The organism is Flammeovirgaceae bacterium (genome assembly GCA_015180985.1).
In the GTDB taxonomy this organism is placed as follows: Bacteria; Bacteroidota; Bacteroidia; order Cytophagales; family Cyclobacteriaceae; genus UBA2336.
On sequence record CP054185.1, the window covers coordinates 3,312,424 to 3,370,094 of the forward strand.

Consider the following 57,671-nt stretch of genomic DNA (forward strand, 5'->3'; position numbering starts at 1 on the left):
GCCGGGCTCTAAAATGGTAATGATATCTCCACTGCGTTTCTCGTGGTACCCGCGGATGACCATGCCTTTGATACCTCCTTCGTTGAAATCACCCTGTCGGATTACATTACGCGTAAAAGCCTGGGCAATTCCCTCCTGCTGCAACAGAAAATTGCTAATCAGTTCAAGCGATACCATTAACTCCACCCCGCCTGATTTCGGATCGCCTTCAAAGAGTTCATGATCCAGGTAAATCTGTTCTTCCGAGATTTCCTCAATAACCTTTTTACCCTGAAAGTACTGCATAAACAGGGTGCCGAACCTGGCATTCAGATTATTGGCATTGAGGTACCCGGCCGGCACGTTACTATCGGTGAGGTATTGCGGAACATCAGCCACACCATGATCGGCTGTAAGGAAAACGATATAATTGCCATTGCCGGCCACCTGATCAAGTTTTTTCAGCAGGTCGGCAATGTTTCTATCGAGCCGCAAATAAACATCCTGGAGTTCAACCGCGTTCGGGCCAACCTGGTGCCCGATTTTATCAGGCGCAGAATAGGAAAGGCAGAGGAAATCCGTAACCTCATCGGCACCCAGTTTCTCACCTTCAATCGCTGCAAAAGCGGCTTCTGTCAGGTAGTCGTTTGAAAACGGGGTGTACGGAAGCAATTCATAATTGCCGTTGGTTTTGCGAAGTGCCTTTAAATCATACGGAAACGTATTCTTTGTTTCTCCACGATACCTGCTTTCGTACGGGCTGTTATCGCTGCCGCTTTCGGTGTACTTTTCAATTGGAAGCAGCGTGTTCCATACGCCATCAAGGTATTTATCGGCCAGTTTAAGCATATTAAACTTTTCGGCCCAGAGGGGTAGTTTACTCATGTAATACGAGCTGGATATGAGTTTGCCTGTTTTTTCATCGTACCAATAAGCGCCATCGGCCATGTGCCCACCCGGCAGAGCGGCACCGCGATCTTTATCAGCAATGGCTATTACTTTGCTCCGCTTTTGTGTTGCCAGTTTCAGTTCATCAGTTATGGTGGTTGTGAGCATGCGGTGCGGAGATACTCTACCATTGGCTGCAGTTTCACTGCCCACCGGAGTTCGGGTTTCATCGCTGGCGCAGTACACCACCTTCTTCAGGTTTTTATCATACCAATTGTTTCCAATAATGCCGTGGTAGGCGGGGGTTGTTCCGGTATACACCGAGGCGTGACCAGGCCCGGTATAGGTGGGCACATAGTTATAGTGTGCATTGCTTAGCATAAAGCCGCCATCAACCAACCGCTTAAATCCGCCTTCTCCGAATTTATCGTAGTAACGGTAAACGTACTCCTGGCGCATCTGGTCAACCATGATACCCACCACCAGTTTGGGCCGGTCAGCCGATTGGGTATAGCCGGAAATAAGCCAGCCTGAAAAAAGTATGACAACTAAAATTCGCATCCGCTAGAATAATTTATGGGTGAAATATACGTACAACCTAATCGGAGAAATCAAGACTCTTGTTACAAATTAATTACGGGAACAATAAATTTTATCATAGTCGTCAGCCTCAAATACCTGCCTGCGTAATAGTTTTCCGTTGCTGTCATAATAGATAACAACATAAATCGAAGCCTCTTCAACATACTTTTCGGTAAAATACAACGGCTGTGTTACCGAACCAAGATTAATTATATCGGTGTAGGTGGCCGGCAGGATGTACCCTTTTCGGTTGTGGATTACCCCATAGTAATTATCCTGGCGGATGATAAGAATTTTTTCGGCCTCGGTATCGCGTATCCAGGTAAAGTCGCGTATCCGGTCAATAAGGTTTTTCTTTTCAATGAAGTTATACAACATCCATTGAAAATTCTTTTTGAGCAGCGCGGTAGAGTCGTTCCAATACCGGATCTCTTCATACTCAAACGGTAGCACAGGTTTGTTATCCCACCCAATTAAGCCGGACAAATTGCCTTTTGTGGCGATCAGGTACTGCGCGTTATACCGCATGAGGTTCTTTTCATATTCCGGCTTAATCTGCCTGCGCTGGTTCAGTTCAGCCATGCCAAACTTCTTATCTTTTAAAACCGGCATAGTGCCTTGCAATACATTGCCCACTCCGTCAAACTCGGCAGGCAAAACGAGTTTACCCTGCGCTGAGAGGACGCCCCGCTTATCGCCTTTTATAACCGTAAAATAATTTTCACCGGCATAGGTTAACCGATCGAAATCGGTGCTGAACAACTTATGACCAGCGGAATTATACACTGTTTTTGCCGAGGCCGATTCAACCAGAATATAAAACACTGAATCTCTGCCGGGAAGGAAAGTAGCTTTGGCCAGGCGGGATAATTCAATAAAGTTATAGGGCTCAAAATACACCACCAGGCTATCGGCATAATAACCGGCCCATACCGGTCCGATAAAATAAACACTGTCGTAGCCCCTGCCCCCGGCCGAGGCGCTTACCCTGTCAAAAGAAAACCACTTCCCTTGCTGCTCAACGGCTATCCAGGGTTCGTTTACTTTTACCTTTGTGAATGCCTGTGAAAGCGGCTTTCCATGCTGCCAGACTTTTGTACCTGCATGGGTTGAAACCATCGCCCCGAAAAAAGCCGGAGAAATTTCATGTGGTTGAAGCGGTACAACTTCGCGAAGACTAAAATCCAGTAATCCCTGTTGATCGCCCCTTCGTATCCAGATCGCATCCTTCCACCGTTTAAGTTCATCGAAGTTGCGGCTAAAACCCGGCATTACCTGGTCGGCTGCTTTGCTGAGTTCATCAACCCGGCATAACCTGAATGTATTGCCGGATTTGACAGCCAGCACTTCATCAAAATCCAATACATCATCGGCACCGGTAACCAGCACCCGCCCGGTTAATGTAGTTATTCTCCAGGTTGTATTCTCTTTGAGGGCCAGCAACCGGCCATCACCCATTACTTCGGCACCGGTAAGGCAACCGGATGGAATGGTAAACCCCGATTTATGGATAATGGTAATGCAACCTGAATGTTTAACGGCTAAAAATCCCCACCCCAGGTCCTCGGCTTCTTCTATCTTGCCTTCTAACAAAATGTGGTTGTTGCGAGTAACCAGTTTAGTGTCACTAATCAGTACATCTTCCGTTACATTGCCACACAGGTAGTCCTTACTCAATTCATCGGTAAACGGTGCAACAACCTCCCGGCCCTGTGCATCCATAAAACCAAGTTTACCCTCGCGGTAAAACGGCACCAGGTAGCCGGCTTCCAGTTTTCGTACCTGGCGAATAGAGTCTGTAAGCAACCACGAAGGAATTGCTTCTTCTTTTTCACGGTACAGGTGATACAGTATATTTCTTGCCTTCATGGCATAAGCACTGCGCGGGTACTTGATCAAAAAATCTTCGAACGACTTTTTACTCCCGGAAGCCGTGGTAATTTCAAATACCTGAAGTTCAACCTCCCTCCGATACGGGGTTTCCGGGTACTCGCGCAAAAATTTTTCGTACGAAGCCAGTTTTTTGTCGCGGGTTTCTGCCTCATAAAGCAATTTCTGATACCGGGCATTGGCTTCAGTAGCCCGTGCGGAGGCCGGGTATTTACGGAGGTACTCACGAAAAGCCATGTACGTATTTTCTTTCAGCGCATCGAGGTAGGCTACCTCATCGCGCAATTCGGCAGCAAGCGCCCGCTGAGCAGCAAACGAAAACCGGTTTAGGAAGTCAATGTAACTCTGTTCAGTATTGAGTGCCTTGGCCCGCTGAAAAGCGGCACTGTCAATTTTTTCACGGTGCCGGATGATGATGCTGCTGTCAACCGGAAACCGCTTCATCCGTTCGCGTTGCCTGGGCGATTCAAAGTGAAAGTCAGACAGGCTAAGCAGGGCATGGTGATAGGCTGAATCAATATTAAAATCGGGATTGCCTCCTTTAAAATAGAACACTGAATAAACATAATGCGCCAGGGCAGTTACCGAATCCTTGCGCATGGCTTTTTGAAGTTGTGCCCTGGCTTTGGCCCATTTTCCCTTTTGCAGGTTGGTATAGGCCAGTCGTTCCGGAATTGGTTGCGCCCATGCTAAGGATATACCTGCAAGGCAAAAACTGATAATAAGAATAAGTTGCTTCACAAACCAGGTCCAATCACTGTTAAAACTACAAACTTTATGCTGAAGCCAATTTAGGCTGTTCGATATTGACCGTTATACCGCATAAAAGAGGCTGTGTTCATTTATCGGCATTGTGCGGTCTGATAATTTTTGTAAATTTTCAGACCCTAAACCCGTTCAATGGCCAAGCTTAAAAACATCATCAAACAATTATCCGAAAAAGATTTCAAGGCAATACACGATTCACTGATTGAAAGCAATGCCGACAAATCCGCTCACCTGCTCAAATCGCTGCGCGAGCGCCAGCTTTCCGACAATAAAATAATGACCGAGCTGGACGTAAACGCCAACGCCTATTACACGCTGCGCTCCAGGCTTAACCTTAAAATTGAAGAGTACCTGATGCAGCAACTGGAAAGCCCGCGCACCGATGTGCTGCGCAAGGTGGCTAACATAAACGAAGTGCTGTTTACCAAAAAACGCACCATTGCCATTGCTACGCTTAAAAAACTGGAAAAGGAGCTGATTGATTACGACCTGGCCAATGAACTGACGATTATTTACAAATCGTTAAAGAAGTTAAATGTTAATTCACCCGATTATTTTCAATACTCCCAGCTTTACAACCGGCACGTAGCCTATATGCTGGCGCTCGACAAGGCTGAAGATCTGCTGGCCGATTATTTTAAGAAATACGGAAGCTATCTGTTTAGTGGTGATGAGATGGAAAAACTTGGTCTTTCGCTGCTGATGAAGGAAATGCAAAATGTGGCCAATCTGTACGAGTCGCACCGCTTATATGTGTACCGCAGTTGCATGCATGTTTTCCACCGGTTGTTTGTAGAACCCGATGAAACCCTGGAGCCCGATGCGGAAGGGATTGAGGATATATTTGATAAGGTTCAGAAAATTTTCGACAGCTATAACCTCGATGCCATATATTATCACCTGAACCTGGTGTTTGAGTTTTTAAAACTGGAGTACTACAACCATTACAAAGTATACCGGCAAGCCGAGAAATTTTATGAAGAGGTTAATGATGCTGTGGGTAATCTGCTGTCAAACTATTCAACATATACATTCCCCGCACAATTTCTTATTTCAAAACTGGAGCGAAGCCTGCGGCTGGGCACCGAAGCCGAGTTATATGCTGAAAGCGAAACCGGCCTTATGGATTATGAAGTGGATATTCAGGATGTACCCCGGCATGTAATATTTGTTGTTTACAAAGCGCTGGCCGCTTACTATGCAGGTAAGTACGATGAGGCTGCACGCCTGATCAACAACCTGCTTAACGAAGTGAGTATGAAGAAGCATCCGTTTGCCCTGCTGGAGGTAAAATCCATCCTGGCGTTGCAATACGTGCTGATGCGCGACTATGAATTATTCAATCAGTTATCCAACAGCATCCAGCGGCAAATCCGAACCTACGGCAAAGAAAGTTGTGAGAACATCCTTTTGTTTTTAAAGATTCTGAAAATATCAACCAGCGAGGCCAAGCGTGAGAAAGTAAAAAAGATCAATGCCGTAATTCCGAAACTCAGGCAGCAGTCCGTGCCTTATTTTGCTCCCACCCTGCTGATTAAACTCGATGAAAAACTAATTAAAAACCTGACGGAGTTTGAGTAGCCTTACAAATCAAGTTTGATGATGTTTTCGTGTGTGAGGGGTTTGTTGAGGTACAACTTTACGTTTTCGTATTTTTTTGAGCGGCTGAAGTCCTGCGGGTTGATGGAAGAGGTGAGCATCACAATCTTACATTTCTTTTTTGCCGTATTACTCAGTTTTTCGAACTCCTCCAGAAACTGAAAGCCATCCATCAATGGCATGTCAATATCCAGAAAAATAATATCGGGGAGCACTTTATCAGCAACATCCAGGCGTTCCATATTGCGCAAGAATTCAATGGCGCTTTTAGCCCCGGTGTGGGTATAAATGTTTTCGGTGATGGACGCTGCCTCAATCATTTTCTGGTTGATGAGGTTATCAATCTCATTGTCGTCAATCAGCATTACGGTTCGGTATTTTTTACCAGCCATGGGGTTTAAGAATTAGGTATTAAAAATAGGTGTTAATGGTTAATTTACAAGGCGCTACACCCCAAATTTAATACCTTGTGCCAGCGGCAACGTGTTGCCGTAATTAATGGTGTTGGTTTGCCTGCGCATGTACACCTTCCAGGCATCCGAACCGGACTCTCTTCCGCCACCGGTTTCTTTTTCACCGCCAAAAGCCCCGCCAATTTCAGCACCTGATGTTCCGATATTCACGTTGGCAATGCCACAGTCAGAACCTGTGTGTGATAAAAACTGCTCCATCTCCTGCATGTGGGTGGTCATGATGGCCGAGGATAGTCCCTGCTTCACACCGTTCTGGTAAGCAATGGCTTCATCAAGTGTTTTATACTTAATGAGGTATAAAACAGGCGCAAAGGTTTCTTGCTGCACAATGGAGAAATGATTTTTTACTTCGGCAATGGCAGGCTTAACGTAACAACCCGATTCGTAACCTTTGCCGGTAAGTACACCGCCTTCAACCAGAAACTTTCCGCCTTCCTTTACAATTTTTTTCAACGCCTCCTGGTACAAGGCTACAGCCTGTTTATCGATAAGCGGCCCAACATGATTGGATGAATCCAACGGGTTACCAATTTTTAATTGCGAATAGGCCTTGCGAAGTTTTTCTTTAACCGCAGGGTACACTTTTTCATGAACAATAAGCCTGCGGGTGGTGGTGCATCGCTGGCCGGCTGTACCCACCGCGCCAAACAACGCACCGCGAATGGCCATATCCAGATTGGCATGCTGTGAGATAATAATGGCGTTGTTGCCCCCCAGTTCGAGCAAGGCACGCCCCAGGCGTTCGCTCACGGTTTTACCAACCGCTTTGCCCATGCGTACCGAACCGGTGGCTGATATGAGCGGGATCCGTTCATCTTGCGCCAGCAGCTGGCCAACCGTTGCATCGCCATTAACAATGCAGGATACACCTTCGGGCACATTATTTTTTGTAAATACTTCTGCAACAATATGCTGGCAGGCAATACTGCAAAGCGGTGTTTTTTCCGAGGGTTTCCAGATGCACGTGTCACCACACACCCAGGCAATCATGGCATTCCACGACCATACAGCCACCGGAAAATTAAATGCCGAGATGATACCCACCACGCCCAGCGGATGATACTGTTCATACATCCGGTGGTGCGGGCGTTCGCTGTGCATGGTAAAACCGTGCAACTGCCGCGAAAGGCCTACGGCAAAATCGCAGATGTCAATCATCTCCTGCACTTCGCCCAGCCCTTCCTGGTACGACTTGCCCATCTCGTACGAAACCAGTTTCCCCAGGGGCTCCTTGTACTTGCGCAACGCTTCACCAACCTGGCGCACAATTTCACCACGCCTGGGTGCCGGCCATTGGCGCCACTCCAAAAAGGCCCTGTGTGCCTGCTTAACTACTGCCTCAACCGATTTTTCATCGGCAGAAAAAACAGAACCAATCAACTTGCCATCAACCGGTGAAACGGATTTGAGCGGCCTGCTTGTTTTGTATGATTTCTTTCCGGTTGAAACACCGGGATTGGTTTTATTTACGCCCAACGTACTGAGGGCGTCCTGAATTCCGAATGCATCCATGATATCGGCTTATTTTGCCGCCACAAAACTACATTTTTACCACTCGATTCCGTATGATTTTTTTTCACCATTTAAATAATACCCTTCCAGCAAAATGCCTCCCTTTTTGTACTGCAGCATTCGGTTAAAATCCTGCACATTGTCTACCGGCACTTTATCCAAAAAACCGATAACAAATCCTCTCTGTACACCCGCTTCCCTCCACTTTCCCTCGGCAGCCGTCACCAATACCCCGCCTTCCAGGTTAAGCCGGGCTAACTCGTTCAGGGGTACATCTTCCAACATGAGTCCCTCGGCAGTATCTGGAATGTCCTTAACCTGCACTCCTTCCTTACCAGAGTTGTCCTTAAGGCGCGCAGAGACCTGAGCCGTTTTACCACTGCGAATAAACGTTACCGTTACCGCTTTACCGGGACGCTTGCGTGCAACCCACTCCTGCAATTCAGAAACCGAGTTTACCTGGTGATCATCAATTGCTGTAATCACATCACCCTCGATAATGCCCGACTCTTCGGCCGCACTGCCCCGGTTAACGCGCCTTACCAATACGCCCTGGCTGGTGCCAAGATTCAACTGTTCGGCTATTGTCGCATCTACATTTTCGATTTGGACACCCAGCAAACCGCGTTGCACCTGGCCGTACTCTAGCAAATCATCCATTACCTTTTTAACCAGGCTAACCGGAATAGCAAACGAATATCCGGCATACTGCCCTGTTGAGGTTGCAATAGCCGTATTAATGCCAATAAGGTCACCATTTAAATTAACCAGTGCACCACCGCTGTTGCCGGGGTTCACGGCTGCATCGGTTTGAATGAACGATTCGATTTGCAGGTTGTTCCTGTCGCGGAGCACACCGATGTTTCGTGCCTTAGCGCTGACAATACCAGCTGTTACCGTAGAGGTCAGGTCGAAAGGATTGCCAATAGCCAGCACCCATTCGCCCGGGCGCACGTTATCGGAATTACCATACCGGATAAACGGTAAATTTTTAGCCCGTACTTTTAGCAAGGCCAAATCGGTACTTGGATCCGTGCCCACAACCTTGGCGTAAAAACGTTGGTTATTATTCAACACCACCTCGATGTTGGTGGCATCTTCAACTACGTGATTGTTGGTAACAATATATCCGTCATCTGTAATAATTACCCCCGAACCTGACGAGCGCATGGGCGAGCGGTAATAATACTCCAGCGGATTCAGGCTGAAAGCCCCCGGACCATATGATGTACGGATATGCACCACCCCGGCAATCACCTTATCGGAAGCAGTTAAAAAATTTAATTCTTTCGGAACGCGATAACCCGAATCGGTTGCCAGGCCGGTTAAAGCAATCTGCCGTTGTTCAATAGACTGGTAAGAAGGTTCATCTTTACTAAAATATAAATTGGTTAACAAGGAGCCAACCACACCACCCACTACAGCCGCCACCAGCACAAATAAATACACACGCTTCATACCTGCACCGTTTACAATTTTCAAAAAGAAAGTTAGCAGAAATTATCCGGAATAAACGCTGGATTTACCCGAAGTTAAATAAAAAAGCCCGGCCGGCTGGCAACGGACGGGCTGCAAAAACTAACCTATGGTTGATTAGTCAATCTTAATGCTGGTCTTCAGGGTTTTCTTCTCATCCTTGGGCACGGTAATCTCCAAAATGCCATTTACATACTTCGCGCTGATTTTAGCGCTGTTGATGTTTTCGGGTAATGAGAAGGAACGGCTGAAGGTTCCATACTGGGTTTCGATTGAATGAAAATTGTTTTCATTCTTTTCCTGTGTGAACTTGCGTTCACCGCTGATGGTCATGTAATTTTCATTCAGGTCGATTTTAAAATCTTCCTTGTTCATGCCCGGCACGGCAACATGGATTTGGTAAGCCTTGTCGTTTTCCATGATGTCCACACGGGGCACAAACGAGTAAGACGATCCGCCTGAGCGGGTGAGCGTGTCGTTAAAAAAGCGGTCAATCAGGTTGCTGAAGGAAGTCGGTACGAAATCGTTCAGCGTGGTGTTATAGCGTATCAGGTTCATAGTTGTAAAGTTTATGGTTCAACATTCATTTTATTCGTACTCAACCCCACTCAGAAAAAGTATGCCGATAGAATTTTCAGGTCATAATGGCATAAAATGAGTACTTATCGGGTAACTAATAGGTCATTATGTCTTAAAACCCCTTCAGGCCAGGTGAGTTCATAAGCCTTACCAACCGCTAAAATCTCTGCAAAACATTATGATCAATGCTTATCTTTCAGTTTAAAGTATAGCTATCCGCCTATGAACCTGTCCACTTTAGATGCGCTTGTTTTCATTTCATACTGTGCTTTAATCCTGGGCATCGGCCTGTATGTTTCGCGCGACAAAAAGGGTCACCAAAAAAATGCTGAAGATTACTTTTTGGCCGGCAAATCATTACCGTGGTGGGCCATAGGCGCTTCGCTGATTGCAGCCAATATTTCGGCCGAGCAGTTTATCGGCATGTCGGGTTCCGGGTTCGCTATCGGCCTGGCCATAGCCTCGTACGAATGGATGGCTGCTATTACTTTACTCATTGTAGGAAAATATTTCCTGCCGATTTTCATCAGCAAAGGGATCTACACCATTCCGGAGTTTGTGGAAAAACGCTTTAGCACCAACCTGAAAACAATACTGGCGGTTTTCTGGATTGCGTTGTTTGTCTTTGTAAACCTGACCTCAGTAATGTACCTGGGTGCCCGGGCGATGGACACCGTGATGGGAAGCGGTGACGGCAGCCTGATGGTATATGCTATTGTTGGCCTGGGCCTGTTTGCAGCCGCTTACTCACTTTACGGGGGCCTTTCGGCCGTTGCATGGACGGATGTGGTACAGGTAGTTTTACTGATTGCTGGCGGATTGATCACTACCTTCCTCGCTCTGCAACATGTATCGCCTACAGGCAACATCTGGGATGGATTTGCGCACATTTATCAGGTGGTACCCGAAAAATTTTCGATGATACTATCCAAGGGAGAAATTATTACCCCCGATGGCAAAGATGCCTGGTGGGATTTACCCGGCCTGTCCGTGTTGCTTGGCGGAATGTGGGTGGCCAACATTTACTACTGGGGTTTTAACCAATACATCATTCAGCGGACATTAGCCGCCAAAAGCATTGATGAATCGCAGAAAGGAATTGTATTTGCTGCTTTCCTGAAACTTATTATTCCGCTGATCGTGGTTATTCCCGGCATCATTGCATATGTTCTGAATGCTGATGCAGGCGGAACGTTAAATGCCGGAACCGTTGATCCCAGCTTCCTGACTAAAGAAGGCGCCATTGCCAATGACAATGCCGCACCGTGGCTGATAAAAAGTTTTGTTCCGGTTGGGTTAAAGGGGCTGGTGCTGGCTGCACTGGCTGCCGCCATTGTTTCCTCGCTGGCATCCATGCTCAATTCAACAGCCACCATTTTCACCATGGATATTTACCGGCCGTATGTCAATAAAAATGCGTCCGACAAACAAACCGTTCGGGTTGGCAGGATAACAGCAGCCGTAGCCCTTGTAATTGCCATGCTCATTGCCCCGATGTTGGGTAACCTGGGGCAGGCGTTTCAGTTTATTCAGGAATATACCGGAGTAGTCAGCCCGGGTATTCTGGCGGTATTTCTGGCCGGGTTATTCTTTAAAAAAGCTACCAACAACGGGGCCATTTGGGGCGTAGTGGCCTCCATACCCATTGCCTTGTACTTTAAAGTGGCACCCAACGGGTGGTCAGACGCGGCTGTTTTTGTAAACATTCCTTTTCTGGATCAGATGTTTGCCACGGCCTTACTTTCACTTGCCATTATTGTCGCGATAAGCCTGGCAGAAGGTAAGGGCAAAGCAAATGAAAAAGGGATTCACTTAACAGCCGGCCTGTTTAAAACCAGCCCGGCTTTTACCATTGGGGCAACCATTGTGCTGCTAATCTGCGCAGTATTGTACGCGGTTTTTTGGTAAAAAGTAAAAACTACAATAGTTCAAATTCTGCCTGGAGCACATCGCGCGAATTACCGCCAACAAATACATGAAATGTACCGGGTTCGGCACCATAGGTTAAGTCGGCACGGTAAAATGAAAGCTCCTTTTCGGTAATAATAAAACTTACCGTCTGCTTTTCGCCTGGCTTGAGTACAATTTTCTGAAAGCCCTTAAGCTCTTTTACGGGCCGGGTAACTGAACCAACCAAATCGCGGATATACAATTGCACAACTTCGGCACCTTCGCGTGTGCCGCTATTGGTTATTTCAACCGTTACCCGGATAGAATCCTGAGGCTTCATTTCTTTGCTGCTCAGAGTAAGATTACTATAAGAGAATGTAGTATAGCTAAGACCATAGCCAAATGGATAAACAGGATCATTGGAAACATCCAGGTAATTAGACCGAAACTTCTGGAACCACTGTCCGTTAGCAAGCGGTCGGCCGGTATTTTTTTGCGCGTAATACATGGGTACTTGTCCGACATGCTGCGGAAACGTGGTGGTTAGTTTACCCGAGGGATTAACATCGCCAAACAACACATCAGCAATAGCATCGCCTGCTTCACTCCCGCCAAACCACACATTTACTATAGCCGGGATATTTTCATTCTCCCAGGTTAATGTTAAAGGTCTTCCGGTAAACAACACAAGCACAACCGGTTTACCGGTATTTACTAATGCTTTAAGTAAATCTCGCTGGGTTTGAGGGATATCGATGTTTACCCGGCTGGAGGATTCTCCGCTCATCTCGGCCGATTCGCCAACAGCAGCCACAATTACATCAGCCGATTGGGCAATCCGTACGGCCTCTGCCCGCATCATCTCAGGAGAACGTGGATCGCGGTTGAGTGACTTGCCAAACATGGTTGCCCGTTCTTCCACCAGTGGATCTTCATGCAGGTTTGAGCCTTTAGCATAGATAATTCTTGCTTTATCGCCAACTGCTTTTTGCAATCCTTGTAAAACAGATACCGATTCTGAGAACCGGGCAGCAACGCTCCAGGTTCCTGTCATATTGGTTGGCGCATTTGCCAACGGGCCCACCAATGCAATGGTTCCCTTCTTTTGCAGGGGTAATACGTTATTATTTTTCAGCAAAACAAAACTCTGGGCTGCCGCACTTCGTGCAAACTTTCTGTTATGCTCACTAAAAATTTCTGTTTTGGCCCGATTCTCATCGCAATACCGGTATGGGTCATCAAATAAACCAAGTTTAAACTTAGCAGTAAGAATTCGCTTGCAGGCAGCATTTATTTGCTGCTCGGTTATTTTCCCTTCCTTTAATGAATTGACCAATGTGGTAAGCAGGCCTTCACTGACCATATCCATATCCAGACCGGCCGCCAGCGCTTTGGCTGATACCGACTGTAAATCGCCATAGCCATGATCGATCATCTCGCTCACACTGGTATAATCTGACACGATAAACCCGTTAAAGTTCCATTGGCTTCGCAACACGTCCGTTAGCAGCCATTTATTAGCGGTAGCCGGAATGCCATCAACCTCATTGAATGATGTCATTACACTTCCTGCTCCGGATTCAACAGCTGCCTTGTAAGGAATGAAGTACTCATTGTACATTCGCTGATGACTCATATCAACGGTATTGTAATCACGACCTGCTTCGGCCGCTCCATATAGTGCAAAATGTTTTACGCAAGCCAGAATAGTATTGTTTGCAGCCAGGTCATTGCCCTGATAGCCTCGTACCATGGCCTTGGCAATTTCAGCACTCAAAAATGGATCTTCTCCGTTACCTTCGGATATTCTGCCCCAGCGTGGATCACGACAAAGGTCAACCATGGGCGAGAATGTCCAGTTTATGCCGTCTGCGCTTGCTTCCTGAGCTGCTATGCGCGCGGTTTGTTCTATTAGCGCCAGATCCCAACTGCAGCTCAAACCCAGTGGGATTGGAAAAACCGATTCATACCCATGAATTACGTCCATACCAAACAATAACGGGATCCCCAGGCGACTCTTCTCAACGGCTATCTGCTGCATTTCTCTGATTGCCTTTACTGATTTAATATTGAACAGCCCTCCTACCATTCCTCGTTCAATTTTTTTTGCAATTTCTGAGTTTGCAGCCTGGCCGGTTGTAAACTGCCCGGCCGATGGAAGATTAAGCTGGCCTATTTTTTCTTCCAGTGTCATGCGCTGCATCAGGGAGTCGACCTTCCGGTCAAGTTCAGTATGGGTTAATTTTTCCTTTGTCATACAGGAGAAACCAAGGAAAAAAACTGCGATCCGTAAAAGATTTTTCATAGTTTCATTGATGATAAGTGAACCCTAACTTTCGAAGTCCTTCCTGAACCTCGGGAGCTTCCATAAAAAGTTTCCAGAGAAGGCCCGTACGATAATTCTCAATCATTACCGGTATAGGGCCCTGATCAATAGCCAGGTAGTGTGGCAATAACCAGTTGTATTGAAAGCTGAACGCATCGTAAGGGCCATAGGGCCCGATGAGAGAATCCCTTTCAGGAGCATACAGAAATTTCAAAAATTTCATGCTTTCTTCAGGGGTATAAGGAAAGGACGATAACGCTGCTGTTGGTGAGATCACGCCCAGATCATTTGTAGGCTGATGTGCAGCATAGCCTATCATGGAGTAACTGGAGGTAAGACCCCAGCACGACTCGCCATAGCCTTTAAAGTTTTTTGGATTTTCAACACAGTAGCGGTAATGAATTAGTGCATGGTTTCGGTTTACGTGCCAATAGTTGGCGTACTGATCAGTAAGTTTACGCGGGTCAAGCCCTAAATAAGAATAATGTGCCCAGAACAAAGGCCCTACCGGGTCATCGCTGTGCTCATAGTGATCAAGTATAGTTGGTAAATCGTAAAATACACGAGCTGACTTTATTGCTCCATTTCGTGCCCAACCGTTGTGATAAACCTCCGGTTTTACCGGATGTGTGGGTGATGCAGCCGCCAGCACATACGCAATTAAACATTCGTTATACCCCCCGATAGGAAAATTCATCTCCCAGCCGTAGGTAGGAGACCAATGCCAATAGAGTACATTCTTTCCGTTGGTGTACCAGTTCCAATCTACCTGCCGCCAAAGCGTATCAATTTTATTAGCCAACTCTTTTTCTTCAGGATTCCCATTTTTAAAATATTCACGCACAGTAAGCAGTCCCTGTACAAGGAATGCGGTTTCAACAATATCTCCACCATCATCTTTTTTACTGAATGGTTTTACTTTTCCTGTTTCACCAAATAGCCAGTGTGGCCATGCCCCATGGAATCGATCGGCCGTATCCAGGTAATTTACAATGTGTTTATAGAATGCCAGGGCTTCTGCCCGGCTAACAAAGCCGCGCTCGATGCCTACCAACACCGCCATTAAACCAAACCCCGTACCTCCGGTTGTTACAACATTTTTATCGTTTTGCGGATAGTTATTATCCATGTGCGTTCGTTCACGCGCCATCCGCGAAACAGGCTCGGCATTATCCCAGAAGTAATTGAAGGTCTGGCGTTGCACCAGTGTGAGCAGAGAATCTTCATCGGTCGAATTGATACTTTCATAATCCTGCTTAACCGAACAGTTCAGTACCAGTACAGAAAAAATAATTAAGTACGTTAATTGACGCATTTGGTAGCTTTAATAAGTAAATCCCAGAGTTGACAATCCGGCCTGCACTTCGGGAGCGGACATGAACAGATCCCACAGTAACCCGGTCCGGTAGTTTTCAATCATGATTACAATCGGTCCCTGGTCAATGGCCAGAAAAGAATTTGCCGTCCAGCCCTCGGTAATGTTAAACGCATCATAAAAACCGTAAGCACCCCATAACCTGTCGCCCAGTGTGTAATAAAAAAACTTAAGTGCTTTCATTGATTCCACCGGTGTAAACGGAAATGAAGACAAGGCAGCCGTTGGGGTTATCACTCCTAAATCATTTGTAGGTGAATGTGCTGCATAGCCCAGGTGGTTATCACTGGCCGTGAGCCCCCAGCATTCTTCGCTATAGCCTACAAAATTTTTCGGGTTACGCACGCAATAGGCATGGTTGATACGTGAGTGATTTTGATTTTGCAAAAGATAATCAGCGCAATAAAAGTCGCTTAATCCGTGCGGATCGATACCTAAAAATGAATAATGCGCAAAGAAGAGCGGTCCGCCATATGCCGGGCCAAGCGGTAATATAATCCCCTCATAGGCATTACCATTCTTCATTCCTCCGTTACTTGCCCAACCATTGTCATACACAATTTTTGGAATACCGTGGGTTGGTGATGAGGCAGCCAATACATAAATAACCAGGCCTTCATTCCAACCTTTAACCTGCATATTCATTATCCATTGTTTATCAGGCGACCAATGCCAGTAAAGGGTGTTCTGATTACTACGCCTGTACCAGTCCCATTCAACACTGTGCCATAGAACATTGATTCGGTTTATTAAGGCGTTCTCTTCAGGAACAGCGTTGTTAAGATATTGTCTGAAAGTAAGTAGCCCCTGAATCAGAAAAGCTGTTTCCACCAGGTCGCCTCCGTTATCGTTCGTACTAAAAGGAATGACCTTACCCGTATTGCCGTCAATCCAATGTGACCAGGCTCCGTGAAACCGGTCGGCTGATTCAAGAAATGTGAGGATTTTATCCATTCGCGCCAATCCTTCAGCACGGGTAATAAATCCGCGTTCAATACCTACAATAATTGCCATAATGCCGAACCCGGAACCGCCACTGGTTACCAGGTTACCACTGGTATTACGTTCGCGCGCCATACCGCTGGCCGGATGGGCAAAGTCCCAGAAATACTTAAAAGTTTGTTGTTGCACTAAGGTGAGCAACTCCTCATCGGTTATTATCGGGAATTTGGGTGTTGGATCAACCTCCGTATAAAAGTTTTTGGTAAACTGAGTAATCGTCTCCTGGTTTACACCGGTCAACTCAGGTGACACATAAACGCGATAGCGCTGCAGGTGGCTTAAAGGCAGCAGCGGGGTAATGGTAACTTTCCGGTTTTCGTCTGTGGCTGCGTATGTTGATTGAACCGAACCTGCCGGACCGGTAATCCGAAGGTAAGTAGAATTAATTTTAGCCGGATCCAGTGAATGAGAAAATGTAATTTCGACAGTTGTTGATCGTGGTATATCAATTACCGGTGAGGTGTATAACGATTCAACACCGTTGAATTTTAGTGAAACAACGCTAAGAATGCCGGCCTTTGTTTTAAATAATACGGTTATGCCGGCAAAGGTTTCACCTTGTTTACCACGCAGATCCGTGGTTATGGATAATTCATAAAATTGATTAGGCTCAAGGGCCGCGGCAGGCGTTAACGTAAGGCGCCTGTCATTATCAAAAGCGATAAAGTTAAATGGCATTTCATCCCCTCCCTGAACTTTCAAGGTTATTGCGTCATCCACCGTACTTAACAGCAGGCTGGCTGAAAAAACAACAGTAATTGGCTGTTCAATTGGGATATTATTGTTGTCAGCCGGATTAGTAAGGTTAAGGTTGCTCTCGCCAATGGTTACCTGAAGAAGTTGCAAAGCCGATGTGCCGGAGCCATCATTATCATTACAGGACAGCACCAACGATAACAGCAGTAGTACAGGAATAATTTTTTTGAAAGATTGCATTATTTGATGATAAAACTATGAGGGTTCCCGTTTCCAGGAACCCTCAGTACAAAAGTAAACCTAACCTACTTAAGGCTTTCCGGAGTTGTACATGGCTGTAATTTCAGCCTGTGTAAGCACTTTATGATAAATAATCAAATCATCCATAAGGCCATGGAAGTGATTCGCACCCGGGTTATCATAATTACCCCAAGGTTCACCATCCCATAAGGTTCCTCCACGCGAATGAACAAACCCAAGTGCCAGTTCATTAAGAACGTCAGGTACGTCACCCCGGTAACTTAACCCGGTTGCAAACCTCGGATTAGCACCATCGGGCCACAAATCGAAATCCTGTTCTTTAATTTTCTCACCGTTCAGGTAAACAATACCCTGGCGTGTTGTGGCATTATACACAAATACGTAATGCGCCCAATTATCTTTTATAACCACATTCATTCCTCCGGTTGGTGTAAAATCTTTAGAGAAGACCCAACCTTGCCAACCCAGGTTTCCTGTTCCATCGGCCCAAAGGTCTTCACTGAATTTACCGGCACCACTTGGATTATCATGTGCATACGAAGCGGCCAGTTTAAAGGCATTATAGTCGCCAAAAATTTCCATTTGGAAACCATAAAATGCGCCAAGGCCAAACACGAACTGGCCCTTGCCAAGCGAAGAATTAGGTTTAACCCATACGCTAAGTGCCCAACTGCCATTGTTCATCAACTGGTCACCATTAGCATATTCAACAATAGTGGTTGTGCCATTAAAGCTGGCTGCTTTTCCGGCATCGGCTTTCCGGCCGTCAACAAACGTTAAGTCAACCGTACCGCCCGTTTTTGGTGCACGACCGCCAATAATATCCACTGCATTATCTTCAAACGTCCAGTGTGCGAAAGCACCCGGTACGGCAAATGTTCCTTCGGAAGTAAAGTTCCGTTCGATGGCTGAAGTAAGTGTTTTTCCTTCCGCGCTTTTGAGGCCGGCACCAAAGGTCAGTATAAATAACGTTCCGGTACTGAAGTCGGCATTGGGGTTAATTGTTACTTCATTACCATCAACTGTAATGGTGGCATCAAAATTCTGGCTATCGAACTGACGTACCAGTGTTATAGCAGAGGTTGTGGTTTCATCTACCGGCACATTAAATGTAGCGACAATAGACGCACCTACAGGCACACCGGTAGCACTCGTAGCCCCATTCAAATCAATGTCGCCAGCGGTGAGGCTGACCAAGGCTAATGCAGGCGGCTCATCATCATTACACCCAACAAACACTGTGGCCATCAATGCCGCAACCAGCAGTGTACTCAACATCCATTTTACATTTTTCATAACTGGTTAAATTTAATTTTAAGGTTGAACATACATTTGATCTATCTGATTAATCCCAACCGGGATTTTGATCCAAAGCTCCCTGAGAAATGTCTATTTCGGTTTGGGGTATTGGCAACAGCTCGTGTTTCCCGGCAATAAAACCCAAAGGACCTAACACGGCAGTGGCTTTGTTGGTTCTAACCAAATCCCAAAACCGATGGCCTTCCAATGCCAGTTCTACCCTGCGTTCATGCAGAATAATATCGCGGAGAAGGTTTTTATCAGTCGTGGTAACATCGGGTAATATCAATCCATTTCCTTCACGGGCCCGTGCACGTACCCGGTTAAGGTGAATCAGCGCATCCGTGGGGTTATCAATCTCATTTAATGCCTCTGCGGCCATCAGCAGCACATCGGAGAACCGGATAAACCTGCGGTTATGACCGAATGAAGGAGGCACATTGTTGCCCGGTGTCCACACCTTCTGGTTGTAACACTCAATTTCATCTTGTCCATGCGAATCTACCGAGAGGTCAGGCGTTGCACCATCGCCAATAATGGTCACTCCGTCTAAAACTTCGCCTAAGAATATTACTGTAGATTCCAGCCTGGGGTCTCCGGCTTCAAATGCATCGCGAAGATTTTTGGTAGGGCGGTTAAATCCCCAGCCCCGGTTTGGCGTGCCCCGAACAGCCTGAACATTTCCGTATTGATTTCCTCCGTTTGAAATTCCTTCCTCACCAAACGAAGCAACTTCAAAAACCGATTCGATACCCTGCTCACCCAGTACGCTGTTTGCATTATCGAAATCGGGCTCCAGGTTGTACTCCAATGAATTAATTACCTCGAGTGCATACGTGGCTGCAGCCGTAAAGTCCTGTTGTTTTGTAGCCGGTATGAGGCCCGCTCTGAATAAATAAACTTTGGCCAACAAGGCTTTGGCTGCACCTTTGGTGGCCCGTCCTAAATCGGAGGCCCCATAGGCTGATTTTTCAGGCAGCGTACTGATAGCAAACTGCAAATCATCAATAATCAAGTCATAAATTTCTTCCGCACTGCTTCGGGGCAACACCTGGGGTGTTGTTGTAACCAGTTTTGGTACTCCGCCCCAGGCCCGAACCAGGTCGAAATAGAAGAATGCGCGCAAAAATTTTGCTTCACCAACGTAGCGATCACGTAATACCGGATCCATGTTAATGAGCGGAACTTTTTCAATAACTACGTTTGCCCGCCTGACGGCCAGATAGAGTGTGTTCCACCAGCGCAAAATGGCACCTTCGGTTTTAATGTGCTGAAACCTGTCGAACGGACCAATGGTAGCCGATTGGTCATCGGGGTTACTGCCTTTATTGGCATCATCCGACATGATATCCATCAGCGGAAACAACCCGCTATTGAAATTCGGCTCGCGCAACGCATTGTATACTGCATTGGTAGCCAGCAGGGCATCCTGGGCAGTTACCGGGAAACTGGTTTGTGTTAAACTTCCCTGCGGTGGCTTATCCAGAAAATCCTCGCACGCTGTTGGCAGGAGTACCACTATCAGTAATGAAACAATTGAAACTATTCTATTTTTCATAACCGATATGTTAGAAAGTTAGATTTAAACCCAATGAATAAATTCTTGGAATTGGATAGGTGGCAATATCAATTCCGTTAAGCACAGGATTACCGCTAACTATTTCGGGTGTATATCCCGTAAAACTGCTTAGGGTAAAAAGGTTAGTAACCCGGGCAAATGCTCGGACTGATTTCATGCCTGCTTTCCGGACGAGGTGTTCGGGCACTGAGTAACCAATTGAAAAGTTCCGTAACCGAAAGAATGAGCCATTATAGATGTACCGTGAAGAGGGCTCATAATTTACCCCTCCATTACTGGGCCGGGGTTCAGAATTTGTAGTGCCTTCACCATCCCAAAAATTAAAGTACCGTTGTTCAAAATTGTAGGGATCGGGTCGGACCGTTTCTTTGCCGTTAAATATTTTGTTTCCACTCTGCCCCTGAAAATCAATAGTAACATCAAACCTTTTGAATTCTGCCGATAGGTTAACACCATACAACAGCGTAGGAATTGGAGAGCCCAAATTGGTGCGATCAGCCGAATTTAACACGCCATTGTTATCACTATCAGCAAACTTCAGGTCACCAACTTCGGTATTGCTCAAATGTGGGTAGGCATCTAACTCGGCCTGGCTTTGAAACACTCCGATAACCTGGTATCCATAGAAAGACCCAATTGGTACGCCCGGTACTGTACGGGTTACCTGTCGGCCATTAAATAGCCCTACAAGTTGCTCATCGGTACCTCCGGTTCCACTTACTTTCAGTGTTTCATTATGTATGGTTGTTATGTTGGCATTTATGCTGTACCGCAAATCTTTAAATTCACTTTTCCACCCAACTGCGGCCTCAATTCCCTTATTCAACACCTCACCGGCATTAAATGTAATCAGTGCTCCGTCACCATTTCCATAATATCCAGGAACAGGCAAGTCAATAAGTATATCACTGGTGTTGCGATTATAATAATCAATTTCAGCCGTCAGTTTATCATCCATAAACCCAAGTTCAATACCAATATCCAATTGCTCGGTGTTTTCCCACTTTAAATTCGGATTACCGGCAACACCATATGTTGCACCAGGATACTGTTCATCGTTGCCGAATAGCGCATTGACTCCGTTCAAAACGAGTGAATACTGGCGCAGGTAGTTAATTTTTTCATTGCCGATGATGCCCCAACTTGCGCGAAGTTTCAGATTAGAAAATAACTTATTAGCAGCAAGAAAATTCTCATTTATCGCATTCCACCCTATTGCAAAGGAAGGGAAATTTGCAAAGCGGTTATCATCTGTAAATTTTGACGATCCATCACGCCTGAAAGTAACCGTAAACAAGTACCGGTTATCGTAGGTATAATTGGCCCGAAATAAGTATGAAATCATTGAGAAATTAAAAGCCGCATTAACATCATTCCGGGCTGAATTAGGACTGACCAGGTTAGGGAAAATATTAACATACCAAAAATCTTCTCCGGGCCTAATCAGGTTCTCAGCGCCTAAAAAAACTGTTTCCGATGAAGACTCCTGCAGGGTATAACCCGCCAAGGCATTAAGCCGGTGAACGCCAATATCTTTATTGTATGTCAGGGTATTCTCCCACAACCAGTCGGTTCTATCAGAATAACCTTTACCTAAATCATCGGTGGCATTTTGTTGTTGTGGGTTTACAAAGAAAACCGGTGTGTAGCTGGTTGACTTGTTGTACTCTAAATCGGCTCCAAAACTTGACCTAAAAGTGAAACCATTTAAAAAATCAATCTCTGTATAAAGATTATTTACACTGCGTATTCCCCTATTAAAGCTATTGGTATATTTAATATCAGCCAACACATTTCCAACCCCTGGAACGGGGGAGAATGAACCGTCTGGCTGATAGGGTTCAATGGTTGGCCAGGCTCGGTATACTACAAATACTGCGTTGCCATTTGTATTTTGTTGATCATAGGGCGTGAAGGACAGGTTGCTTCCAAGCCGTACATTATCAGAAAGTCTCAGCGTATTGTTAAATTTCAAAGACAATCGCTGGTAATCCGATTTCGTAATGATCCCTTCCTGATTAAAATACCCCACTGATGTATAGTATTGAAACTTATCCGAACCCCCCGAAAATGAAAGTTGGTAATTTTGAATAGGAGCTGTCTGAAAAATCAAGTCTTGCCAATCCGTATTCGGCACGGCATCAACATTGTTATATGTTCCGGGATTAATTTTGTTACGAACAATTGCGTACTCCCTGCCGCTCAGTAAATCTATTTTCTTAGGTAATTCCTGAATACTGTACTCAGCCGTTACATTAATGGCAGGATAATTCCCTGCAGCTGAATCGCCTTTTTTTGTAGTAACGATAATAACACCGTTTGCACCCCGTGCCCCATAAATTGCTGTAGCTGATGCATCTTTCAGCACCTCCATGGAGGCAATGTCAGCCGCATTTAAAAAGTCGATATTTTGAAGTATTACACCATCCACCACATAAATTGGTGATGCATCATTAAAGGTACCGATACCGCGGATTCGAACATAGGTGCTTGCACCCGGTGCACCGGAAAGATTAGCAACCTGCAGGCCGGGCACCTTGCCCTGCAACGATTGCATGGGGTTTATTGAAGGAACCGAGGTTAATTGATTTCCTCGTATTGATGAAACTGAACCGGTTAAATCTGATTTGCGAACAGTTCCATATCCCACAACCACAACTTCCTCAAGGGCAAGGGCTTCGGGCTCCATACTAATATTTAATGTTTCGCGCCCATCAACATTTACCGTTTGAGTTTTATAGCCAACAAATGTGAAAACAAGGGTATTTTCTCCTGGTCCCAGGTCGACTGAGAAATTTCCGTTGGTATCGGAAGCAGTACCTTTTGTTGTACCCTGAACGATGACGTTAACACCGGGAAGACCCTGGCCATCATCAGCACTGATTACCCGGCCCCGAACTACACTGGTTTGGGCAAAAACATCCGCACCGCCAATAAGTAGTATGGCTAAAAACTGTAATACAACAATCCCTCTAAGCATAGAAACTTTCATGTTTGAACCAGGCCCAAGCATTAACCAAGCAAATAATTATGCTCCCTTATCCTTTTTTAGCAATAGAAAGTTTGAAAGTTCAAAGGTTTTATAAAATATTTTTTTGAAAAAATGACTGTTTGGAGGACTGTAAAACTGAATTACATGAAGAGCTTTTTCCCCCGAAAAAAACATTGATTTTAAATAAAAAAAGCCCGTTATTGAATAATTAAAAACTAACTTTAATTCAAAAAAAACATTGAACTGAAAACGATTGAGGTTAACCGGTTTTAGCAATGGTTTTCGGTTTTGGCTTGCTGCTCTTACTCCTTCTTTTTGAATCTTCCAGAATGACTTCTTCCCAACGTGAAACAAGTGGCCTTTTATGGTTTTTTTCAAGTTCCAGAATGCGGTTATTGACTTTTGTTTTAAATGCCCAGACAGTATTCGTGCCCAAATCAAGCATGCTTGCCAGGAACTCCAGGGTGCTGTCGCGTTTGCCTGTTACGGTCAGGTATGCAATGTAAAATGCCTTTTCAATCGGGAATTTGATTCCCTGGAAAATCGTAAAGGCAGTTATTGATTCATTGTAGCCACATCGCGAACACCTCCGCGCAAACTTAGCCGTTCCGGCAAAGTACTTTTCATTACTACACCTCTTACATCGGAATCCTTTTTCCCATTTAAGGTTTTCTAAAAAGCGGTAGCAGGCCAGTTTATCGGGGTAAAGGGTTTTAAACTGCGTATAATCCATTGTTTTTTCCTGAAGGCGTTCGTTTAAAACTTCTTTAATGCTGCTTTTAAGTTTCCAGTTGTCCAAATCCAGCATTGAGTTTATCCTGTTAAGTTTCTCTGCCTGTTGCAACAGCTTCTGATTTGATTCCGCCAACTCTTTGTTTTTAGCGTCCAACTCTACTGTACGTGCCAGCACCTTTTCTTCAAGCTCCCGGTTCACTTTATCTTTTAATTGCATGTTCAATTCATGCTGATGAATTATTCTTCGCAAAGCCCGGTCGCGCATATCCTTCAGAATTCTAATCCTGTCGCCCAGGGCAAACGTCAGAAACAACATTTCCAACACAAAGGCAAAGTGCAAACTGTAATGCGATGCAATGGTAAAGGGCAATACATTAAAGTAAACCAGCATACGAAGGAAAAATCCGGTAAAGAGAATCCCATAGGCAATAACAAAAAAGCGGGCAGGTTTATACCCGTTACGCCATACGGTAATGCCCGTGTAAAAAATCAATGAAAGCGGTAGAATGTCTAAATTCCGATAGGTTAAAAACTGAGGGAAGAAGAAAAGCTCGGTTACAAAAATAACGGAGCGTATAATCATAACTAACTTTATTACCTTATCCAGCTTGGGTGCATTTGCACGCGTGCTTAAAAATTTACGGGTAAAAATCAGTGCCCAAATAATTAATGAATACAGAAAAATACCCACCGCATAATTATTCCAATAAGGATGTTCGGGCCATAGGTACTGAAAACCAATTCCATCCAGGCTCATGGCATAACCTGCTACACTAAGTATATAACAGATATAATAGATGTTTTTGATTTCACGAATACCCAGGTAAACAAGGAAGTTATAGAGGGCAATAATCAGTATCATGCCATAAAACGTTCCAAATAAAAAGTATTCGTTTAGGGCATAATAAACAAACCGGTTTACTGAGCGTAAGGCAATACGCAAATCGGCAAATTCATGCGATTGAACTCTGAAATAAAATACCATCAGCGTATCTCGCTGAGTATCTATCTGGATTTCAAAATTCTTATGATGGAAAAATCGCTTTGAAAACGGCTGTTGATCACCCAGATGAACAATACGGTATGCGCCACCGGTCATTGGAACAAATGCCTCGATATGATCGATGGTCTGATCGTAAAATTCTAACAGCCAGGTCCTTTTTGAATCGGATGAAGTACGTATCGGCAAACGAATCCAATAGGCTGCATTTACCTGGAAATCAATATTCTGATAGTTGGTGTGGGTTTGAAATCGGTTGGAATATTCCGGTGAAGAGATTTCGATGAAACTTAGTTTGTTGGTTGGATCAATGAAATATGAAAGTTCATAGGGCATGAAATTGCGCTCTTCAACATCATCGGTGATTTCAAAAGGCGTTTGAGCTAACCCGGGTAATGCAAAAATGACGTAAACAACTAAAAATTGTATTCTTGGCTGCATATCCTTCCTGCTGAATTTCAAACTAACAAGAAATTCAGCCTGGAACAAGGGTACGGTGCAAACAAAGGACCCTGAATGCTAACAAAAATGTAAAGAAAGGCAGTTGTACAAATAACAACTGCCTCATTTTCAAGCTCCTCCTGTTGGACTTGAACCAACGACCCTCTGATTAACAGTCAGATGCTCTAACCAGCTGAGCTAAGGAGGAATAACCTCAAATAAACTCCTACCCCCTCAGATGCTCTAATGCTGACGCTTCGGTCAGCACCCTGACACGCTTTGCTTCGTCAGGGCCAGCTGAGCTAAGGAGGAATTCCTTCAAAAAAGGAGTGCAATATTAAGGTACTCCTGTTTCAAAATCAAATCAATTAACCCTGTTAATCAGAAGCCTTTCGGTGATTACCCGGATTTTTTTTTGATGAATCAGAAAATTATAATTAACTTTGAAAATAAAAGTACTTTTAAATGAAAGAAACCCACGATTATCAACACGACATCGCCTCCATCCGGGAAGTCATGGAACGCTCCTCCAAATTTCTTTCGCTTAGCGGCCTGTCGGGTGTGATGGCCGGTGTGTACGCCCTGGCCGGGGCCGTGGTGGCCTACCACCTCCTTTACTATCCGCAGGCACCGCTCGGATCACCTCCGGTAACGGCTACCCAGGCAGTAATCCTCCGCCTGCTAACACTGGCAAGCGCAGTACTTGTCCTTTCAATCGGGACAGCCATTGCAATGAGTTATCGCAAAGCTAAACGGGCCGGCAGCAGCATCTGGAATAAAACCAGCCGGCAGTTGCTGGCATTGCTGGGTATGCCCCTGGTAACCGGAGGCCTGCTCATCCTTACCTTTATTATCAATAAGTATTTCGCCCTTATTGCACCGGCCTGCCTTGTCTTTTACGGTCTTGCTTTGGTAAACGCCAGTTCCATAACAGTTAAGGAAATCGGCTACCTGGGATTTTCACAACTTTTACTGGGTCTTGTTGCTGCCCTGCTGCCGGGTTACGGACTTATTTTTTGGGGTGTTGGCTTTGGCGTACTCCACATTATATATGGAGCAGTAATGCATTACCGATACGATTTGTGAAAAATCCGTTTGAACAACTGGACCGGATCCTGGAGCACCGCGTGCGCCTGCAAATTATGTCGGTGCTGGTGGCCAACGATTCGTACGATTTCAATTCGCTGAAAGAGGTACTAAACGTTACCGATGGCAACCTGGCTACTAACCTGAAAGCACTGGAAAAAGAAAAATACCTCGTGGTTTCAAAATCGTTTGTAAACCGTAAGCCAAACACCAAATACAAAGCCACTGAAAAGGGACGAGCGGCTTTTAAGAAACACCTTGATGCCCTGGAAGAACTGATAAAAAACCAACACTGATAATTTCAATCAATAACTTTCTATGGAAAACCTGCCATCACCCACCTTGCTCGACCGGTTTAACCGCTGGCTCAGTGAATCCATTACCATAAAACTGCTATCCATTGGCTTCCTGGTGCTCATCCTGCTGATACCCGCCAGCTGGATTGAGCACCTGATGGAGGAGCGGCAACAACGGGCTGAATCAGTCATTACCGAAGTTTCCGAAAAATGGTCGGGCAGCCAAACGCTGTCCGGGCCGGTGCTAATCATTCCGTACAAATACCGCGAAACAATTAAACTTGAAAAAGGTCAGGTTGAAGTAAAAGAAACCATCCGCAAAGCTTTTTTCCTGCCGGAAACGCTGCAGATAACCGGGGTCGTTAATCCTGAAAAACTGCACCGCGGAATTTTCGATGCCGTTGTGTATGAAGCATCCCTTACTATGAACGCCTCGTTCAGCAAGCCGGATTTTAAGCGACTGGATATTGCCGAAGACAGGGTGCTGTGGAGTGAAGCCCACCTGGTAGTTGCCGTGAGCGACCTGCGCGGCATCAGTAAAAATCCACCCGTGGTATCACTCAGCGAACATGCACTTACTTCTGAACCTGCCCAACATATCGGCATTGCCGTAGGCCAACCAAGGCCGCCTGCACACGCTGTGGTTTCTAATGCACTTTCTCTTCCAAATCAATCAACAACCGGATTCACAGTGGATGCCAACTGGAACAGCGAAGCCGATTTTAACTCCGAAACTAAAATTTCATTCACGCTGAAAGGCAGTAGTGCACTTAGTTTTGTGCCATCCGGAAAAACAACCTCCGTAAACCTATCGGGGCCCTGGCCTGATCCCAGTTTTGATGGCGACTTCCTGCCTTCCACGCGCGAGGTAACCGAAACAGGCTTTACGGCAACCTGGCAGATTCTTCATTTCAACAGGCCCATCGCACAAAGCTGGAAAGACCGCGAGGATGAACTCTCCGGTTCAGCATTCGGCTTAAAACTGCTGATGCCGGTTGACCAATACCAAAAAAGCATACGCACCGCTAAATACGGAATATTAGTTATACTACTCACTTTTGTTTCGTTGGTACTTGTAGAAATTACCCAACGCATCCGAATACACCCCTTTCAATATATCCTGATTGGCGCTGCACTGATTATTTATTATACCCTGTTGCTCAGTTTCTCCGAACAGGTTGGTTTTGGCATGGCTTACTGGATAAGTACAGTGGCCACGGTGGTTTTGTTAGCTGCCTATTCCACCACCTTCTTTACCATGCGAAGACTAACCGTATTGTTTGCGCTTTTGCTAGCGGCTTTTTACACCTTCATCTTTGCCATCATCCTGCAGCAGGATTATTCGCTGCTTATCGGCAGTATCGGCTTATTCCTGGTGCTGGCGGCATTGATGTATTTCAGCCGTAAGGTAAACTGGTACAAAGAAAAATTGTCGTAAGACTTATTCTTTTGCCAGAAACGGATACCGATAATCCTTAGGTGGAACAAAGGTTTCCTTGATGGTGCGCATAGACACCCAGCGCATCAGGTTTACTTTGGCACCGGCCTTATCGTTGGTGCCCGAACCCCTGGCTCCGCCAAACGGCTGTTGACCTACCACCGCCCCTGTTGGTTTATCGTTTATATAAAAGTTACCGGCTGCATGGGTAAGTTTTTTAGTGGCCAACTCAATAGCGTAGCGGTCTTGCGCAAAGATGGAACCGGTAAGCGCATAAGGCGAAGTATTGTCCACCAGTTCGAGTGTCTGTTCAAAATTTTCCGAATGATACACATAAACCGTCAGCACCGGGCCGAAAATCTCTTCGCACATGGTAACCGATGAAGGATCCTTTGTTTCGATGATGGTGGGTTCAATAAAGTATCCTTTCGATTTATCGTACTTTCCGCCTGCAATAATTTCATTCATCGGATTTTTGCGCGCAGTTTCTATATAGCCGGTAATTGAATTAAACGCTTTTTCATCAATTACGGCATTGATAAAGTTTGAGAAGTCTTCGGTGCCGCCCATTTTCATGGTTTTCAAATCCTCCAGTACCAGTTTTTTTATTTCTGCCCACAAGTTAGATGGGATGTAACACCTTGATGCAGCCGAGCATTTCTGGCCCTGAAACTCAAAGGCTCCGCGAGATATAGCTGTAGCTACTTCGCGCGGGTTGGCGCTTTTATGCACCATGATGAAATCTTTGCCACCGGTTTCGCCAACAATGCGCGGGTAGCTGCGGTAGTGGTGAATGTTGTTGCCGATGGTCTTCCACATGTTCTGAAAAACACCCGTGCTTCCGGTAAAGTGAATACCGGCAAAATCTTTATGGTTAAAAATAACCTCACCGGCATCAGGGCCATTAACATAGATAAGGTTGATGACGCCATCCGGAAGCCCGGCTGCCTTCAATACCTGCATGATCACATTGGCGGCATAGATTTGTGTGTTGGCCGGTTTCCACACCACCGTATTGCCCATCATGGCTGCGCTGGTGGGCAGGTTGCCGGCAATGGCCGTAAAGTTGAATGGTGTGACTGCAAAAACAAAACCTTCAAGCGGGCGGTATTCCATGCGGTTCCAGATGCCGCCAGCCGAATCGGGTTGCTCGCTGTAAATCTGGCTCATGTAGTATACGTTGAAGCGCAGAAAGTCGATCAGTTCACAAGCTGAATCAATTTCAGCCTGAAAGGCATTTTTTGATTGCCCCAGCATGGTGGCTGCATTAATTTTATAGCGGTACGGGCCGGCAAGCAGTTCGGCCGCTTTCAAAAATACACTGGCGCGGTGTTCCCAGCCCAGGTTTTCCCATAACTCCTTCGCACCCAGCGCAGCATTGATAGCCTGCTCCGCATGCGATTTATCGCCCTCATGATAGTGTCCCAGTACATGCTTGTGATCGTGCGGAGGACTGAGCAGCTTTTTCTTACCGGTACGTACTTCCTCGCCACCGATGTACATCGGGATATCTTCTACCCGTGAACGGGCTTCATCAATAGCTTTTTTCAACAACGCACGCTCAGTAGTACCCGGAGCGTATGAATACACCGGCTCATTCTTCGGAACCGGAACATGGTAAAAACCTTTAGGCATAGAACTAATGAATGATTTTCAGGGTGGCAAAGTTAATCAAAGCAGTGAACAAAGTTCCTTCAGGCTGCGGATTTCGTGTTTTACCGACACATCATGCTTTACACCTTCCGGATTAAAAAAAACTGCATCCACTGCGGCATTACGCGCTCCGGCAATATCGGTAAGCAGGTTGTCGCCTACCATAATCGCCTCTGTTGAAGATACTCCGTTGGCCGCCAGGGCAAAATCAAAAATCTGGCGTGCCGGCTTTTTGTAGCCGGCTCTTTCGGAAGTTACAATGTGCTTAAAATAACGCGTAAGCTTACCGGAAGCCAGCTTGGTGTGCTGTACATCATCAAACCCATTGGTAACCACAGTTAACGGATATTCTTCAACAAGGTACTGCAGTGTTTCTTCGGCTCCGGGTAAAAGCTTTCCTTTTTTTGGTGATGCGCTGATGTAATCCTGCGAAAGCTGATTGGCCAACCGGTCGTCTGCAACATTAAATGCATCCAGAATTTTTTGAAAACGCTGTTCGCGGATTACGGTGCTATCGATACGGCCGTGATCATATAAATACCAAAGTTCCTGATTAATCCGTTTAAAAACAGCATGAAACTCCTCAAATTGGATAATGCCCTTTTGTTGCAGGCCATGCTGTTCAAAAAGTTCATGCAGGGTATCGCGTGAGTTTGCTTCATAATCCCACAGGGTATGGTCCAGGTCAAAAAAAACACATTTGTACTTCATGGTTTAAGGGCGCTTTTCTTCCTGCACATGCCAGGCTTCTCGATGCAGTTTGTTTACGGCCAGTTCGCGGTTAGAGAAGAGGGTTTGATACAGTTGCTGATCTTTTTGCAATTGCCGGTCTTTTCGCAAAAACTGAACTATCTGGTTAATGATTTCCTGAACTTCCTCTTTCATCTCATAAAACACCCAGTGATTATACCTCCGGTAAGATAAAATTCCTGAATTTTTAAGGTAAATCAGGTGCCTGGACGTCTTTGCCTGGGTAAACTCCAGTATTTTTTCCAGATCAGAAATGCACATGGCCCCGTTATGAAAAATAAGACTCAATATCCGCAGCCGCGATTCATCGGCACAGGCTTTAAAAATCTGCGCACCCAGTGTAAGATTGAATGTTTTTAACCGCATACAGCCAACTAAATGATGAACGGTATCATCTTCACCAAAGATAATGGAATACTTTGCTTGCCCATTGCGCTATTAGGCGGTTGCCGCCTGAATGCGTATTTTTGGAACTTTGTGGAGCAATAAAATACTGTTGACGTGACCAAAAGGTACTTTTACCTGTTTCTTTTAACGATCGTTTGCGGAACCGCCTGCTTTCAGGCGCAGGCCCAAAATCAGCGCAGAATCATTCAACTCTCGGGCGTTGTACTGGGTGAAGACGATAACGACAATGTGTACCAACTGCCGGGTGTGCATGTGTATGTGCCAAAAGCCGGCCGCGGAACCACCACCAATGCCTTTGGTTTTTTTTCAATGCCGGTATTGGTTGGCGACAGTATCGTTATCAGTATGGTCGGTTATGAACGCCAGCATTACATTGTACCTAACCACCCAAGCGAATACCTTACCATTATTATTGAGATGGTACAGGACGTTACCTACCTAAAAGAAATTGAAATCATGCCATTCCCCACGGAAGAAGTTTTTAAAGAAGCCATCCTTGCCCTTAACATCCCCACTGATAACGGCAAGATTGATAAGAAAAACCTGAACCAGGAGTTGCTGGCCCTGATGGTAAAAACCACACCGATGGACGGCCCCATGAACCAGCGCTATTACCTTGATCAGTGGGCAATTGCTCAGGGACAACAATACGCACCGATAACCAATCCTTATCTGAACGTTTTTAATTGGGCCAAATTCTTTAAGTCGCTCAAGCAGGATAAGAAGAAAAAGTAGGGTTTGGGTCTGCTTACATTAATTGCTAATATTGCAACCCAAAATTGAGTTCGGGGTGTAGCGCAGCCCGGTTAGCGCACCACGTTAGGGACGTGGGGGTCGGAAGTTCGAATCTTCTCACCCCGACAAACTTTTTTACGGCAATCATACCGATTGCCGTTTTTGCTTTTATACAATAACTATTAACACCTGCATATCAGGACGTGGGGTCGCCCCGCCCTGGCAGAGTAATCTTTAAGCATGACAGGAAAGTAGTGTCGGGGAGTTCGAAAATAAATACCTTTATAAGCTAATCTTCGCTTCTATGAAAAGAGTCTGTTCCTTCCTGATATCGTTCTGCCTTCTGTGCATTCTGCTTCAGGCTCAGCCAGCGGATACCCTCAAGCAGGTGGATGAACTTTTCTCTTCGTGGAACAATGCCACACCGGGAATGGCCGTGGCCATTGAACGCAATGACCAATTGATTTACAACAAAGCATTCGGGCTGGCCGATCTGGAGCGAAGTGTGCCCAACACAACCAACACCATATTTGAATGCGGCTCGGTGTCCAAACAATTTACCGCTGCAGCCATTCTGTTGCTGGCTAAGGAAGGCAAGCTTTCACTTAGCGATAATGTAAGAAAATACATTCCTGAATTACCCGAATACGATACCCCCATCACCATACAACACCTGCTTAACCATACCAGTGGGCTTAAAGACTGGGGCGTGATTTACGGGTTGGCCGGCTGGCCACGGTCAACCCGCGTATATACGCAGGAACTGAGTTTCGATATAGTATTTAAACAGCGATCGCTCAACTTTACTCCGGGCAGTCAGTATTCGTACAGCAATTCAAATTATGTTTTACTGGTGCTGATTACCGAGCGGGTTTCCGGACAATCGCTTGCAGAGTTTACCACCAGTCGTTTTTTCAGGCCGCTTGGGTTAACCCACACGCAATGGCGCGATAACTTCCGTGAGGTAATCGCCAACCGGGCCGAAGCCTACCGGAAAAACGGTAACCGCTATGAACACGACATGCCCTTCGAAAATGTGCACGGCCCCGGTGGTTTGCTTACCACTACAGCCGATTTACTGCGTTGGAATAAATTGCTTGAAACGTACGAGATTCTCGGACCGGATATTTCTGCCCTGCGGATTAAACCCGGCAAACTTACCAGCGGAAGTGATATTGATTATGCAGCCGGATTAACCATTGGCCAGGTAAATGGCTTTAAAGAGATTAGCCACTCAGGCGCCACAGCGGGCTACCGGGCCTGGCTGGCGTACTATCCTGAAAAGAAATTATCGGTTGCCATCCTGAGTAACGATGGAAGCTTCAATCCTGCACGGGCAGGCCGTAACATTGCCGAAGTGTTTTTGGGAAAGCAACCCGAAGTAAAAATTGCCGAACCCACACGGTTTATTGAACTATCCGAAACTGAAGCTAAACGCTATGAAGGCTTTTTCCGCATCATTGATCAGGATTATGTTATAAAAGTTGATAACAACCAGGGTAAACTCAGCATTAAAGGCGATCCGGTAAAGGCGGTGCATCCGGATACCCTGTACTTGGGCAGACTCGGATGGTTGATTTCTACTTCTAATGGATTGTTGCTAAAAACTCCCGGACGAACAGAGAATCTTGTTCGAACCAGTGCTCCACCCTCAAGCCTGAAAGAACTAAGTGTGTACACGGGAACGTACACCAGTGCCGATGCCGATGCCACCTTCCGCATTGAAGCGAAAGAAGGACACCTGCTGGTTCATCGGAAGCCAGGCGACTCATTTAAACTGCAGCCCATTTTCAAAGACGGCTTTCGCACCGATGATTTTTCAGTTTTTGAATTTACCCGCGATAAACGCGGAACAATTACCGGTTTTTTGGTGACTTTATCCCGTGCCAAAAATGTTCCGTTCAGAAAAAAAAATCCATAGTATCAGTTTATAGTAATGCGATTCAGCAAGCCGGTAACAACAAACAGGGCCAGGTATAAAATTTAACCAAAAAATAATACTCCTCTCTCCATCCATATTAATAAAATGCCTATTATATTTGCCCGCCTGATTGGTAATGCAAACCAAAAAAGTCATATTATCACTCCTCCTTTTATTGAATTACTTTGCTGGTATTTCTTCGGATTTAGCCTCTAGTTCAAAGGACAGGCTGGCACCACTTACAGAAGAAACTGTCTTTCAAAGTGCCTCCATTGAGAGCACAACGCAAGCATTGAAAGTTGAATTTGATTCAGAGCCTTGCGTTCGCTCAAAAACTATTTTTTGCAGTCCTGTTATTATTTCAATTGTCATCCAGGAAGTTTCTTTACTTCCACAAGTCTGTTTTGGATTTCCAGACAACGTTTCGCACTCAGTTCACTCGGTCAGTTCAGTAAGTACCACTGTTCTTTTAAGAAAACTACGTCTTTAATTACGTATCTTCTTTAGCTCCCGTGTAATGACTTAATCTGTCATTACTCCTCAATTCCTTTTACTAATTTTTTTTAACATGAAACTAATGGTAATAGCTATTATCATGTCGGTTATTATACCGACAGGGTATGGGCAACAAACACTGTCCCTCCAATATAATGAGGCGAAATCAAGGCTCATGAATGAGAACTTGGCGCTGCTTGCGTCATATTACAATGTCAACATCGCCAAAGCTGAGGTGAAGCAAGCTAAACTTTGGAATAATCCGTATTTCATCTTCAATGGCGATCTCTATTCAAACGAAACAAACGAGTATTTTCATTTCAGAAATCAGCACCTGCTTCAAATTGAACAAACATTTTCGTATGCGGGCAAGCATACCAACAATGTAAAACTAGCGCGCATCGGTGTTGAAATGGCTGAAAAGCAACTGGAGGATGTGATGCGCTGTTTACTTTTCGAAATGGGCAACATCTACAATAATTTAGCTGCGCTTCAGGAAAAACAGGGACTTTACAATCAGGTTATCTCGAATTATGACCGCTTGATGGAAGCAACCCGTAAACAATTACAGGTGGGTGCTATCTCGTTAACGGAGGCCTTGCGTTTAGAGTCTGAGTACATAGCGGTAAAAGCAGAGGCACTTCAAAATTACAACGACATGGAAAGAGCTATGGCTGATTTGCGGACCATGCTAAGGCTTCCTGAAAATACATTGATTAGAGTTGAACTAAAACCTCCGCTGCTAGTTCAAACGTTCGATTCGTTAAGTCTCTCCGATCAAGCTATTAGCATTCGACCTGATTTGGAAGCCATGAAAATCAGCAAGCGATACCAGGAAAGAAATTTAAAACTTCAAAAATCGATAGCTGTACCGGATGTGAAGCTGGCGTACCAACCCCGCGATCGGGGCAGTAACTACGTTAGGCCCTATCAAGGGTTTAACGTTGAATTTGCTGTTCCATTGTTTGATCGTAACCAGGGACGAATTCAATCGGCAGAGTTTAGTGTAAAAAAAATTGTTCTTGAAATTGAACAAATGGAAAACCGGGTCCGAAATGAGGTAATGGCTGCTTACAAACGTTACAAAAATTCCAGCATTGGCCTCACCAACTATAAGCCGGAGTTTATTAACCAAATCAGGCAATTGAATGAAAGTACCAATCAAAATTTCCAAAAAAGAAATATCAGTCTGCTGGAGTTTATTGACCAGCAGCGGATTTTTATTCTTACCAACATTCAACTGATTGAATTGAGGCAACAATACTTAAACAATGTAAATGAATTAAACTTCACCGTAGGCACTACCGTGATTGAAAACTGAAAATAACATAATTATGAAAAATCTGATTTATCCATTTGTCTGTATCTCATTGCTTTTGCTTTCATGCGATAAACACGAGGATTCAACGGTTGTAGCCTCCGAGCAGCCTAAAAACAACATTACCTTCACGGCCGATCAAATGAAAGAAATAAGCATTGAAAAAGCCAGCCTTATTCCGGTTTCTGAAGAATTTACGGCTGTTGGTGAAGTGAGTTTTGATGAAGACAACGTAGTCAGAATCTATCCAATTGTTAGCGGCTCTGTCGATAAAGTAAGTGTTTCGCTTGGCGACTATGTGCAGCGCGGGCAATTACTTGCCACTCTACTAAGTACGGACATTACAACGTTTCAAAGAGATTACAATGTAGCTAAGGCAGACCTTGAAGTAGCTGAGAAAAATATGAGCCGGGCCAATGATTTGTATTCAAGCGGCATGATGTCAGAAAAAGATTTTGCTGAAGCTAAGAAAGACTATACTAATGCAACTTCCGATTTTAATGAGAAAAAGCAAATTCTTGAATTATACGGTGGTTCTTCCGATAGGCTGGACGCTGTTTTTCGTGTAGTAGCACCCCGGTCAGGATACATTGTGGAAAGAAACATTAATGAAGGAACACAAATCCGTACTGATAATAACACAGCTATACTTACAATTTCAGACTTAAAAACAGTTTGGATTTGGGCCAACGTCCATGAAAGCGACATGTCAAAGGTAAAAGTTGGTGATAATGTTTCAGTGAAGACTATTGCTTATCCTGAAAAAACCTTTACCGGAAAAATAAGCACTATCGGGACCATGCTCGATCAGGCTTCTCGCGTGATTCGTGTTCGCACAGAGTTAAACAATGAAGATGGTTTGTTAAAACCTGAAATGTTTGCAACAGTCACAATCACTTCTCAAACCAGTGAAAAAGTTTTGGCTGTCCCTCAGCGCGCATTAGTGCTTGAAAACAATAATTACTATGTCATGAAAGAGGTGCAAGCCAACACCTTTGCAAAGGTACAGGTCACTATTGGTAGAAAATTCAGTGATTTTGCTGAGGTAACCGTTGGATTGCAGCCGGATGACCGAATAGTAGTAAAAGGGTCCTTATTCGCTGTGAACGCTTATAATTTAAACTAACTGCCTTACACAATTTAGACCATGAATAATTTTATAAAAGGCATTATTGGTTTTTCACTAAAAAACAAAGCCTTGGTATTTCTGGGCACTGTAGTGGTTATCGCTGCCGGTATTCGTAGTTTTCTTCTTACACCAATCGAGGCATTTCCTGATGTAATCAACACACGCGTTGTAATTATAACGCAATGGCCGGGACGCAGCGCGGAAGAATTGGAAAAATTCGTAACAATTCCGATAGAAACGGAAATGAATGTAGTGCCCGATAAAACCAGCCTCCGGTCCATCTCACTTTTTGGGCTCTCTGTTGTAACGATCTTCTTCGAAGATCATGTTACTGATTTTACTGCACGGCAATTGGTATTCAATCAACTTCAGAACATGTCGCTACCGGAAGGAGCCGATGTAGAAGTGCAGCCGCCATCGGGGCCAACCGGTGAAATATATCGCTATACATTATTGGGGCCAGGACGAACCGTTCGCCAGTTAAAGGAAATTCAGGATTGGGTAATCGACAAGCGTATTAAAGCTGTTCCGGGAGTTGCTGACGTAATAAGTTTTGGCGGAGAAGTGAAAACGTACGAAGTAACATTAAACCCAAACTTACTTTCTTCATACAATTTCAGCGCTGAAGATGTCTTTATCGCTTTACATAAAAACAACAGTAACGTAGGTGGTGACGTAATCGAAGGCGGCTCTCAAACGTACCTTGTTCGTGGCCTTGGTTTAGTTAACAACATACAAGACATCGAATCCATCATTATTCAAAATGTTAATGGCACACCCATTCGTATTAAAGATGTTGCCAACGTGAATGAGTCATACCTGCCAAGGCTGGGCAAGGTGGGAAGAGGTTCTGAAGAAGATGTTGTTGAGGGAATTGTTCTATTAAGAAAAGGAGAAAATCCAAGTGCGGTTCTCAAGGAGTTAAATAAAACAATCGATGATTTGAATGAACGGGTATTGCCGGATGGGGTAACGATCAATGTTTTCTATGATCGAACAAACCTCGTTAACCTCACCATTCATACCGTTACTGAAAACCTGGTGGTAGGAATGCTTTTAGTAACGTTTATACTTGCCATCTTTTTACTCGACTGGCGAACCACTGTTATTGTTGCCATCATTATTCCGCTGGCGTTGTTGTTTGCTTTTATCTGCATGAAGATTAAAGGGATGTCGGCTAATCTTTTATCAATCGGTGCTATCGACTTTGGAATTATCATTGATGGAGCCGTGGTGATGGTTGAAGGTATCTTTGTTTATCTCGCCCACAAGCAGCATGAAATGGGTTTTGATAAATTCAGCAAAGCCTCAAAATATGGAATGGTGAAAGATGTATCGGTAGAAATGGGTAAGCCAATTCTATTCTCAAAGCTTATCATTATTACTGCGCTCATTCCAATTTTCGCCTTCCAAAAAGTTGAAGGCAAAATGTTTTCTCCTTTAGCGTATACAATGGGCTTTGCCCTCTTGGGTGCATTGATTTTTACGTTAACGCTGGTTCCGCTTCTCTGTAAGCTGTTGTTAAATAAAAATGTTCGCGAGAAGGATAACAAAATAGTAAAGGGGCTAGAAAATTTGTATAAGCCAACACTGCTTTGGTCGTTGAATAAGCCCAGAAATAGCATTTTACTTGCGGTTGCCATTCTGGCCTTAAGCCTTGGTGTCGGAACATTTCTTGGAACTGAGTTCTTACCACAACTCAATGAAGGTTCAGTTTATGTGCGGGCTAGCATGCCTCAAAGCATCGCATTCTCACAGGCGAATGAGGTTTCAGCCAAAATGAGAAAGGTCTTCGAAAAATACCCGGAAGTACGCGGTGTTATCTCACAGAATGGAAGGCCTAATGACGGCACCGATCCGACAGGGTTTTTCAATGTAGAATTCTTTGTGGACTTGTATCAAAAGGGCGAATGGCAAAGAGACATCTCTAAGGAAGAACTTATTCATCAAATGCAAAGTGAGTTAGCTGGCAAATTTCCTGGAATTGTTTTTGGGTTTTCTCAGCCGATTTCAGATAACGTACAGGAAGCAGTTTCCGGTGTGAAAGGCGAAATGGCCATCAAGATTTTTGGCGATAACCTGGCAAAACTTGAAAAGATGGCAGATAGTGTTCGTGCTATAATGGAAACAGTTGAAGGAGTACAGGACCTTGGAATTTTCAAGAGCCTTGGTCAACCCGAACTGCGTATTGAACTGGATCGCGAAAAAATGGCACGTTATGGTGCAAGTGTAGCGGAGGCCAATAATATTATCGAGATGGCCATTGGTGGCAAGAAAGTTTCAACTTTTTATGAGGGTGAACGCAGATTCGACATTCGTGTCCGGTACTCGCCTGAATTCCGTAAAAGCGAAAAAGAAATTGGCAAGCTGCTGGTTCCTTGCTCAAATGGAACTAAAATCCCACTTCGCGAAATTGCCGACATTAAACTACAAAACGGACCCGCCTTTGTTTATCGTGAGGGCAACTTAAGGTTCATCCCAATTAAATTTTCAGTTCGAGGCCGTGACCTGGGTAGTACCATTGCTGACGCACAACGAAAAGTTGGCGATCAGATAAAGCTTGATAAAGGCTATTCTATGAGTTGGAATGGCGAATTTGAAAATCAAGTTCGCGCATCAAACCAATTAAAGGTGGTAGTTCCTATTTCCATACTACTCATTTTTATGTGGTTGTTTTTTATGTTCAATTCCGCTAAAGACGCCACCATTGTATTGCTAAATGTTCCGTTCGCCATTATCGGTGGAGTATTAGGATTGTTTTTTACGGGCATAAATTTCAGTATTTCAGCTGGTGTGGGGTTCATAGCACTTTTTGGAGTCTGTGTACAAAACGGTGTTATCCTGGTGGCTGTTTTCAATAAATATGTACAAATGGGTGTGCCGCTTGTGCAGGCAATTACTCAGGGCGCTATGAGTCGCGTAAGGCCAGTAGTAATGACCGCGTTGATGGCCGGATTAGGTTTGATGCCCGCGGCTCTCTCTTCCGGAATTGGTTCTGAGACACAAAAACCATTGGCAGTAGTTGTCATCTGCGGGCTGGTATCAGCCACCATTCTCACGTTGATAACACTTCCTGCAATATACTATTTATGGAACAAGTCTGCTGTTAGCTGGACGGTGGAAGAAAATGATGAAAAAGATTTTGAGGATTATGAAACATAATATACAAGTAAACAAATATAAAAGCTGACTTATGAAAAAAGTACTGTCAATAATCGCCTTACTGTTTCTGGTGTATAGTGGCGAAACTTTAGCTCAGGAAAAAAAAGAAATGACCCCTGGTGAAAAAATATTGGCCGAGGCAGAACCTAAAAAAACGTTTGATAAAAAGTTCAGGTGGGGCATAAGCTGGAATCAATATTGGGGTATAATAACGGGAGATGGTTTACCTGAAGATTATTTTGCAAAGCCTTGCATTGGCTTCAACCTTCGTGCAGAATACTATCCGTTGCCATTTCTTGGTATTGGCGCAGGGTTCGGTGTTCAGCAACGTGGGGCGGGAATTAAAAACCCTGATTTCTATGGTGGTCCTTTTACCCACCCGTGGGAACCAAATTATGACCCCGACTCAACCTACCGCGAACGCTTGCGGATGAATACTATTGAGATTCCTGTAACCGTGTTATTAAGAACACCCAACGATGTCATCAAAGGAGTTCGGGTAAGCGGAGCTGCAGGGGTTGTATTTATCAAGAATGATTATGTAAAGAAATTCTTCCACAAACCTGAAGATGGCTTCCATAGCATAACCGATGTGTCGTCCGACTATATTAAAAACGATTTAGGATACCAGGTGTCATTGGGAGCCGATATTGATGCGGCAGGATCCTGTATTCTGCAGGTGCACCTTGTGTACACCAAAGGCACGAAGAATATTTACAAAGTGGAATCTGGTGATGGTCGGGCCGAAACCTACGGATTTAGAGTTGCTTGGCTTTATTGATGAAATGAAGAGGAATATTTTTGCACTATTTATCTTCTACTCATGTAATCTGTTTGCCCAGGATCAACTAAATGAACTGACTGTGGACAGACCGGGAATAGCAGAATCTCCTTATACAGTGCGCCCGGGAATGTTTCAATTGGAGACCGGACTTGACTACTATGACAGGTTGGGCGGGGAAATCTTTTTTCTGCCGGTTTCTCTCTTTCGTGTTGGGTTGAGTGAAAACTCGGAGTTTAGAATTTCTGCAAAAAATGTAACAAATAACACCTTTGATGAAAGTATGGCAGGTATTTCACCTGTTTCTTTAGGAATCAAGACCCATATCATTCACCAAAACGGATGGAGACCCGAAACGGATATATTAGTAAATGTGATCGTTCCAATAGGAAACTCACCGCTTCAGCCCGGCAAATTAGGTCATGAGGTACTCCTGCTTTTTCAAAATGACTTTTCTGAAAAGTATGCTATTAACTATAATGTGGGTTTGATCTGGGATGGGTTTTCGGAAGAAAGTATCTTTACAACTTCCTTGTGTTTCAATTATTTGCCTACAGAAAAAATAGGTCTGTTTGCAGAATATTTTAATTTCATCAGGTATCGTGATGCTGAAGAGTTTGGCATTGATGGCGGACTTACCTACCTGCTGCATCCACACATACAGGCTGATGCTTCAGTGGGATTTAGTTGGGTTGATCAGGAAATATGTTACTTCATTTCAACCGGACTTTCATTCAGGGTTGTCAGGAGTAAACCCAAACTACAACATTGAAACAAGATTTGAACTTGGCCCAAACTCCTTTGTTTTGTATATCGCTATTCTTACAGGTGCTAAATAAAGCTTAAGTAGCCCACCGAACCCAGTAGCCGGCTAATGACAGTGAACTGGGTTTATAGCATACCATACAAATCAATTTTCTATGCCCATAGCCGCTACATTGCAGGAAATTTAGCAAGGCTATATCCATAGAGGCAGCAACGAGCGTTACATAATCAACGACAGCAGAGCGAAGGCTTATCGTTGTGCTAATTCTCACTTTGAAGAGCAGTAAACAGACCCGTTCATCTCTCGCTTTAATTCACTCCGCCTCATTCTATGTTCATTACACGGCCAGAGTTTTTCTGGCTGCATATTGTGATTTCATTTTTTTTTATGGTGTTTAACTTTTAAAGCCATTCTTTCAATTATGATCGTGTTTCACTACCTCACAACAGACCGATTTCTTTTCCAAAAAACCAGGAATGGAATACCCGAGAGCAGAATCATCAAGAGGACAATCAAATCAAGGTGGTCAGTAATTCCGGGAAAAGATTTTCCCAACAAATATCCCGATGAAATCATCGGTATAACCCAACAAACCGCGCCAAGCAAGTTATAGAAAAGGAATTTTTTAAAGTCGATTCGAACAATTCCGGCCAGAATAGGTACGAACGTTCTTACAAGGGGCAAAAACCTGCCAACGATAAACGCCATCATACCGTATTTCTGATAAAATCGTTTTGTGATTTCGATGTAACTCTTCCTGTAAAAGAAATTTTCTTTCCGTTGATGCAGATAACCTTTCGCCCAAAAACCAAATCCATACCCAACAGTTGTTCCACCAAAAGCAGCTGCAACAACAGTTGTGATAAGTAGCCATAGCGGAAATGGCAGATATGGACTTCCGCAAAGAAGGCCGGCTACAAATAGCAGTGAGTCACCAGGCAGGAAAAAGCCAAAGAATAGCCCGGTCTCAGCGAAAATAATGAAGAGCAATAAGCCTATTCCGCCATACTCTATGATTGTTTCAGGTCTCAATAAATCCGTTAGAAAAATTTCCATTCTTAATAATGTGTTATGATCGTGGTGAACAGGGACGGATCAGACGACCCTCCTTAGCGATACATTGAAGACAGATGCAGTTAGCTAAGGAGCATGAATGGAAGTAAAAACATAGTACACATTCCGCAGATAGGTGTTTGTGAAGAACCCTTTCAATGAAATCAATTTGATTTCATTGATGAGGAACGTAAATCGATTGGATATCCATTCCGGGTGTATAGTTCTGAAGACTAATGTACCGGGAGCCGTGCCACTCTCCGTATAGCGAACCTGAGCTGGTGACACAAGAATACCCTTGCACGAAATGCCAACTTGCGATTGGTCAGACACGAACGTGCCGCTGGAAGGACTAAAGAGAATAGCAATAGAAAAGATAAAAGCAATAAGCAAAACTCCTGCTATGTTACGCGGTGCGTAGAACTTTATTGGAACAAATCTTTGAACGCCAGCAATGCAGGACGGGTGCTGTGTAATGGGTTGTGTGAAAGAGTTGTTCATGATAGCTCAGAAATTTATCTCACCTACAGGCTCCTTATATTCACCTTCCCATCGTGCTATCACAATTGTTGCGAGACAATTCCCTATGAGGTTAACTGCAGTTCGGGCCATGTCCATTAACTCATCAATACCAAGAATGGCCATTACTGGCCACAAGGGAAGACCAAAAGATGTTACAGTGCCCGCCAGAATCACCAATGAAGCACGGGGTACTCCGGCTATCCCCTTACTGGTAAGCATGAGGCTGAAAATCATCAGCACTTGTTCTCCTGTACTTAAGTCAATGCCTGCTGCCTGCGCTGTAAAAATAGAAGCCAGGGAAAGGTAAAGTGTGCTGCCGTCCAGGTTGAACGTATAACCGGTTGGCAGTACAAAGGATGCGATTTTGCGGGGAACACCAAGCTTCTCCATGTTCTCCAGCGCCTTTGGTAGCGCAGCCTCGGACGCTGTTGTTGCGAACGCAATCGAAGCAGGTTCAGCAACCGCCTTTATAAATTTCCTAATTGGTGCTTTAACCCACAACGCCACGGGAAGTAACACGATGAGGATAAAAGCAAACAAAGCGCCATAAAGCGTAACCAATAATTTAAGGAGGGAAGTCAATATACCGATGCCGAGGTGGCCCACCGTAACAGCAATTGCTGCGCCCACGCCTATTGGAGCAAAGTACATGATGATCCGGGTGAACTTGAACATGGTTTCAGCAAGGCTTTCCGAAAAATGCAGGATTGGTTTTCGCTTTTCTTCACTTACAAGCGCAAGCGCAATACCAAATAATACGCTGAAAACTACAATGGGCAGCACATCACCATGGTAGATCGATTTTGCAATATTCTCAGGAAAAATATGCAGTATCATATCTTGCCATGTTTGGGCTTTTACTTGCGGCAATTCCTGGTGAAAATCTTTTGGCAATTCAATTCCTTTACCCGCACCGGTAAGGTTAATGGCAATTACTCCGATGAGCAATGCGATGGTAGTTACAACCTCAAAATAAAGCAATGATCGCCATCCCATGCGGCCTACCTGGCGAATGTCGGAGTGGCCTGCGATGCCAACCACCAGTGTGGCAAATAAAATGGGAGCAATAACCGTTTTGATCAGGGTCAGGAATATCTTACTCAAGATTTGAAGATTCTGGGCAAAAGAGGGAAAATGAATCCCTGTCTCGGTACCGATTATCATAGCGACCAATATCCATGTCGTTAGCGAACCCTTTCGTAAGGCGTATCCGATGAGGGCTATCCAGGCAAGAAAACGACTCACGGTGAGCAGTGAATCGGGTATATCCATTACATAATAGGCAATACCATGTAATACAGAAGCTATTCCTGTTAGGATTAAAAACAGTATGAGAAATTTCTCTTTCATCGGTTTGGTGAGGGTGAATAAGAAGAGCCGGCCTGAAGTATTTCCTTCTTGCTATTGACCCTCTCCTTTAGTTTTACAACAAGCAGATACATAACAGGCACAAACACCAGCGTCAGAAAAGTGCCGAAAACAATACCGAAAATCATTGTCCATGAGAGCGGTCCCCAAAAAGCCACATTATCACCGCCAAAGAATATGTGTGGATTGAACTCGGTAAACAACGTAACAAAATCAATGTTAAAACCCACCGCGAGCGGAACCAGCCCCAATGTCGCTGCCATAGCCGTCAGAATAACCGGTGTCATTCTAGTTTTGGATGCTTCAACGATAGCCTCTTTTAAAGGAACCCCACGGCTGATCAGCAAATCCGTGAACTCCACCAGCAAGATTCCGTTCCGCACCACGATACCTGCCAGCGCCATAATACCTACTCCCGACATGACAATAGATATTTCCATCCTGAATAGTGAAAAGCCGATAAGCACACCGATGACACTCAGTACTATTTCAGCCATAATAATTAATGGCTTGCTGGTGGAGTTGAACTGAATAACCAGAATCATGAAGATCAAGCCAAGCGCAATCAAGAAGGCGACATTGAGAAATGATGCAGTCTCTGCCTGATCCGCCTGTTCACCAGTCATTTTTACCGTAACTCCATCCGGCACAGTAAACGATTCAAGACGTTCGTTGATTTCAGACACAACAACATTTGTGTTGTATCCGGTTAGTACATTGGATGAAAGTGTGATCACGCGCTTCAAGTCAATCCTGGTTATACCTGCATAGCTGTTGGAATAGTCGGTAGTAGCCATCGATGACAATGGCACCTGACGAACAACACCACCCATGCTCATATCCCTGTAGGTAATTGGAATGTTCATCAACGTATTGATATCATTGCGTTGATCTTCGCGAATTCTCAATTGTATCGGGTAATCATCATTTTCATCCCGGAATTTTGAAACCTCGGCCCCGTAAATTGCTGTCCGTAACGTAGCCCCGATTTGTTGAGTGGAAATACCTTCACGGTTTGCCTTTTCACGGTCTATCGAGACAGTGATTTCCGGCTTGTCGCTTTGAAAGTCCGATTTCAGTTCCTCGACACCGGGTACCTGCAGCGAATCCAGGTAACGTTTCAGGTTTGATGCTGTCTGCGTCAGCAATCCAAAGTCGTCTGCTGCGATCTCGATATTGACGGGCTTTCCGGTTGGCGGTCCATTTTGTTCCTGGCTTACCGTTATCTCGGCACCCTTTATATTTCTGACAGCATTTCTTATTTCATTCAGGTAGATGGCGGTGGATTTTCCGTCACGCCTTGCAAATTTTACAAACGCCACAGAAACTTTACCAAGATGCGGACTGGCTTGCGTGCCCCCGTCAAACGGATTTTCGCTCGCACCTATCGCCACGTTCGAGATCACCGATTCAACAATGCTGTTATCTTTCCCAACAGCACTAATGACGCGCTCTTCAACAACTTTGGTGACCGAGTCAGTCACCCGTTGATCTGTACCAATGGGCATTCTAACGTACGCAAAGATGAAGTTCGGATCTCCTTGCGGAAAAAAAACAACCGGGGGTTTGCGTATTGCCGTAAACACAATAGAAAACACAAACAGAAAAACAACGCCACTCACTACCATAACCGGACGCCATCCCTGCAGACACCAAAACAAGATATCTTTATATGTTGATTGAATGCGTGGCCATAGATTGTTCTGAAACCTGAAAATGAGTTTTCCGATTAAGAGATGGTACAGCACATAAAGAAGTACTAGAAATACTAGAAAATTACCGAAGCCTGTCCAGCCGATCAGATAGGATACCAAAGCCATCGTGCCAAAGATTGCACCAACCGCTTTGAAACCATTTGGTATCCGACCGGGCGCATTGTTGCCTGAATGATGTGGGCGCATGAAATCCGCAGCAAAAACGGGATTCATGATATACGCCACCAAAAGCGAAGCAAGTAAAGCGACAATTAGTGTAATGGGAAGGAAGACCATAAACTTGCCGATTACTCCGGGCCAGAAAGCCAATGGAATAAAGGGAGCAAGTACCACCAATGTTCCTGAAAGCACCGGTAAAAATACTTCCCCTGCTGCCACCTTGGCCGCCTGGCGGATAGGAACCTTACCATTATCATAAATGCGATGCGTATTTTCAATGACCACAATAGCATCATCCACCACAATGCCGAGCGCCAGCAGGAATGCAAACAGGGTCATCAGGTTTAAGGTAAAGCCCAATGACGGAAAAACCAGGAAAGCGATAAAACTGGATAACGGCACCGACAGGCCCACGAAAAACGCGTTGGTTACTCCCATGAAAAACATCAGGATCATGGTTACCAGCACAAATCCGATGATGATCGTATTGATCAGATCGTGAAGTGTCATTCGCGTATTATCGGACTGATCCGCGGTAATCGTTACCTTAAGCCCGTCCGGCAACACGCGTGCTTCGAAGTCACTGACAATTTCATTAATCTTGTCTGACGCAAGAATAAGGTTCTCACCACTTCGCTTGATTACGTTGAGTGTGATAACATTCTTTCCATCCAGTCGCGCAAAGCTTTGCTGCTCCTCGAAAGAGTCAACCACCTGTGCAACATCTTTTAGGTAAACTTTTCCCCCTGTGGTCGAGCCCACAACAGTGTTGCCCACCTGCTCAGCATTCCTATACTCACCATTAACACTGAGCGAGCGTTTCATCCCATCTACCGCAAGTTGCCCGGCAGAGATGATTACGTTCTCTGATCGAATAGCCGCGAATATGTCTTCCAAACTGACTCCAGCCAGCGCGGCCCGGTACAAGTCTACATTGATCTGCACCTCGCGATCCAAAGCACCTACAACATCGACCCTGCGGATTTCCTTCAATGCCTCAATGCGGTCTTGCATTTGTTCAGCATAACGTTTCAAGGTTTGCAGATCAAAATCTCCCGAAAGGTTAATGTTCATGATCGGTACTTCAGAAATATCAATTTCGATTACTTCCGGCTCATTGTCGAGATCACTTGGAAGATTGGTCTTCGCCCTGTCAACGGCATCTTTTACTTCCTGCTTTGCCTTGTCGATAGAAACATCGGGCTCAAATTCAATGATTACATTCGAAAAGTCCTGCACTGAATTGCTGGTGATTTTCCGCACCCCGGAAATGGACTTCACCTCTTTTTCAATTTCTTTCGTGATGAGGTTTTCAATATCGGAAGGTGATGCACCCGGATAGATTGTTGCCACAAACATCTGTGGAAAAACAACCTCCGGAAAATTCTCTTTTGGCAGTCCATTGTAGGTCATGATGCCGGCAATGCAAATGATCAGCGTTGCGACATAAATGCTTACTTTATTGTCTATCGCCCAGCTCGTAGGCCTGAATTCCTTGTTTGAATCTTGCATGGTGGTGACGGGGTTGACTATATCTTTATAACATCACCATCCTGGAGTCCCTGAAACCCAAAAGTGATAACCTGCTCACCTGGATGTAATCCCTGCACCTGCGCAAGGTTATCCGCTACTCCTGTAACAGAAATAATACGTTTCCGGGCGATTATCACAGAACCCTTTTGTTCGGCTACATAAACCACTTTCTCACCATTCACCTCTTGCACTACATTAATCGGAACGGTCAACGCATTTTCCTCCCGATGAAAAACTACTTTTACAATGGCTGTCATATTCGGCCGGAGATCACGTGATGTCGGAAGCTTTGCTTCGATAGTGAATGTCCTGGAAAGTGGGTCGATAGAGCGTGAAGTGAATGTAACCCTAGCACGCATAGTCGTTGTAAGATCGGGAAGAAGCACCTGAACGGAGTCACCCTTTGCAATTGTGTTTATATAAGCCTCAGAAATTTTCGCTACCAGCTTCAGTTTGTCCATGTTGACAATTCTCACAGCAGGCATCCCCGGAGCAATGTTTTCGCCAACCTTTACCATTACCTGATCCACCACACCGGCTATTGGCGCTTTGATGTATGTCATCTCATTTTGCTCCTGCACTGAGTGCAACTGCTTCTCGAATGATTCTTTATTCGTTTTTGCCTGTAAATACTGAACTTCTGTACCTATTTTTTTCTCCCAAAGATTTTTCTGACGATCGTAAACCGTTTCTGCAAGCCGAAGTTGCGTTTCTATCAACTCCATGTTTCGCAGGATCAGAGAATTATCAACCCGGGCCAATATCTGGCCCTGCTTCACCGACTGTCCTTCTGAAACAGAAACAGAACTCAAGATTCCCATCGAGCGGGCACTAACCAGGATATTGTTTTCAGCTTCTACAACACCTTGGGTCTTAACATAATATTCAAACAAACCTGGTGAAACAGCTGAAACGCTTACATTTTTTGTTTTGAAGAATGATGTATCACGGTTCTGGCCGACCAGTTCCTGTTCCAGATCATGAATCTCCTTTGATAATTGGGCGTGCCGTTCTTTTAACTCCGCCAATCGTGTTGATTTGTCTTCCTGAGTTGCAGACGAGCAGCCAGCTATCACGACCCATAGACAGTATACGGTGAATCGACTTTCCATTTCTTTAAAGACATTATAGTTTCTATTGCACAAACACATCAACCACGCGGTGCGACAAAAGAAGGGCACACACGTTGCAACAGAAACTTAAGGCGCTTTGGAAGAAAGGAAGACGTAAAAAACATTGCAGAGAAAACGACTGATAGCTGGAGCTATGTCAAGCGGACATAGCAAGAACCAGGTAGAAGCGAGGATGTGTTCTCCAGCAGAACCTGAAATAGAAACGGATTTAAAGCTGGGTGTTTGCGTATTTTCACTTCCGGATGTAATTCTGAAGGAAGATACCTCGTGGGCAGAGTACTCGGAAATAGTTTCTTTGTCCCCGTCATACTGTGAATGCAAACCAGTTTCAAGGCTTCCGAGGACCAGGTAAGCCAAAAAAATCACTTGAAGTAGTGACCCACCAATCGTACGCTTTAGTCCATTCGGAAAACTCATCAACACAAAAGTATAGAAGAAATCAGCCAAAACCAGAAGATCGGTTCAATTAAATATTCAGGACTCGTGAATCCGGATATTTCTAAATATTTCCCAGAACCGAATGTGTTTAGTAGAAGATAAACTCTATCCGCGACACCTGTGTGGGGTCACTTTCATTCAGGAAACAACTGCTCGTTGAAATCAGCTTCCACCCTTGCTTGCCGTTATCCACTTATTGATTTTTTGTTCCAGTAAATCAAGCGGTAAGCTTCCCGCATCAAGCAATTGATTGTGAAATTGTTTGATATCAAATTTCGAACCCAGTTCCTGCTCGGCCTTCGCGCGCAATTCCAAAATCTTCAATTGGCCCATCTTGTAGCTTAACGCCTGCCCGGGGTTGGCCATGTATCGTTCAATTTCAGAGATGATATTTGATTCAGGAGCAGCTTCGTTCTCCTTTGAGTATTGGATGGCCTGCTCGCGGGTCCATCCCTGCGAATGCAATCCGGCATCAACCACCAACCGAATGGCCCGGTGCATCTCACCCTGCAACATCCCGAAGTATGAGTACGGATCGGTGAACAAACCAAGTTCTTTACCAAGACTCTCCGCATATAATGCCCAACCTTCGGTGTACGCACCATAGTTGATGAATCGCCTGAACTCCGGTAAAGCCGTGTTCTCCACTTTCAAAGCAATCTGGTAATGGTGACCCGGAATTGCCTCATGCAAAAACAAATCTTCCATGCCCATATAGCTGTACTTCTCAGGTCCATCCTGTATGGGGAAATAGAAAATTCCCGGCCGGCTTCCATCCACAGTACCTACATTATAATTGGCGGCTGTGGTTTTTTCACGCCAGGCTTCAACCCTGCGTACCTCAAAGGCCATTTTGGGTTTCATATCAAAAAGCTTTTCAAGGTTGGGCTTCATCTGTTCATGGATGGCGTTGTAGCGGGCAATAATTTCTTCAGCCGTTTTAAATGGCCGCAATTCTTTTTTAACACGTAAGTGATCGAAGAATTCCTGCAGCGAGCCTTTAAAGCCAACCTGCTGCTTAACTTTTTCCATCTCCGCGCGCAGACGCGCTACCTCACGCTTTCCAAGTTCAAAGATTTCATCAGGGCTTTTGTTGGTAGTTGTACTCCGTTTCACCAGGTAAGTGTACCATTCCTTCCCGTCAGGCAGGGCATCAATGCCCGAACTTTCGCGGCAAGCCGGTACATATTCCTTTTCAACAAACTCGCCCAGCTTTTTATACATGGGAATAATCTTTGTTTCAATTATTTCAGTGTAGGCTTTGGTTAAACGTTCCTTGTCTTCAGTACTGAAGTCTTCAGGCATCGCTTTTATTGGTGAGAAAAAGTGATGCTCACTTGCCGGGCCTTTGGCAAAGGAAGCCAACTGCGGGATTACTTTCAGCGCGAGTGGTTTAGGAATCGTATAGCCTTGTGCAATGCCTTTGCGCATGTTAACAATGGCTGTATCGCACCATACCAAAAAACCCTCCAGTCGTGAAAGCCAGTTCTCATAATCCTGCACCGTTTTAAACGGCTGATTGCCCTTGCCGCTGGCCAGCAGGCCTACCTGCAGATTGGCGCCACGAATCTGACTTATCGGCATGAGGTAATCTTTAAACTTCGCTCCCTCTATATTAATATCACATTCGTATTGCAGAATATCATAACTCAACTGGTCATTTTCATTCAGGTTGGTCCGATCGATACCGGCTAACTGCGATTTATACTTTTGATAGAACGCCTGCACTTTGTTGCGGTACTCCTGGCTGATGTCATTCGGAAAAATATGGTTGTACCGGTTGTCGCCAATGCTGGTAGCCAGCAACGGAAAGAGTTGAAGTTTTTCTTCATGAAAACTTTTAAACAGAGAATCAGGACTTAGTGATGCCTGCTCATCTTTGGATGACGGGCCACAGGCATAGAATACTATAGAAACAAGCAGAAGGTAGAGGCTACTTTTCATGGCTTTGGAATTTATTCAGTAATGGTATCTAACCCCGTGGTATTTGGCAACAAAAAATTTGTTGAGCGGTAAGCCGTGCTCAATTTTGCGGTTTTGCGGAGAGAAAGATCGCCCCGGGAAGCATCATCATATGACGAAGTATTTATTAAGTTTACGCAATAAATATAGCTGTTATGAAAAAATTATGGCTACATCTTATTCTTATTGGTTCGGTTGCTTTAGCCCATGCCCAATCGTTTGAAGGCATTATTACCTGGACCAGCAAATCCGACATCAAATTATCGGATGAGCAGGTACAACAAATGAAAGCTGCAAAGAAGCAACTGGAAGCCCAGATGAACAACCCGGAATTTAAAAAGCAGATGAAAGCAAACCCTGCGCTTAAAGAGATGATGGAGAAGCAACTGAAGAACATCGACAACATGCAGGGAGGCGGGGCAATTAATTTTCTGCCCGAAAAAATGATTACCAAGGTGAAAGGAAAAAATACCCGCAGCGAAATGGGCACTACGGTGTTTATTTACCGGGGCGACCAGGATAAAACCTGGTCGGTGGATACGGAAACAAAAACATACTCCGAAATAAAGTCAACCCCCGTGGAAACGGCTAACTCAAAACTATCGGTAACAAAAACGACTGAGACTGCCACAATAAACGGGTACAACTGCACCAAGTACCTGATGAACGCGGAAGGATCGGGCATGCCGCCTCAATGGATATGGGTAACAAAGGATATTAAAGATATTGACCCTGCCCTGTTTAAAAGGAGTGGAAACGAGAACCTATTTGTTAAGGAAATTGACGGTATTCCGGTAAAAATTGAAATGAACACCCCGCAGGGAAAAATTACCATGGAGATGACCGAACTGAAGCGGGTTAAACTGCCCGACAGTGATTTTCAGATTCCGGCAGGGTATTCGAAAAAATAAGGCATCTAATACTTCCGCCCTTTTTCCTTTACCAGCAACGATCCGGTTAGCGTTGAAAAGCCGCCCACCAACCCACCTGTAACAGCAGTAATTACCATCAGCAAGGTTTTGCTCTGTACAATCAGCAAGTAGGCTACCTTTTCGGTAAGCGGAGCGGACGCATTAAGATCAATCAGCCAGGCGTGAACAAACCACAACAAGGCGATGGCAACAAAACCCGCTGTAAAATTGGCTTTTGATTTTCCGAAATACCCGCCCATAAAACCGGCCAGCGCAATGCTCCACCAGGGCAGAAATAACGAAAAGAGCCAGCCCAATATAACAACATACAGTACCTGTATAATGAACTTCATATCATTTCGGTTTTAAGGTGGTGGTAAATAAAAAGCCTGCCGGTTGCTTGTTCTGTTTCAGAAACATCAGGTTAAAATAGTTTCCATCGGCCCAACGCCCCAGCATGGAGTTGTAGTGTGCACTTCCTGGGTTACCCGATTGCCCGCCAGGGTAGGTTGCAAACGCTTTCGGGCCGTTTGGTTCCACGCTCACAATCATGCGCCACGAGGGCCCATGCCTGCGCGAAGAGGCGTTTACTGCATCGCCATGGCCGCCATGCTGTACATGATAACTGAAGGGCTCTGTTCGGGTAAGGTGTTCAACATAGGTATCTTTATAGTCGGCCCAGCGAGGTGGCGTGCCTTTGTCTTTCTTCCAACTCTCCACCTCCGTTACACTTTTTTTGAAAGCCTGCCGAACCAGGTGCGTAAGCGTTTCTTTTTCGGGTGTTGATTGATCATCAAAAAAAACAAAATCAGGTTTGGTTTTTATCAGGTGGATAGTATTCCAGGCCGTAGGGTAAGCCAACGACAAGGAATCGCTCCGTAGTTCATCCCATATGGAAGCATACAACGTACGCCACCAGTTTTCAAAATAAGCAGGGGCTTCGGCTTCCTTCTTATAAGAGTAATCCCAGTTCTTCAGCAAACGCAGCGCTTCACTTTCTTCGTTTGTTAAAATGGCCTCATCCACATACCCCATCAAAACAGGCAGCAACTCTTCGGCTTTTATGCTGTAGGTGTCCAGTTGCAGATTCATCATATCGGTTATTGTAATATTGTTGGACTGCCTCAGCAGGTTGTTGATTCTGCGGTTACGGTAGGCCTCATAGCTTACCGCGTTAATATAGTATGGATACGTGGCATCGGCCGGGTATTGATTGGCTGAACTTACAAAGCCCCGTTCAGGATTCTTATCCATCACATTGTGAGCAAACGGAATGTAGGCTTGTGGCCCTTGAGATGACCGGCTGCCATCCAGCACAAACTTGCCTTCGTATTTTTTACGGGCCGGAAATTTTCCCTGGATGCGCATGGCAATGTCTCCGGTTACCGAAGCGAATACAAAGTTTTGTGCAGGGGATGAATAATGATCAAGCGCACGCATATAATCGGCATGATTTTTTGCCCGATTGAGTTTGTAGAATGTCAGCAATTCTTCCGACTCATCGTGGGCGATCCAGCGGAAAGCATAGTGCTTTCGGTTATTCTCTGCCCTGAAGTTCTCATCGAACGGAACAGGACCCCAATGGGTATAGGTTACGGTGTCATAAAAAGGATCACTGCCCCGAATATTAATTTTCTCAATTACTTTTCGGGTATCCTTCCATCCTCCATCAAGTTTATATTTTTCTTTCTGATTGTTCTCAAACGTAATGCGGTACCAGTCCACCAGGTCGCGCTGGGCATTGGTTACACCCCACGCAATGGAATCGTTAAACCCGATGATTACTCCGGGCGCACCCGGCAGCGAAACACCCATGCAGTTGATGCCCGGTGCCTGCAACTGGATGGCGTACCAGATAGACGGCAACGTAATAGTCAGGTGCGGATCGTTGCACAATATCGGATAGCCCGATTTGGTTTTACTGCCGCTTACCGCCCAGTTGTTGCTGCCGAGGGTTGGAGCGGGTGTAACCAGTCCTGAAATTTTGATCAGTTCATCCGGTAATGCCTGAATGGTATCGCTGAGTGGTACCGGTTCAAAATTCCACTTACCGGGTTTCTCTACAATAGGGTCGCCCATGGGTTCAAGGTCAGGATAAAGCACCTCCACCATTTCTTTGCCAAACAATTTCAGCGCGTTGGTCATCTGCATGTCTTTATCACCCATGTTCAGGGTTTGGGCCATGCTTCGAAGCAGCAGGGCTGATTTAAGCATGGTCCAGGGTTCAGGTTTGTAACCGAGCAGTTTGTACTCCAGCGGCAGCTTTTTATCCGACAAAGAATTGATGTATGCATTTATTCCTTCCGCGTAACGGCTTACAACCATTTTAGCCAGCGGGTCGCTTTCCATTTTGCGCAAAGCATTTTCGGCCGCATACACCATGCCGAGCCTGCGTTGCTGGCGATCGTAATTCAACGCGGCATCATCTTTACTTTTTCCTACAATTTCAGAAAGCCTGCCGGCAGCCGCATGCGTTTGAAATTCCATCTGCCACAAGCGGTGAAAGGCGGTAATGTACCCTTGCGCATAGTAAAGGTCCTCATCGCTTTGCGCGATGATATGCGGGATCATGATACTATCGAAAACAATGGTTACCGGTTGCTTCAGGCCCGGCAGGTTAAGCGATTCGGGCAGTTGGTAACCCCGTGACTCAATGTTTTGCCAGAACCCATGTGAAGGGGCAAGGAATTTACCAAGAGGGGGAATGGGTATAGTACCTGCTGTCCACCGTTTATCCAGCGCCCATACCAGCAGCAGGGTTATTGCAAGGCTAATCAGAAACTTGATTTTCATGTTGACCGGTTGATTAATCAGCCAACTTAAAAAAATTTAGTCAGGAGTTTATCATCGATGAACCTGGTGTCGGAAATAAATGACCAGCGGCATTAATCCGGCACCCGGTAAACCATGGCATTAATATTAACGCCTGCGCCCAGCGCAGCAAACAGGATGTAGCTTCCTTTCCGGATTTCGTACCCGTTCAGTTGCTTTTTGGAAATCAAATCATAAAGCGTAGGCACCGTGGCTACTGAACTGTTGCCAAGCCAGGAGATGGTCATGGGCATTATTTTTTCGGGTGCAATGGGCAATCCGTTTTTTTCAAAGGCACGTTTCAAAATGGCTTCATCCATTTTGTTATTGGCCTGGTGTATTAGCACCAATGAAATATCGGTTAAATCAATCCCTGCCTTTTCAATGCACTCCTTAATAACAGACGGAACCGCAGTAAGGGCGTGTTCATACAGGGTTCTTCCCTGCATTTTCAGGAATAACTCATCAGGTGGCAATGCCGGGTTGTACGAGCGATCCATTTTCAATACAAAAGTCTTGTCACCGGCATTGGTGTTGGTTTTGTGTGCCAGTATGCCAACAGGTGCTTCACTTTCATATGCCTCCAGGATCATTGCTCCGGCACCATCGGCATAGATCATGCAATCGCGATCGTGCGGATCGTAAATCCGCGAAAGCGTTTCAGCGCCCACTACCAGAATTCGTTTTGCCGTACCGGAGCGAATAAAGAAATCGGCCTGGATAACACCCTGCAACCAGCCCGCACAACCAAACGGAAGGTCATAACAAATTGTGTTGGGATTACGGATGCCCAATTTTGCTTTTACGCGTGAAGCCAGTGCCGGTACAAACTCACTTCTGCGGGTATCCGCACGGATGTCGCCAAAGTTGTGGGCAACAATAATGTAGTCGAGCACCTCGCCATCCAGATCTCCGGATCGCAATGCTTCCTGTGCAGCAAATGCCCCGATATCCGATGCCACCAACTCATCGGTAACATACCTGCGTTCATAAATTCCGGTGATGTCGCTGAATTTGCGGATAATCTCTTCATTCTCCGTCAAGAGTGGCTTACCATCACTTCCGTAAAAACTGTGGCTTACAAAGTGCGCGTTAGGAACACGTTGTGTTGGAATGTAACTGCCGCTTGAACGGATGACTGAAAAAAAGGTTGAACTCATTGTAGTTGATAACCCGGCTCAATAATAAAAATTAATCCGCGTTATTATTTCATTTAACAAAATGTTGTTAAAAAAACGTACAACTGTTCGTTACGAAATGCAGGCTAAAACAGGCGAATATGTGTTACGATTGTTTGCTTTGCAGAAAAGCTGACAACCTCTTCCGTGTTGTTGCCTGAACTTTTTTCCGGAAGAAAGGAGCCCATCCGAGCAGGATGCCGGTCAGCCCAAATGCCATTCTGCTCCAGCGATAAAAATCAAATGTATCCGTATGGTTGCTGATCTTACCGTCTTTAAACTGAAAATGTGCATCAATAATGTTGTGCACTTTTCTTCCGGTGAGTGAAAACGTGTAATGAGCTTCCCACCGGCAGGAACCGGTAGTTTCATTTGCGCGAATGTTACTAACCTCCAGTTTCCAATCGGCCGGGTTTTTCTTCAGCGCTTCAACAAGCATAGCCCACATTGCTCCGGCTTCTTTTCCTCTTAGATGCGGAAAAGCAGGATCAGAAAAACGAATATCATCATGGTAGCAGGCCTGCATACCTTCGGCATCAAGATTGTTGAAACTGGTGTAGAAATTACAGATGAGTTGTTCGTTTGAATTCATAACTATTTCAGCAAGTTAAAGTGCTTTTACTATATACCAGCCCATCACTGCACAGGTTACCAGTTTAAGCAAGGTACTGAAGACAAAACCGATAAATGAACCAACCGCGGCCCGCAAAGCTTGTTCGGATTGGTTGCTGGCCAGTAATTCGCCAACAAATGCGCCAACAAACGGCCCTGCAATGATACCCACCGGCCCGAACCACAATCCGGCAATCAGGCCGATGGCACAACCCCACACACCGTATTTGGTGCCGCCAAATTTTTTCGTTCCATACAACGGCACTATATAATCAAGCACCTGAACGATACCTACCACCACTAACCATATAATTAAAAATCTTAGCGTAAAAGCAGGCTCTTCGCGCAACTGCAGCACCAGCATGCCGGCATAGCTCAATGGCGGGCCGGGCAACAACGGCAATACACTGCCCACCAGGCCGGCCAGCATTAGGCAACATGCCAGTACTGTCCACAGTAAATCCATGCGTAACGAACTTACGAAAATTGCCGGTAATATGACTCAAGTCATAGCGCTTAACTGTAGTGCGCTTTAGTTTTATCGCATAACAAGTAAAAACCATGGATACAACAATAGACTTTGAAACCCAGCGCGTTTCGGATATCGCCCTGCAGCATCCTTCGGCTGTAGCTGTTTTCAATAAGTATAATATTGACTTTTGCTGCGGAGGAAAGTTGTCGCTGAAGGAGGCTTGTGAAAAGAGCGGCATCGCAGTGGACACCTTGTTAAATGAGCTATTCCGCACCGATGCAACCAGAATGCCCGGCACCATCCGGTTTGATACCTGGGACATCTCCTTGCTGACTGATTTTATTGTGCAGCATCATCATCAATATGTAAAACGTAGCATCCCGCAACTGAACGAACTGCTTACTAAAGTATGCAACGTGCATGGCGACCGGCATGCCTACCTGTTTACACTTAAACAAACGTTCAACGACCTTGCCGATGAGTTGCTTCACCACATGCACAAGGAGGAATTCATTCTGTTTCCG

The 57,671-nt window shown here is 45.0% G+C and carries 41 protein-coding genes and 2 tRNA genes (2 of these 43 only partly in view); 15 read left to right on the plus strand and 28 right to left on the minus strand.

Annotated elements, in window-relative coordinates:
* Both HRU69_15130 and HRU69_15135 read right to left on the minus strand, forming a co-directional pair.
* A protein-coding gene (locus HRU69_15130; protein ID QOI98733.1) for an alkaline phosphatase family protein crosses the window boundary here: on the minus strand, positions 1-1,428 show its 5' portion. The gene continues 219 nt to the left of window position 1, outside the view; only the first 1,428 of its 1,647 coding nucleotides appear in the window; its start codon is at positions 1,426-1,428; its stop codon lies off the left edge, out of view.
* Positions 1,429-1,497: 69 nt separating this feature from the next.
* Positions 1,498-4,080, minus strand: a complete 2,583-nt coding sequence (locus HRU69_15135; protein ID QOI98734.1) for a WG repeat-containing protein — start codon at positions 4,078-4,080, stop codon at positions 1,498-1,500.
* A gap of 159 nt (positions 4,081-4,239) precedes the next feature.
* Between HRU69_15135 and HRU69_15140 the strand changes: the two genes are divergently transcribed.
* A complete protein-coding gene (locus HRU69_15140; protein ID QOI98735.1) occupies positions 4,240-5,688 on the plus strand; it encodes a hypothetical protein in 1,449 nt (482 codons plus the stop codon).
* A 2-nt stretch (positions 5,689-5,690) separates the two neighbouring features.
* Here the strand turns inward: HRU69_15140 and HRU69_15145 are convergent, their stop codons facing one another.
* The 4 genes from HRU69_15145 to HRU69_15160 all read right to left on the minus strand — a co-directional run bounded on the left by HRU69_15145 (position 5,691) and on the right by HRU69_15160 (position 9,725).
* Positions 5,691-6,098 (minus strand): response regulator, encoded by a 408-nt coding sequence (locus tag HRU69_15145; GenBank protein ID QOI98736.1) that lies wholly within the window; start codon positions 6,096-6,098, stop codon positions 5,691-5,693.
* Between the two features lie 54 nt (positions 6,099-6,152).
* Positions 6,153-7,691 carry an aldehyde dehydrogenase family protein gene (locus HRU69_15150; GenBank protein QOI98737.1) on the minus strand — a complete coding sequence of 513 codons (1,539 nt, stop codon included), beginning with the start codon at positions 7,689-7,691 and terminating at the stop codon, positions 6,153-6,155.
* 36 nt (positions 7,692-7,727) lie between these two features.
* The gene (locus HRU69_15155; GenBank protein QOI98951.1) at positions 7,728-9,149 is read right to left on the minus strand and encodes a trypsin-like peptidase domain-containing protein; all 1,422 of its coding nucleotides are present in this window, start codon (positions 9,147-9,149) and stop codon (positions 7,728-7,730) included.
* 135 nt (positions 9,150-9,284) lie between these two features.
* On the minus strand, positions 9,285-9,725 hold the full coding sequence (locus HRU69_15160; protein ID QOI98738.1) for an Hsp20/alpha crystallin family protein: 441 nt from the start codon (positions 9,723-9,725) through the stop codon (positions 9,285-9,287).
* Between the two features lie 243 nt (positions 9,726-9,968).
* On the opposite strand from HRU69_15160, the gene HRU69_15165 reads away from it, so the two are divergent.
* On the plus strand, positions 9,969-11,654 hold the full coding sequence (locus HRU69_15165; GenBank protein ID QOI98739.1) for a sodium/solute symporter: 1,686 nt from the start codon (positions 9,969-9,971) through the stop codon (positions 11,652-11,654).
* Between the two features lie 10 nt (positions 11,655-11,664).
* Here the strand turns inward: HRU69_15165 and bglX are convergent, their stop codons facing one another.
* From bglX to HRU69_15205, 8 genes are all read right to left on the minus strand, one after another.
* A complete protein-coding gene (gene bglX / locus HRU69_15170; GenBank protein ID QOI98740.1) occupies positions 11,665-13,941 on the minus strand; it encodes a beta-glucosidase BglX in 2,277 nt (758 codons plus the stop codon).
* A gap of 4 nt (positions 13,942-13,945) precedes the next feature.
* Positions 13,946-15,277, minus strand: a complete 1,332-nt coding sequence (locus HRU69_15175) for a beta-glucosidase (protein QOI98741.1) — start codon at positions 15,275-15,277, stop codon at positions 13,946-13,948.
* A 9-nt stretch (positions 15,278-15,286) separates the two neighbouring features.
* Positions 15,287-17,275, minus strand: a complete 1,989-nt coding sequence (locus HRU69_15180) for an Ig-like domain-containing protein (GenBank protein ID QOI98742.1) — start codon at positions 17,273-17,275, stop codon at positions 15,287-15,289.
* Between the two features lie 69 nt (positions 17,276-17,344).
* Complete coding sequence (locus tag HRU69_15185) at positions 17,345-18,592, minus strand: Ig-like domain-containing protein (GenBank protein QOI98743.1); 1,248 nt, start codon at positions 18,590-18,592, stop codon at positions 17,345-17,347.
* A 49-nt stretch (positions 18,593-18,641) separates the two neighbouring features.
* The gene (locus HRU69_15190; GenBank protein QOI98744.1) at positions 18,642-20,153 is read right to left on the minus strand and encodes a RagB/SusD family nutrient uptake outer membrane protein; all 1,512 of its coding nucleotides are present in this window, start codon (positions 20,151-20,153) and stop codon (positions 18,642-18,644) included.
* Between the two features lie 10 nt (positions 20,154-20,163).
* Positions 20,164-23,154, minus strand: a complete 2,991-nt coding sequence (locus HRU69_15195; GenBank protein QOI98745.1) for a TonB-dependent receptor — start codon at positions 23,152-23,154, stop codon at positions 20,164-20,166.
* A 271-nt stretch (positions 23,155-23,425) separates the two neighbouring features.
* Complete coding sequence (locus tag HRU69_15200) at positions 23,426-25,342, minus strand: transposase (protein QOI98746.1); 1,917 nt, start codon at positions 25,340-25,342, stop codon at positions 23,426-23,428.
* Positions 25,343-25,476: 134 nt separating this feature from the next.
* Positions 25,477-25,550, minus strand: a tRNA-Asn gene (locus HRU69_15205).
* Positions 25,551-25,807: 257 nt separating this feature from the next.
* Between HRU69_15205 and HRU69_15210 the strand changes: the two genes are divergently transcribed.
* Genes HRU69_15210 through creD form a run of 3 tightly spaced genes read left to right on the plus strand, consistent with a single transcriptional unit; the run spans position 25,808 to position 28,162 of the window.
* Positions 25,808-26,428, plus strand: a complete 621-nt coding sequence (locus tag HRU69_15210) for a hypothetical protein (GenBank protein QOI98747.1) — start codon at positions 25,808-25,810, stop codon at positions 26,426-26,428.
* Entirely contained in the window at positions 26,425-26,724 is a 300-nt protein-coding gene (locus HRU69_15215) for a transcriptional regulator (GenBank protein ID QOI98748.1), read from the plus strand. Before HRU69_15210 ends, HRU69_15215 begins: the two co-directional genes overlap by 4 nt.
* Positions 26,725-26,746: 22 nt before the next feature.
* The gene (gene creD / locus HRU69_15220) at positions 26,747-28,162 is read left to right on the plus strand and encodes a cell envelope integrity protein CreD (GenBank protein QOI98749.1); all 1,416 of its coding nucleotides are present in this window, start codon (positions 26,747-26,749) and stop codon (positions 28,160-28,162) included.
* A 3-nt stretch (positions 28,163-28,165) separates the two neighbouring features.
* On the opposite strand, the gene pruA is transcribed toward creD, so the two are convergent.
* From pruA to HRU69_15235, 3 genes are read right to left on the minus strand one after another with little or no spacing between them, the layout of a single operon-like run.
* The gene (gene pruA, locus HRU69_15225; GenBank protein ID QOI98750.1) at positions 28,166-29,797 is read right to left on the minus strand and encodes an L-glutamate gamma-semialdehyde dehydrogenase; all 1,632 of its coding nucleotides are present in this window, start codon (positions 29,795-29,797) and stop codon (positions 28,166-28,168) included.
* Positions 29,798-29,833: 36 nt separating this feature from the next.
* A complete protein-coding gene (locus HRU69_15230; GenBank protein ID QOI98751.1) occupies positions 29,834-30,526 on the minus strand; it encodes a noncanonical pyrimidine nucleotidase, YjjG family in 693 nt (230 codons plus the stop codon).
* A gap of 3 nt (positions 30,527-30,529) precedes the next feature.
* On the minus strand, positions 30,530-30,931 hold the full coding sequence (locus HRU69_15235; protein QOI98752.1) for a metalloregulator ArsR/SmtB family transcription factor: 402 nt from the start codon (positions 30,929-30,931) through the stop codon (positions 30,530-30,532).
* A gap of 135 nt (positions 30,932-31,066) precedes the next feature.
* Here HRU69_15235 and HRU69_15240 point away from each other — a divergent pair, with 135 nt between their 5' ends.
* The 8 genes from HRU69_15240 (at position 31,067) to HRU69_15275 (ending at position 41,286) form a co-directional block, all read left to right on the plus strand.
* Entirely contained in the window at positions 31,067-31,708 is a 642-nt protein-coding gene (locus HRU69_15240) for a carboxypeptidase-like regulatory domain-containing protein (GenBank protein ID QOI98753.1), read from the plus strand.
* 51 nt (positions 31,709-31,759) lie between these two features.
* Positions 31,760-31,834: transfer RNA gene (locus HRU69_15245), tRNA-Pro, on the plus strand.
* Positions 31,835-32,012: 178 nt separating this feature from the next.
* Positions 32,013-33,629 carry a beta-lactamase family protein gene (locus tag HRU69_15250; GenBank protein ID QOI98754.1) on the plus strand — a complete coding sequence of 539 codons (1,617 nt, stop codon included), beginning with the start codon at positions 32,013-32,015 and terminating at the stop codon, positions 33,627-33,629.
* Positions 33,630-34,299: 670 nt separating this feature from the next.
* A complete protein-coding gene (locus tag HRU69_15255; protein QOI98755.1) occupies positions 34,300-35,445 on the plus strand; it encodes a TolC family protein in 1,146 nt (381 codons plus the stop codon).
* Positions 35,446-35,458: 13 nt separating this feature from the next.
* Positions 35,459-36,568, plus strand: coding sequence for an efflux RND transporter periplasmic adaptor subunit (locus HRU69_15260; protein ID QOI98756.1), 1,110 nt, complete (start codon positions 35,459-35,461; stop codon positions 36,566-36,568).
* A 21-nt stretch (positions 36,569-36,589) separates the two neighbouring features.
* A complete protein-coding gene (locus tag HRU69_15265; protein ID QOI98757.1) occupies positions 36,590-39,733 on the plus strand; it encodes an efflux RND transporter permease subunit in 3,144 nt (1,047 codons plus the stop codon).
* Between the two features lie 31 nt (positions 39,734-39,764).
* Entirely contained in the window at positions 39,765-40,514 is a 750-nt protein-coding gene (locus tag HRU69_15270) for an outer membrane beta-barrel protein (protein ID QOI98758.1), read from the plus strand.
* Positions 40,465-41,286 (plus strand): transporter, encoded by an 822-nt coding sequence (locus tag HRU69_15275; GenBank protein QOI98759.1) that lies wholly within the window; start codon positions 40,465-40,467, stop codon positions 41,284-41,286. The genes HRU69_15270 and HRU69_15275 overlap by 50 nt, the downstream gene beginning before the upstream one ends.
* A 429-nt stretch (positions 41,287-41,715) precedes the next feature.
* Here HRU69_15275 and HRU69_15280 read toward each other — a convergent pair whose 3' ends face one another.
* The 6 genes from HRU69_15280 to HRU69_15305 form a co-directional block, all read right to left on the minus strand.
* On the minus strand, positions 41,716-42,336 hold the full coding sequence (locus HRU69_15280; GenBank protein ID QOI98760.1) for a VTT domain-containing protein: 621 nt from the start codon (positions 42,334-42,336) through the stop codon (positions 41,716-41,718).
* Positions 42,337-42,420: 84 nt separating this feature from the next.
* Complete coding sequence (locus tag HRU69_15285; protein QOI98761.1) at positions 42,421-42,834, minus strand: hypothetical protein; 414 nt, start codon at positions 42,832-42,834, stop codon at positions 42,421-42,423.
* A gap of 6 nt (positions 42,835-42,840) precedes the next feature.
* The gene (locus tag HRU69_15290) at positions 42,841-44,205 is read right to left on the minus strand and encodes a cation:dicarboxylase symporter family transporter (protein QOI98762.1); all 1,365 of its coding nucleotides are present in this window, start codon (positions 44,203-44,205) and stop codon (positions 42,841-42,843) included.
* The gene (locus tag HRU69_15295) at positions 44,202-47,609 is read right to left on the minus strand and encodes an efflux RND transporter permease subunit (GenBank protein QOI98763.1); all 3,408 of its coding nucleotides are present in this window, start codon (positions 47,607-47,609) and stop codon (positions 44,202-44,204) included. Before HRU69_15295 ends, HRU69_15290 begins: the two co-directional genes overlap by 4 nt.
* A 17-nt stretch (positions 47,610-47,626) precedes the next feature.
* Entirely contained in the window at positions 47,627-48,658 is a 1,032-nt protein-coding gene (locus HRU69_15300) for an efflux RND transporter periplasmic adaptor subunit (GenBank protein ID QOI98764.1), read from the minus strand.
* 705 nt (positions 48,659-49,363) lie between these two features.
* Entirely contained in the window at positions 49,364-51,145 is a 1,782-nt protein-coding gene (locus HRU69_15305) for a DUF885 domain-containing protein (GenBank protein ID QOI98765.1), read from the minus strand.
* 173 nt (positions 51,146-51,318) lie between these two features.
* On the opposite strand from HRU69_15305, the gene HRU69_15310 reads away from it, so the two are divergent.
* The gene (locus tag HRU69_15310) at positions 51,319-52,074 is read left to right on the plus strand and encodes a DUF4412 domain-containing protein (GenBank protein QOI98766.1); all 756 of its coding nucleotides are present in this window, start codon (positions 51,319-51,321) and stop codon (positions 52,072-52,074) included.
* A 5-nt stretch (positions 52,075-52,079) separates the two neighbouring features.
* Here HRU69_15310 and HRU69_15315 read toward each other — a convergent pair whose 3' ends face one another.
* The 5 genes from HRU69_15315 to HRU69_15335 form a co-directional block, all read right to left on the minus strand.
* Entirely contained in the window at positions 52,080-52,427 is a 348-nt protein-coding gene (locus tag HRU69_15315) for a hypothetical protein (protein QOI98767.1), read from the minus strand.
* A 1-nt stretch (position 52,428) separates the two neighbouring features.
* Positions 52,429-54,867, minus strand: a complete 2,439-nt coding sequence (locus HRU69_15320; GenBank protein ID QOI98768.1) for a penicillin acylase family protein — start codon at positions 54,865-54,867, stop codon at positions 52,429-52,431.
* A 92-nt stretch (positions 54,868-54,959) separates the two neighbouring features.
* A complete protein-coding gene (locus tag HRU69_15325; protein QOI98769.1) occupies positions 54,960-56,045 on the minus strand; it encodes a ketoacyl-ACP synthase III in 1,086 nt (361 codons plus the stop codon).
* Positions 56,046-56,169: 124 nt separating this feature from the next.
* Entirely contained in the window at positions 56,170-56,655 is a 486-nt protein-coding gene (locus HRU69_15330; protein ID QOI98770.1) for a nuclear transport factor 2 family protein, read from the minus strand.
* Between the two features lie 15 nt (positions 56,656-56,670).
* Complete coding sequence (locus HRU69_15335) at positions 56,671-57,141, minus strand: DUF456 domain-containing protein (protein ID QOI98771.1); 471 nt, start codon at positions 57,139-57,141, stop codon at positions 56,671-56,673.
* Between the two features lie 95 nt (positions 57,142-57,236).
* Between HRU69_15335 and ric the strand changes: the two genes are divergently transcribed.
* Positions 57,237-57,671 carry the 5' portion of an iron-sulfur cluster repair di-iron protein gene (ric, locus tag HRU69_15340; protein QOI98772.1) on the plus strand. The gene runs 276 nt beyond the window's last position, so 435 of the gene's 711 nt are visible here — the first part of the coding sequence; its start codon is at positions 57,237-57,239; its stop codon lies off the right edge, out of view.

What these genes read in the sequence shown, in the direction of transcription:
- HRU69_15180 (QOI98742.1), bottom strand. Translation starts at nt 17,275, where the DNA reads ATGCAATCTTTCAAAAAAATTATTCCTGTACTACTGCTGTTATCGTTG.
- HRU69_15140 (QOI98735.1), top strand. Translation starts at nt 4,240, where the DNA reads ATGGCCAAGCTTAAAAACATCATCAAACAATTATCCGAAAAAGATTTC.
- pruA (QOI98750.1), bottom strand. Translation starts at nt 29,797, where the DNA reads ATGCCTAAAGGTTTTTACCATGTTCCGGTTCCGAAGAATGAGCCGGTG.
- HRU69_15175 (QOI98741.1), bottom strand. Translation starts at nt 15,277, where the DNA reads ATGCGTCAATTAACGTACTTAATTATTTTTTCTGTACTGGTACTGAAC.
- HRU69_15235 (QOI98752.1), bottom strand. Translation starts at nt 30,931, where the DNA reads ATGCGGTTAAAAACATTCAATCTTACACTGGGTGCGCAGATTTTTAAA.
- HRU69_15195 (QOI98745.1), bottom strand. Translation starts at nt 23,154, where the DNA reads ATGCTTAGAGGGATTGTTGTATTACAGTTTTTAGCCATACTACTTATT.
- HRU69_15325 (QOI98769.1), bottom strand. Translation starts at nt 56,045, where the DNA reads ATGAGTTCAACCTTTTTTTCAGTCATCCGTTCAAGCGGCAGTTACATT.
- HRU69_15280 (QOI98760.1), bottom strand. Translation starts at nt 42,336, where the DNA reads ATGGAAATTTTTCTAACGGATTTATTGAGACCTGAAACAATCATAGAG.
- HRU69_15305 (QOI98765.1), bottom strand. Translation starts at nt 51,145, where the DNA reads ATGAAAAGTAGCCTCTACCTTCTGCTTGTTTCTATAGTATTCTATGCC.
- HRU69_15335 (QOI98771.1), bottom strand. Translation starts at nt 57,141, where the DNA reads ATGGATTTACTGTGGACAGTACTGGCATGTTGCCTAATGCTGGCCGGC.
- HRU69_15295 (QOI98763.1), bottom strand. Translation starts at nt 47,609, where the DNA reads ATGCAAGATTCAAACAAGGAATTCAGGCCTACGAGCTGGGCGATAGAC.
- HRU69_15270 (QOI98758.1), top strand. Translation starts at nt 39,765, where the DNA reads ATGAAAAAAGTACTGTCAATAATCGCCTTACTGTTTCTGGTGTATAGT.
- HRU69_15190 (QOI98744.1), bottom strand. Translation starts at nt 20,153, where the DNA reads ATGAAAAATAGAATAGTTTCAATTGTTTCATTACTGATAGTGGTACTC.
- HRU69_15165 (QOI98739.1), top strand. Translation starts at nt 9,969, where the DNA reads ATGAACCTGTCCACTTTAGATGCGCTTGTTTTCATTTCATACTGTGCT.
- HRU69_15160 (QOI98738.1), bottom strand. Translation starts at nt 9,725, where the DNA reads ATGAACCTGATACGCTATAACACCACGCTGAACGATTTCGTACCGACT.
- HRU69_15200 (QOI98746.1), bottom strand. Translation starts at nt 25,342, where the DNA reads ATGCAGCCAAGAATACAATTTTTAGTTGTTTACGTCATTTTTGCATTA.
- HRU69_15310 (QOI98766.1), top strand. Translation starts at nt 51,319, where the DNA reads ATGAAAAAATTATGGCTACATCTTATTCTTATTGGTTCGGTTGCTTTA.
- creD (QOI98749.1), top strand. Translation starts at nt 26,747, where the DNA reads ATGGAAAACCTGCCATCACCCACCTTGCTCGACCGGTTTAACCGCTGG.
- HRU69_15230 (QOI98751.1), bottom strand. Translation starts at nt 30,526, where the DNA reads ATGAAGTACAAATGTGTTTTTTTTGACCTGGACCATACCCTGTGGGAT.
- HRU69_15145 (QOI98736.1), bottom strand. Translation starts at nt 6,098, where the DNA reads ATGGCTGGTAAAAAATACCGAACCGTAATGCTGATTGACGACAATGAG.
- HRU69_15315 (QOI98767.1), bottom strand. Translation starts at nt 52,427, where the DNA reads ATGAAGTTCATTATACAGGTACTGTATGTTGTTATATTGGGCTGGCTC.
- HRU69_15185 (QOI98743.1), bottom strand. Translation starts at nt 18,592, where the DNA reads ATGAAAAATGTAAAATGGATGTTGAGTACACTGCTGGTTGCGGCATTG.
- bglX (QOI98740.1), bottom strand. Translation starts at nt 13,941, where the DNA reads ATGAAAAATCTTTTACGGATCGCAGTTTTTTTCCTTGGTTTCTCCTGT.
- HRU69_15265 (QOI98757.1), top strand. Translation starts at nt 36,590, where the DNA reads ATGAATAATTTTATAAAAGGCATTATTGGTTTTTCACTAAAAAACAAA.
- HRU69_15150 (QOI98737.1), bottom strand. Translation starts at nt 7,691, where the DNA reads ATGGATGCATTCGGAATTCAGGACGCCCTCAGTACGTTGGGCGTAAAT.
- HRU69_15260 (QOI98756.1), top strand. Translation starts at nt 35,459, where the DNA reads ATGAAAAATCTGATTTATCCATTTGTCTGTATCTCATTGCTTTTGCTT.
- HRU69_15285 (QOI98761.1), bottom strand. Translation starts at nt 42,834, where the DNA reads ATGAACAACTCTTTCACACAACCCATTACACAGCACCCGTCCTGCATT.
- HRU69_15255 (QOI98755.1), top strand. Translation starts at nt 34,300, where the DNA reads ATGAATGAGAACTTGGCGCTGCTTGCGTCATATTACAATGTCAACATC.
- HRU69_15320 (QOI98768.1), bottom strand. Translation starts at nt 54,867, where the DNA reads ATGAAAATCAAGTTTCTGATTAGCCTTGCAATAACCCTGCTGCTGGTA.
- HRU69_15290 (QOI98762.1), bottom strand. Translation starts at nt 44,205, where the DNA reads ATGAAAGAGAAATTTCTCATACTGTTTTTAATCCTAACAGGAATAGCT.
- HRU69_15210 (QOI98747.1), top strand. Translation starts at nt 25,808, where the DNA reads ATGAAAGAAACCCACGATTATCAACACGACATCGCCTCCATCCGGGAA.
- HRU69_15155 (QOI98951.1), bottom strand. Translation starts at nt 9,149, where the DNA reads ATGAAGCGTGTGTATTTATTTGTGCTGGTGGCGGCTGTAGTGGGTGGT.
- HRU69_15250 (QOI98754.1), top strand. Translation starts at nt 32,013, where the DNA reads ATGAAAAGAGTCTGTTCCTTCCTGATATCGTTCTGCCTTCTGTGCATT.
- HRU69_15330 (QOI98770.1), bottom strand. Translation starts at nt 56,655, where the DNA reads ATGAATTCAAACGAACAACTCATCTGTAATTTCTACACCAGTTTCAAC.